Raw genomic sequence first — 55,545 nt, 5'->3', positions numbered from 1 at the left:
TATCGAACGCGCGCTCGACCGGGTGACGAAGGGGGGCAGCGAAGGCTACCCACCCTATAATATCGAGCGCATGCCGCGCTGCGACGACGAGCCGGACCGGCTCCGAATCACATTGGCGGTAGCGGGTTTCGCCCGCGAGCAGCTCGAGATCACGCTGGAAGAGAACCAGCTCACCATCCGGGGTCGCCAGAGCGACGACAAAAGCCGGCAGTTCCTTCATCGCGGCATCGCGGCGCGCCAGTTTCAGCGCAGCTTCCTGCTGGCGGAAGGAATGCAGGTGATGGGGGCCGATCTCTCCAACGGACTTCTCGCGATCGACTTGGTGCGGCCGGAACCTGAGCGTCTCATCCGGCGTATCGATATCGTGAGCCGGGATTGACCGGCAGGACGGGTGCAGCGCGGTTTTTGCATCTGTTCATAATCTGAGGCGTATTCTGAAAGCCGCTACTCGCACTGCTCTGAAGGAGGGCGCGATGAACGAAGATAGAACGATGATCCAGACCACTCCTCTGACCCAGGCCGAATTCGCGGCGCTTGGTACGGGCGAGGTCGCTTATCTGAAGCCGATGACGTCGGACGAGCTCCTGCGCATCTTCCCGCAGGCGCCCGAGATCCAGCCCGGCCTGCAGCTCTTCGCACTGCTCTCGGCCGATGGCGCACCGATCCTGGTGACCGATTCGCGTGATGCCGCGACCGCCAACGCCTGGGAGCACGACCTCAGGATGGTCAGCGTCCATTGACGCTGTCCCAGGCCGGACGCTGCTTCAGGCCGGGGCGGTGATTCCGGCGACTGCTGACGTCAGCCGGGCGATGTCGCCCGGCGTCGAGAGGCGGTGATCGCCATCCTTGATCAGCGTCAGCAGGACGGGATCGCCGGCGAGATGCTCGACGAGCTTGACCGCTTGCCGCCACGGCACATCGGGGTCGGCCATCCCTTGCAGGATATGCACCGGGCAGCCGGTCCTGATCTCGCTCCCGAACATCAGATGCCTGCGGCCGTCCTCGATCAGCGCACGCGTGATCGGCGTCGGATCGGGCGAATATTCGGACGGCCTCAGCCAGACGCCGTCGCGCAGGATGGTCTGCCGGATCGCCTCCGGCATCTGCGCCCACATCAGATCCTCGGAGAAATCGACGGCCGGCGCGATCAGCACCAGGCCGGCCGGTGCGAGCGCTGTGCCCAGCAGCTTGCGGGCGGCGAGCAGGGCGATCCAGCCGCCCATCGACGAGCCGACCAGGATCGGCGGCCGGCTGCAGCGGGCCGCGATCATTGCAAGCGCGTCCTCGAGCCAATGCGACAAGGTCCAGCGTGCGAAATCGCCGCCGGTCTCGCCATGGCCGGCATAATCGAAGCGCAGGAAGGCGCGTCCCGTCAGCCGCGCCCATTGCGCCAGCGCTTCGGCCTTGGTCGCGCGCATGTCGGAGCGGAAGCCGCCGAGCCAGAGCACTGGGGCGCCATCGCCGGACTGCGCGAGATAGGCGAGCTTGCGCCGTTCAGCGCCTTCGCCGAGGTCCAGCCATTGCGGCGCGTCTCGCTCCACGTCAAATCTCCTGTGACGAATCTGCCTTGCGAGGCGAATATAGGCTGCGCTCGCCCGGCGCACGTGGTCGTATCGCCGTTTGTAGGTGGTCGTATCGCCGTTTGTAGAAAGAGTTCTCTGAAACTGTGAGCATGTCCTTCCAGCCCGGCGCGCATCTGTCGCTGCCTTCGACCGAGACGCACCCGCTCAGCGGCCGCACCATCCTGCAGATCATTCCCGATCTCGAGGCGGGTGGGGCCGAGCGCACGGCCGTCGATATCGCCAAGGGCCTGACCGATGTCGGCGCGCGCGCGCTCGTCGCGACCGAGGGCGGCCGCCTCGTCGCCGAACTGCAGGCCAAGGGCGGCGTCTGGCTGCCCTTTCCCGCAGCCACGAAGAGTCCTTTCGCCATGGCGCTGAATGTCCGCCGCCTGGCGCTGCTCTGCCGGCATGAGGGCGTCGAGCTGATCCATGCCCGTTCGCGTGCGCCGGCCTGGGTCGCGCTCGCGGCGGCTCGCGCGCTGAAACTGCCTTTCGTCACGACCTATCATGGCTCCTATGCCAGCCGCTCGGTGGTGAAGACGCTCTATAATTCGGTGATGGCGCGCGGCGACGTCGTGATCGCGAATTCGGGCTATACGGCCGACCTGATCCTGGCCAAGCACGGGTTCGCGCGCGACCGCATCCGGGTCGTCCATCGCGGCACCAATTTCTCGGCCTTCGCACCGGCCGCCGTCGGGACGGAGCGCATCCAGGCCCTGCGCGCGGCCTGGAAGGTCGACCCGCATCAGCGCATCGTGCTGCTGCCCGGCCGATTGACCGGCTGGAAGGGGCATCGCGTCCTGATAGAGGCCGCCCGCATCCTGCGCGATGGCGGCGATGCCGAGACCGCCTTCATCCTGGCCGGCGACCCGCAGGGACGCGACGGCTATGTCAAGGAGCTCGACCAGCTCATCGCCAAGGCGGGGCTGGAAGGCCGCGTCAAGCGCGTCGGCCATTGCACGGACATGCCGGCGGCGCTGCTCTCGGCGGCCGTGGTCACCGTGCCATCGACAGAGCCTGAAGCCTTCGGCCGCGTCGCGGTCGAGGCGCAGGCTATGGGCGCGCCCGTCGTGGTGGCCGATCTCGGCGCCGTGCCGGAGACCGTCCTGGCTCCGCCGCAGGTCACGCCGGCCGAACGTACCGGCTGGCGCGTGCCGCCGGGCGATGCAGCGGCGCTTGCCGCCAGCCTCGCCGAGGCGCTCGCCCTGCGCCCTTCCGCGCGCGACGCCCTGGCCCGGCGCGCGCGCCAGCATGTCGAGCGGCATTTCTCGCTGGAGACGATGGTGGCGCAGACACTCGACGTCTATTGCGCGCTGTTGGGTCGGTAAATGCATAACAGGGGGGTGGAATGCGGCAGGTGTATGCCTATTGCTGCGTCATTCCCCGCCTCCCACATTGACATCGCGCATCTTTGTGCAATGTGTCTGCTCAGCGGCGCTGCTCGCGCCTGAAACAGGAGAATACCCCCATTCGTCGTCCTTTCCGCGCTGCCCCGACCCCGACCAAAGACGGCCCGCGTTCGAACCGCGACATTCGTGGTGTCCGCGATGTCCAGCTCATCGATGATACCGGCGCCAATCGTGGCGTGGTGTCGTTCTTCGAGGCCTTGAAGATTGCCGAGGATGCCGGTCTCGACCTGGTCGAGATCGCCCCCAACTCCGAGCCTCCGGTCTGCAAGATTCTCGACTATGGCCGCTTCCGCTTTCTCGAGCAGAAGAAGGCGGCCGAGGCGCGCAAGAAACAGCGCACCATCGAGATCAAGGAGATCAAGCTCCGGCCGGGCATCGACAAGCACGATTACGACGTCAAGATGAAGGCCATGCACGGCTTCTTCGAGGAGGGCGACAAGGTCAAGGTGACCCTGCGCTTCCGCGGCCGTGAGATGGCCCACCAGGATCTCGGCGTGAAGGTGCTCGAGCGCGTCAAGGTCGACCTCGTCGACGTCGCCAAGGTCGAGAGCGACTGGCAGCTCGAAGGCCGCCAGATGGTCATGGTGCTCGCGCCCAAATAACGGGCGGTGTCCGTTATGCGATTTGGCTCAGGCCCGGCCCAGCCTTGTCATGTCAGGCTGGCCGGGCCTTGTCATATCCGGCACCGCGATGTTTCGATCCGGTTCGCTTCCGATAATCGAGAGACCCTGCTCCATGTCCTTGCACATGTCCTCCCTGCCCAGCATCACGAATCAGCGCCGCGACCTTGCCGCCGCGCTCCGCCTCGCCGCGAAGTTCGAGCTGAACGAGGGCATCTGCAATCATTTCTCGGTCGCCCTGCCGAACGGCCCCGACGGCAAGCCGCGCTACCTGATCAACCCCTATGGCGTGCACTGGTCAGAGATGAAGCCCTCCGACCTGCTCCTGATCGACGACAAGGGCGAGGTGCTGGAAGGCGAGGGCGAGGTCGAGGCCACCGCCCGCAACATCCATGTCGCCGCCCATAAGGCCAATCTGCGCCATGTCGCGGTGCTGCACGTCCACATGCCCTACGCCACCGCTTTGACCATGGTCGAGGGCGGCAGGCTGGAGATGGCGCATCAGACCGCCTGCCGCTTCCATGGCCGCACGCATTATGTCGACCATTTCGGCGGGCTCGCGCTCGATGCGAGCGAGGGCGAGGCCATCATCGCCGCCAGCAAGGCTTACGAGCATGTCGACATCACCTTCCTCGCTCATCACGGCGTGACCATCGGCGGCCCCTCGATCGCGGTCGCCTTCGACGATCTCTACTTCCTGGAGCGCGCCTGCCGGCAGCAGGTGCTGGCAATGTCGACCGGCCGGCCGCTGAAGCTCATTCCGCAGCAGCAGATCGAGGCGACGGCGCGCGACTGGCGCGACGTGCTGGTGTTTCAGTCGGAGAAGCATTTCGAGGCGCTGCGACGCATCGAAGGGGTCTGACCGGCTTTTCAGCCGAGCAGGCGCCTCAGCTTCCTCACCGCGCTCTGCGGCGTCGTCAGCACCGGCCTGCCGGTCGCGGCCAGGACTGCGGGCGCGGATCGCGCCAGGCTGAACTGAGCGAGCGCGATCACGTCGCAACCGGCGAGATCGCGCGCCGCCTCTGCGGCGATGCGGTCGTGTTCGGCGCCGTCGCCACGGTCGAGGGCGGCGAGCGCCCCTTCCGCCAGCTTCGGCATGATCGTCAATCCGGGTGGAAACTCCGGCGGCATCGAGGCCAGCGTCGGCGCGAAGCTGGCGAGGAGGCCGATGCGCCCGCCCGTCTTTTCGGCCTCCTCGATCATCGCCTCGTTCGGCTTCAGCACCGGCAGCGGCGCAAGCTCGCGCTGCACCGCCTCGATGCAGGGCCCGAAGGCCGAGCAGGTGAACAGGATGCCGTCGGCGCCGGTCGCCTTCGCATAGCGCGCGAGGTCCAGGAAGCGCCCTGTCATCGCCTCCGTGATCGTGCCGTCGCGGGCAAGATCGGCTGAGAGGCTGTCGTCGAGCAGGTTCATCAGCCTGACTTGGGGCCAGAGCTCTGCGAACGCCGCCTCGATCGGAGGCGGCGAATGCCGGAGTGCGTGGATCAGGGCGATACGCATGGTGGCTCCAGGCGGCGGTCAGCGGACCGGATGTGGGTATTGCAGCCCGCCCTGCGAGGCCAGCGCGTTGAGGCCGCGCTTGAGCTGCAGTTTCGAGCCCATGCCGACATTGCGCTCGAAGCTCTCGCCGTAATTGCCGATATGCTTGACGATGCGATAGGCCCAGTCGTTGGTCAGGCCGAGGCCCTCGCCGAACTTGCCCTCGACGCCGAGCAGGCGCTTGATCTCGGGGTTCGAGGATTTCAGCATTTCGTCGACATTGGCCTTGGTGACGCCGAACTCCTCGGCGTTGAGCATGGCGTAGTGCACCCATTTCACCAGGGCGACCCAGCTCTCGTCGCCGCGCTTGACGGCGGGGCCGAGCGGCTCGCGCGAGATCAGGGTCGGCAGGATGACGAAATCGTCCGGCTTGGAGAACTTCAGGCGCTCGGCGGCGAGCCCCGAGGAATCGGTGGTGAAGGCGTCGCAGCGCCCGGCCTCCAGCGCCTTGACGCCCTCTTCATTGGTGGAGAATCCGATGATCTCGTATTTCAGGTTATTGGAGCGGAAGAAGTCGGCGAGGTTGAGCTCGGTCGTCGTGCCTTGCGTCACGCAGATCGAGGCGCTGTTCAGCCCCTTCGCCTCGGTGACGCCGAGCGCCTTCTTCACCATGAAGCCCTGGCCGTCGAAATAATTGATGATCGGCCAGGACATGCCCTGCGAGGTGTCGCGCGACATCGTGTAGGTGGCATTGCGGGCGAGCATGTCGACCTCGCCGGCCTGCACCACGACGAAGCGCATCTGCGGTGTCGTCGGCACGAAGCGGACCTTGTTGGGGTCGTTGAAGATCGCCGCCGCAACGGCGCGGCAGAGATCGATGTCGAGCCCGTCCCAGCGCCCGTCGGGCCCCTGCAGGCCGAAGCCGGGCAGGGCGATGTGGTTGCCGCAGATCAATTCGCCGCGCGCCTTGACGCGCTCCAGCGTCGAGGTCTGGGCGTTCGCCGCCGTCACGGAGAACGCGCCGGCGAGGCAAAGGCCCGCGCCGATGAGCCATTGTTTCAATCTCATGGATAGTCCCCTGTTTATGGTTTGGGTGGTTCGCGGAACGCTAGAGAGCATCAGCGATCGCGGCATCGACGGCTTCTCCGAGCCGTTCGACGATCATGTCCATCACCGCTGCGTCGGCGATGAAGGGCGGAGCCAGCAACACATGGTCGCCGGCGGTTCCGTCGGCGGTTCCTCCCATCGGATAGACCATCAGGCCCCGCGCCATCGCCGCCTGCTTGATCCTGGCGTTGAGCTTGAGGTTGGCCTCGAAGGGCGTCTTCGAAGCGCGGTCGGCGACGAGTTCGATGCCCCAGAAATGGCCGCGCCCGCGCACGTCGCCGACATGGTGATGATTGCCGAAGCGCTCCTTCAGGCGGCGTTCCAGATGGTCGCCCTGAAGCCGGACATTGGCGAGCAGGTCGTCGCGCTCGATCACCTTCTGCACGGCGAGCGCGGTCGCGCAGGCGAGCGGATGGCCGTTATAGGTCTGGCTGTGCGGGAAGGCGCCGGAGCCCTGCCGGATAGCGTCGACGATCCGACCCGAGGCCAGCATCGCGCCGATCGGCGCATAGCCGGCTCCCAGCCCCTTGGCGATCGCCATCAGATCGGGCGCGATGCCTTCCTGCTCGCAGGCATGCAGCGTGCCGGTGCGGCCCATGCCGCACATCACCTCGTCGAGGATCAGCAGCACGCCATGGCGGTCGCAGATCTCGCGGATGCGCTTGAAATAGCCGGGCGCCGGCGTGGCGGCCCCCAGCGTCGCGCCGACGACCGTCTCGGCGACGAAGGCCGCGACGGTGTCGGGCCCGAGCTCCAGGATCTTGGCCTCGAGCTCGTCGGCGACGCGCAGCCCGTATTGCTCGGGCGTCTCGTCGGTGCGCCGGTCGCGATAGAGGTAGCAGGGCGCGATATGGTGGCCGGTGAGCAGCATCTCCTTGAATGGCGCGCGATCCTTCATGCGGCCGCCGACCGAGAGCGCTCCGACCGTGATGCCGTGATAGCTCTGCCGGCGCGAGATGAAGTTGGTCCGCCGGCTTTCGCCCGTCTCGATGAAATAATGCCGCGCCAGCTTCAGGCAGGCCTCGATCGCCTCGGAGCCGCTGCTGCAGATGAAGACGTTGCTCAGACCCTTCGGTGCGCGCGCGATGAGATGCTCCGCCAGCTCCTCGGCCGGCTCCGAGGTGAAGAAGCTGGTATGGGCATACGCCAGCTTGTCGATCTGGGCATGCATTGCGGCAACGATGTCGGGATGGCCATGGCCGAGGCAGGAGACCGCCGCGCCGCCGCTGGCGTCGATATAGCTCTTGCCCTGCGCGTCGTAGAGCATGACGCCCTTGCCGCCGACGGCGACGGAATAGGCGCCGTTGACGCTGCGGTGAAGCACATGGCTCATGAGGGTCTCCGTTTGGTGCGGCGAGGGATCTCGAAGGTCGAGAAGGCGTCGAGTTGGGCCTCGGAGGCAGCGATGGCGTCGAGCGCCGGCTTGCCGCGCCTCGCCGTCATCAGCGCCGCCAGGCATTCCACTGCTGCGAAGGCCGGCGTCATGCTGTGGAAGAAGGAGGGCGTCTCGGTGCGCACCAGAACGGTCTCGTCGGCGAGTGCGGCGAGCGGCGAATGCGCGCTGTCGGTCAGTGCGACGATCGAGGCGCCCTTGTCGCGCGCATAGGCGGCGGCCTGGAGCGTCAGGCGCGTATAGGGCGACACCGAGATGACGAAGAGCACGTCGCCCGGGCCGATCCGGCGCAAGGCGTCGATGCCGCGCCCGCCGGCCGTGTCGGCCAGGACCGACTCCGCGCCGATCAGCGTGCGGATATAATCGAACATATAGACGGCCGGAAAAGCCGAGCGCAGCCCGAAGCAGAAGACGCTGCGCGCATTCGCCAGCAAGACGGCCGCGCGTTCGAGGCAGGCGACGGATTGAGGCGCCCGCAAGGCTCGGACATGCTCGGCCAGGGCCGCGAACATGTCCTGCGCGATGGCGCTGTCGCCTTCGTCGCCATGACGTTCGAGCAATTCGGTTGCGCGGTTGGCGAAGCCGTCGGGGCGCTGGCGCAGCGAGGCGGCATAAGCCGTTCGCAGGGCATCGTAACCGGGAAGGCCAAGGCGCTGCGCCAGCCGCGTGAAGGTCGCGGGCGCAAGCCCGGCGCGGCGCGCCTGCTCGCGCGTGGTCAGCAAGGCGACATCGGCGGGGTGATCGAGCACCCAGCGCGCGACCGCCTGCAGCTGCGGAGGCAGCTCATCGAATTGCGCATCCAGGGCGGTGGCGACGCCGATCTGATCCATGGCGGGGATCATAGCGGGATCCGCGATGGAATGAAACAGATGATTCTTAAATTATCATATGAAACGAATGATGCATTCCAATGCAGACCGCATCGCAGTATTGGGTCCGAGGCGCGAGCAGCCCGGCGGGGGGCTGCACAAAGCGCAGCGCGAGGCGGCTTGCCGGCGTCGTGGAGCGCTTTGCGCCCGGCCGGCCGCGCGCCCTGTGAATGATCGTTGCATTTGCCGCAAATTTGAGCGCTGCGGGCAGGGCGACCTTGGTGCGAATCGGCCGCTCAGATGATTTGGTTCGATCTGGAACGGTTGCGTTGAGTTCAGCCTTTTCTCGGCCGCCGGGTCTCGCCCAGGCGGCCATTGGCGCGAATGGAAGAGCCCAACCTTGCAGACGCTACACAAGGGAATTGCGATCGATCCTTCGCTGGCGGGCATCATCCGCCACATGCATGCGATCGACGACTATCGGCAGGTTTTCGATCGCTTGCAGGCGTCGTGGGATACGCTGACCCTGCTCGGCCAGCTCTCGGGCAACGCGACCGAGATGTCGGGCACACGCTCCGCCTTCGAGGAATTGACTGCGAGCCTGCTCAACCATCTCGCCATCGAGACGCGCGACAAGGTCGTCAGCGATCTCAGGACCAAGGCGCAGAACGCCATCGACGTGCTGGTGCGCAATCTCTTCGAGCGCACGGCCGATATCGGCTTCCTCGCGGCCGACACCGATATCCGCGAGATGCTGGAGGAGGCGACGCCGACGCCCGCTGCCCGCGAGGCGATCGAGGCGCGCTTCCGCGACTATGTCGCGAAATATTCGGTCTATTCCGACATCGTCCTGGTCGATTGCGAGGGTGCGGTCCGGGCCAGGCTCCAGCCCCATCCGGCTGAGACGGTGCGGCACGCCATCATCCAGGAAGCGCTGAGTTCGAGCGGCGCCTATGTCGAGCATTACGGCGTGGTCGATTTCGTCTCGGAGGCGCAGTCGCTGGTCTATGCCTGGCGCGTCGAGGACCGCGCCAAGCGCCCGCTCGGCGTGCTCGTGCTGGTCTTCCGCCTCGCCGACGAGATGGCGGGGATCTTCCGCAAGCTGCTGCCGGAGGATGATTGGACGATCCTGGGCTGCGCCACGCCGCAGGGCGAGGTCATCGCCGGCTCCTGCGCCATTCAACTGCCGGCGGGGCTTGCCCTGTCGCCGGCAGCGCTGCAGGGGCGCGAGCCCGTGCTCAAGCTCGGCGGCCGGCAATATCTCGCTGTTGCCTGCCGCAGCTCCGGCTATCAGGGCTATATGGGGCCGGGCTGGATCGGGCTCGGCCTGCTGCCGCTGGAGGCTGCCTTCACTCAGGGCGACGGCGCGCTCGGCGCACGGATCGACGATGGCCTGCTCGCGGCGGTGACCGGTCATTCCGACCTGTTCTCGGAGGACCTGCTCACGGTCTCGCGCCAGGCCGCGATGATCCAGCGCGACCTCAACCGCTCGGTCTGGAACGGCTCGATCCGCCAGGCCGGATCGACGGCCGCCAATGCCGCCTTTTCGAAAATCCTGCTCTGGGAAATCTCCAATGCCGGCCGCAGGACGCAGGCCGTCTTCGACGCCTCGATCGGCGATCTCCACCGCACCGTGGTCGCGGCGATCATGGAGAAATGCCGCTCGCGCGCGGCCTTCGCCATCGATGTCATGGACCGCAACCTCTATGAGCGCGCCAATGATTGCCGCTGGTGGGCGCTGAACGCGACCTTCGCACGGGTGCTCTCGGAGCCGACGCCGGAGGGCGCGCGGCATTGCGGCGAGATCCTGGCGACGATCAATTCGCTCTATACGGTCTACAGCAACCTGATCCTGTTCGACGCCAAGGGCGTCGTCGTTGCGGTTTCGCAGCCGGCCGAGGCGCATCTGGTCGGCGAGACGTTGGCAGCGGAATGGGTGCAGCGGACCCTGGCGCTGCGCTCGGGCCAGCATTATGCGGTGTCGGGCTTCGAGCCTTCGCCGCTTTATGGGCAGGCATCGACCCTGATCTATACGGCCGCCGTCCAGGCTCCGGCTGGGGGCAAGGTGGTTGGCGGCAAGTCGGTCGGCGGCATTGCGATCGTCTTCGACTCGACGCCGCAATTCGGCGCGATCCTGCAGGATTCCCTGCCGGCCGATGAGGCCGGCGCGGCGCTGCCCGGCGCCTTCACGCTGTTCGTGGCGGGCGATGGCCGCATCATTTCCTCGACCGAGCCGCGCTTCGCTGTGGGCGCACCGAGCCCGATCGTCATCGACCCGCAAGGGTTGGCCAATGAGGGCGATCTCGCCGGAATCCGAACATTCGAGGGCAGGCATGTCGCGGTCGGCGCGGCGCTGTCCAAGGGCTATCGCGAATACAAGACCAGCGACGGGCATCATGCCGATGTGGTGGCGCTCTGCGTCGTGCCGCTCGGCGATATCGCCTCTGATGCCGGGGCGCGGCCGTCGAGCGCGGCAGCCAATGCCATCGCGGCGCGCCGGCTGCCTGACGGCGTCGAGGCCTTCGAGGCCGCGACCTTCCAAATCGGCCGGCATTGGCTCGGCGTGAAGGCGCGCGATGTCGTCGAGGCCGTCGATCTCGCCGGCCTGAAGCCCTCTGCCAAGCAGGCGGAAGACGGTCTGCTCGCAGGCTACAAGCTGCATCAGGGCGACCCCGTGCCGGTGCTGCGCCTGGCGCGGCTGCTCGGCATCCCGGATGGCTCCGCTGAGGATCAGCAGATCGTCATCGTGCGCGCGGCCGGCCGGACGCTCGGGCTCATCGTCGATTCGCTCGGCCCGATACCGGAAATCCCGGTCTCGGAACTGCAGCCCTTGCGGGACCTGACCGCGAAGCAGGAAGTCCCCGCGCTCGGCGTCGTCGCCGCGCGCGATGCGCAAGGGGCGCCGGCCGGCATGCTGATGCTGCTCGACGTCGACAGGCTCGGCGCGCGGCTCGACGGCGAGCCCGCTCCGACGCTGCTGCGCGCTGCCGAATAGCGCCTTGGAGGGTTTTCGAGCGAAGTGGACACCGGTTCGCGTGAAAAAAACGCGCTAAAATAGAAAACTGATCTAGGCTGCGAGGCCGAGCAGGGCGCGTGCCTCGGCCGCTGTCGCCGGACGACGGTCGTATTCGGGGCAGAGATCGACCACGCGCTTCACCAGCGCAGCGTTGGACGGCGCGAGCGTGTCGCGGTCGAGCCGGACATTGTCCTCCAGCCCGGTGCGGCAATGGCCGCCGAGCTCGAGCGACCAGCGGTTGAGCGTTATCTGGTCGCGGCCGATGCCGGCGCCGGTCCAGGTCGCATCGGGCGCGAGCCGCTTCAGCGTCGCGATGTAGAATTCGAAGGCGCCGCGGTTGACCGGCATCGCGTTCTTCACGCCCATGACGAACTGCACATGCAGCGGCCCCTTGATCGCACCCGCGATGCTCATCTCGACCGCCTTGAAGATCATCGAAAGGTCGAAGGCCTCGATCTCCGGCTTGACGCCATGCTCGAGCATCTCGCTGGCCAGCCAGTCGACCAGCTCGGGGCTGTTCTCATAGACGCGTGTCGGGAAATTGCAGGAGCCGGTCGAGAGCGAGGCCATGTCGGGCTTCAGCGAGAGCATGCCGCCGCGCTCGCGCCCCGCACCGGAGCGCCCGCCGGTGGAGAACTGCACGATCATGCCGGGGCAATGCCGTCGCAGGCCTTCCAGCAAACGGCCGAAGCGCTCGGGGTCGGAGGTCGGCGCACCCTCGTCATTGCGGACATGGCAATGCGCCAGGGTCGCGCCGGCCTCGAAAGCGGCCTGCGTGGATTCGATCTGCTCGGAAATCGAGATCGGTACGGCCGGGTTGTCGCGCTTTGTCGGCAGCGAGCCGGTGATGGCGACGGTGATGATGCAGGGCGTGGTCATGGGCGGGCAAGACGTCCTGGGCGGGCAAGGCAGAGCGGCGTGATCAGGACCACGATAAAGCCCTTAGGGCGCGCCGGACGCAAGCCTGGCGGGAGTGGCGCGGCCGCGCGCTCCCGCCATTGCGCCCTTGTCAGCCGTCGACGAGCGCCAGTGCCGCGTCCGTATAGCGCTTGCCCGCGACGCGCTCGGGAGAGACGGCTTCATGGATCGCGGCGAGGTCCGCTTCGGTCAGGACGATCTCTGCGGCGGCCACGTTCTGCTCCAGGTTTGCGATCTTCCGCGCGCCGGGGATCGGCACGATGAAATCGCCCTGATGCAGCACCCAGGCCAGAGCCAGCTGCGCCGTCGTCACGCCCTTGCGGGCCGCGATCGCCGCCAGCGCGTCGACGATGGCCGCATTGGCCGCCATTGCCTCGGCCTGGAAGCGGGGCAAGGTGTGGCGCCAGTCATCGGCGGCGAGTTCGTCGGGCTTGCGGATCGCCCCCGTCAGCAGGCCGCGACCGAGCGGGCTGTAGGGCACGAAGCCGATGCCGAGCTCCCGGCAGGCCCGGAATACATCGGCCTCCGGCTCGCGGCTCCACAGCGAATACTCGCTCTGCACGGCGGCGATCGGGTGCACCGCATGTGCCCGCCGGATCGTCGCGGCGCTCGCCTCGGACAGGCCGAGCGCGCGGACCTTGCCTTCGCGGACGAGTTCCGCCATCGCGCCGACCGTCTCCTCGATCGGCACCGCAGGGTCGACGCGGTGCTGGTAGTAGAGATCGATGACATCGACGCCGAGCCGCTTCAGCGAAGCCTCGGCGACGGCCTTGAGGTGCTCCGGCCGGCTGTCGACGCCGGTCATGCGCGCCGGCCCCTCGCCATCCCGGCTGATGCTGAAGCCGAATTTCGTGGCGATCACGACCTTGTCGCGGACGGGCTTCAGCGCCTTGCCGAGCAGGATTTCGTTGTCATAGGGGCCGTAGACCTCGGCCGTGTCGAACAGGGTCACGCCGAGATCGACGGCGCGGCGCAAAGTGGCGATGGCGGCGCTCTCTTCCTGGCCGCCATAGGCGAAGCTCATCCCCATGCAGCCCAGGCCGACAGGATAGACGCTCAGTTCAGTTCCAAGCTTGCGGGTTTTCATCACGGGCTCCTCTGCTGTGATGAGGTTGAGATAGCGTCGCTGGCGTCGTTCGATAATCGCCTTGAATGTGCACGGCTTGATCGATTAAATAGAGCAATGAGCCGCAGTCATCTCTCGCAATTGGCCGTCCTGGCGGCGGTCGCCCGCAATGGCGGCTTTCGCGACGCGGCGAAGGAGCTCGGCATCGCTCCCTCCGCCGTCAGCCATGCGGTGTCGGCGCTGGAGACCGGCTTGGGCGTTCGCTTGCTGGCGCGCAGCACCCGCAGCGTCGCGCCCACCGAAGCCGGAGCCCAGTTGCTGGAGCGGCTGCGCCCGGCGCTGCTGGAAATCGATCTTGCGCTGGAGGCGGCGGTCGCGTCCCGAGACGAGCCCGCTGGCAATCTCCGGCTGACCGTGCCGCGCACGGCGGCTCATACCGTGCTGGCGCCGAAGCTCGGCGCCTTCGCCGCGGCCTTCCCCGAGATCGTGCTGGAGATCGTGATCGAGGACCGGTTTTCCGACGTCGTCGAGGGTGGTTTCGACGCAGGCATCAGGCTCGGCGAAAGCCTGCAGCGCGATATGATCGCCGTTCGCATCGGGCCTTCGATGCGGGGTGCGGCGGTCGCTGCACCCTCCTATTTCGAAGGCAGGCCCAGGCCGGAGCGGCCGCAGGACCTGTCCGCTCATCGCTGCATCCGCTTCCGCTTCTCCAGCGGTGTGATCTATCGCTGGGAGTTCGAGAAGGAGGGCGTCGCCATCGAGCCGCCGGTCGAGGGGCCTTTGATCCTGGGTGAGGATCGCCTCATCGTGCAGGCCGCCATCGATGGCGCCGGCATCGCTTTCGTGTTCGAGGACTATGTTCGCGATGCCCTCGCCGACGGCCGGCTGGTGCGCGTGCTGGAAGATTGGTGCCCGCCTTTCGACGGCTTCCATATCTACTATCCCAGCCGCCGCCAGATGCGGCCGGCGCTCAGGGCGTTCATCGACTTCTTCCGGGTCTAGAGCCGCTGAGAGAGACCTCTGTTTGAGCTTCCCTCAGGATGCGGGCTGAAATGATCAAGCGGTCACCGAGAATCGGAGGGGCGGGGCGATACTGGATCTCCCGCCCCCCTGTCGTCGTGCCGTCAGCGGATCGGCGGCGCGAATAGCAGCCCGCCAGCAGTCCAGAGCTTGTTGACGCCGCGCGGCAGGTTGATGCCCGATTTCACCCCGAAATTGCGCTCGAAGCTCTCGCCGTAATTGCCGACGGCCTTGATGATGCGCACGACCCAGTCGTTGCTGAGGCCGAGCGCCTCGCCGAATTTGCCCTCGGCTCCGAGCAGGCGGCGGATTTCCGGGTTCTTGGAGTTGAGCATCTCGGCGACATTGGCCTGGGTGACGCCGAGCTCTTCGGCGTTCACCAGGGCAAAGACCGTCCAGCGCACGATGTCGAACCAGGCCTGATCGTTCTTGCGGACCCAGGGACCGAGCGGCTCCTTCGAGATCACCTCGCCGAGCAGGACATGCTCGTCAGGGGCCTTCAGGCGGCTGCGCGTTCCAGCCAGCGCCGAGAGATCGGTGGTATAGGCGTCGCAGCGCCCCGCCTCATAGGCCTGCACGGTATCTTCCAGCGTCGCGAAAGCGACGGTCTCGAATTTGATGCCGTGGGTGCGGCCGTAATCGGCGAGGTTGAGCTCGGTCGTCGTGCCCTGGGCGACGCAGATCGAAGCGCCGTTGAGGTCCTTGACGCTGGCGACATTCAGCTTCTTGCGCAGGATGAAGCCCTGGCCGTCATAGTAGTTGACGGCGGTGAAGGTCAGGCCCTGGCCGACATCGCGCCCAAGGGTCCAGGTCGTCGTGCGGGCCAGCACATCGATCTCGCCGCTCTGCAGCGCCACCAGCCGGTTCTTGCTCGAGAGCGAGAGGTAGGAGGCCTTTTCGGGGTCGTTGAAGATGGCGGCTGCGAGTGCGCGGCAGATATCGGTATCGAAGCCCTTCCAGGCGCCGCTGGCGTCCTGCAGGGAGAAGCCGGGAACGCCCTCGCTGGTGCCGCAGATGATCTGGCCGCGTTGCTTGATCTTGTCGAGCGTCGACTGGGCGAGGGCAGGCGCGCTGGCCACCGTGCTCAGGACGATGCCGGCAAGGAATCCGGCCACTGAAATTCGCATGATGTTTCCTCTCTGGTAGAGTGGGCTTCTTAGCGAGCCCTGTGAGACGTTGTCGTGACGTGTTGGCGCTCGTTCCCCGGATATCGTCAAGCGGCTTGTCGCGGAGCCCTTGTCGCGCGCTTGCCATAGCGCGGCTTTTCTGTCATACGCGCGGCCTTCGATCGCCCGGCTGATAAGGGCTGCCGTGGCGATCGATCTTTGCTTCCCCAAGAGCACTTCTTGAACAAGCAAAACTGAAAGCGGCGCAATTCGCGCGTCCGCGACCAATGAGGAGCTGAAATGCCCAAGATCAAGACGAAGTCGAGCGCCAAGAAGCGCTTCAAGATCACCGGAACCGGCAAGGTGCTCTACGCCCAGGCCGGAAAGCGTCACGGCATGATCAAGCGGACCAACAAGCAGCTCCGCAATCACCGGGGTACGAACGTTCTTTTCGAGGGCGACGCCGCCAACGTGAAGAAGTACTTCCTCCCCAACGGCTGACGCCCCCTAACCTTCCGGAGATCATCACATGGCTCGCGTGAAACGGGGCGTAACGTCCCATGCCAAGCACAAGAAGACACTCAAGGCCGCCAAGGGCTTCTATGGCCGCCGCAAGAACACGATCCGCGCCGCCAAGGCGGCCGTCGATCGCTCGATGCAATACGCCTATCGCGACCGCAAGAATCGGAAGCGCTCGTTCCGCGCGCTCTGGATCCAGCGCCTGAACGCTGCGGTGCGTGAGCACGGCCTGGTCTACTCGATGTTCATCAACGGCCTGCACAAGGCCGGCCTCGAGCTGGACCGCAAGACCCTGTCGGCCATGGCCATCGACGACGCTGCGGCCTTCGCCGCCGTGGTCGAGACGGTCAAGGGCGCGCTCGCCGCTGCCGAGCCCAAAGCTGCCTGATATCAAGGCTGCTCGAGCGGTTTTGCCTGACTGATCTGGAAGAGGCCGGCAGCGATGCCGGCCTTTTTCTTTGCGCCGCGACGAGCCCTGGAAGCCGAAAGACGAGCACGCATGATCGGCTCTCCGATCGTCACAAAAGCAGACCGGATGTTCGCCACGAGCCCTTGCGCCGCGCCGAGGCCGCCGGCACAGCTTGCGTTGTAGCAAGCCGACCGCATGATGGGGAAATGCCAGTGCAGCGCGACCACGCCTCCGAAATCGCCGCGATCACCCGCCATCCCGCTTTCAAGGCGGCGGTCGAAAAGCTCGCAGCCGATCACGACCGCACCGTTGCCGACATCGTCACCCTGACCGAGATTCCGTCCCCACCTTTCAAGGAGGACCGGCGCGCCGCAGCCTATCTCGAGATGCTGCGTGCGCATGGTCTCGAGGATGTGGAGCAGGACGAGATCGGCAATGTCATGGGCGTCAGGCGCGGCACCGGCAATGGCGGGTTGATCGTGGTCGCCGCGCATCTCGACACGGTCTTCCCGGAAGGAACCGACGTCACCGTGCGCCGCGAGGGCACCAAGCTCTACGCTCCGGGAATTGGCGACGACACCCGCAGCCTTGCCGTCCTGCTCGCCTTCATTCGCGCGCTGGATGCCGCCTCCATCCGAACCCGCAACGATATTCTGTTCGTCGGCGATGTCGGCGAAGAAGGGCTCGGCGACCTGCGTGGCGTCCGCCATCTCTTCACCAAGGGGCGGTATCGCGATCAGATCGAGGCGTTCATCACCGTCGACAGTCCGCAGGTGGACAACATCGTCGTCGGCGGAGTCGGTTCGAAACGCTACTCCGTCCGGTTCAACGGGCCGGGCGGACACAGCTTCAAGGCGTTCGGGATCGTGAACCCGATCTATGCCATGGCGCAGGCGATCGTCGAACTCGGCCGCATCGAGGTGCCGGAAACGCCTCGCACCACATTCTGCGCCTCCATTGTCGGCGGCGGCACATCGGTGAACGCTATCCCCGAGGAGGCATGGATCGACATCGACCTCCGGTCGGAATCGGCTGAGCAGCTTGCCAGGCTCGACGCACGTTGCCGCGCGATCGTGGCCGCGGCGGTGGAACAGGAGAACACGGCCCGCTCGACCAGTGAAGGCGCTATCACCGTCGACATCAGGACGCTGGGCGATCGTCCCGCCGGCAACACGCCGATGGACAGCGATATCGTCCAGTTTGCGACGGCAGCCCTTCAGGCCCATGGCTTTGCGCCCAGGCACGAGGCCTCCTCGACCGACGCGAATATTCCGATGAGCCTCGGCATACCCGCGATCAAGATCGGTTCGGGCGGCACCGGCGGCCGGGCGCATTCTCTCGCCGAGTGGATCGATGTCGAGAAGACCGCCAGCGTGTCGGGCATGACGGCCAGCCTTACTGCCATCCTTGCCGTGGCTGGCTTCGTTGGTGCGTAGGCGGTCTTATCGGCCGATGCTCGTCACGGCGTCCGCTTGATAGGACGGCGCCTCGGAGGCCGTTTGGAAGCTCCAGCCCTCATCCTGAGGAGCCGCGAAGCGGCGTCTCGAAAGATGCTCCAGCTTCCACTGGGGCCTCCTGGAGCATCTTTCGAGACGCGGGTCACGCCCACTCCTCAGGAAAGCCTTACGTCTGCACGCTGTCCTTTGCGGCCGGCTCCCAGCCGTCGCCGGCACCAGTGACGATGCGCGCATAGGCCTCCTCGGGCGTGTCGGCAAAGGCAAACAGCGACAGGTCCTCCGGGCGGATGAAGCCGGCTTCGCGCAGCGTGTTGAAATTGACCAGGCTTTTCCAGAAGGCGCTGTCATAGAGCACGATCGGCACCGGCGGCATCTTGGCGGTCTGGACCAGCGTCATCACCTCGAACAATTCGTCCAGCGTGCCAAACCCGCCGGGGAAGGCGACGAGCGCGGCGGCCCGCATGGCGAAATGCATCTTGCGCATCGCGAAATAATGGAAACGGAAGGTCAGGTCCGGCGTCGACCAGGCATTGGGCTCCTGCTCATGCGGCAAGGTGATGTTGAGGCCGATCGAGAGCGCCCCGGCCTCCGTCGCGCCGCGATTGGCCGCCTCCATGATGCCAGGCCCGCCGCCGGTGGCGATGACATGGCGGTGCCCGTTGCCGGCTTGCGTCAAGGCGCCGCCGCGCTCCGAGGCGAACCGCGCGAAAGCCCGCGCCGCCTCGTACCAGGGATTGCCCTCGCGCACCCGCGCCGAGCCGAAGACCACGATGGTCGAGGCGATGCCGCGTGCCCGCAGGCTGTCCTCGGCCTTCTGGTATTCGAGCATGAAGCGCGCCCCGCGCGTGGAATCGCTGAGGATGAAGTCGGGGTCGAGCGCGGCGAGGCGATAGGAGGGCGAGGTCTTCTGGGCGGTGTTGTCGGCCATGGCGTCCGTTCCGGTGAGGCGCTCTGCATAGCTCGCTTGCGCCGGCCTTGTCGCCTCAGGCGAGATATTTCCGCAGGATCGCGGCCAGCCGCTCGGCTCCCGAATTGTGCGGCAGCAACGTCACGAAGCGCCCGTCCGGCCCCATCAGATAGGTCAGCGAGCCATGGTCGACCGCATATTCGCCCGCGCCATGGTGAGGCTGTGTCAGCTTGCGGCGATGCACCTTGTAGGCTTTGGCGGTTGCTGCGATCTCCGCTTCGCTGCCGGTGAGCCCGATCAGGCGCGGATGGAAGGCGGCGACATAGGTCGCCATGACCGGCGGCGTATCGTTGCCGGGGTCGACCGTGATGAAAAGCGGCGCGAGCTTGTCCGCGAGCGGGCCGATTGCATCGAGTGCCTGCGCGATGACCGGCAGATCAACCGGACAGGTATCGGTGCAGCGCGTGAAGCCGAAATAGATCAGCATGAAGCGGCCACGAAAATCGCCGTTGCTGACGCGCCTGCCCGTGTGATCGGTGAGGGTGAAAGCTCCGCCGAACTGCGCCGTGAGCCGATCATGCTGGAGGCTGCCCTGATGGCTGCCCTGATCCTGCGCGACAGCGCGTCCTGTGGCGAAAGCGGCAAGGCCGGCCAGCACGCCCCTGCGCGCGATCCCGTCGGTCATAGCGGGTGCCTCAGGGCTTTGGCTTGGGCGCCATGCCCTTGATGCCGAGCGGGCCATCCGCAGCGATGATTCGGTTCGCTTCCGGATCGGCGCGCCACCACTCTTCGGCCTTGCCGTGCTGCGTCTCCCACTCCGCCTTGAAGCGCTCGGCCGGGACGAAGGATCCAGCCGCATCCGTCCTGATGCCCTGCACGAAGAACAGGGTTATGGCCGGGTTCTCGATCAGGAGCCCATCCGCCTCGATCTCCTTGCCGCAAAAGCCGATCAGATCGGGGATTGATCCGGCGAAATCGATGTTCGACTTGGCTACGAGCCGGAACGTGCCATCCGTCAGCAGCAGGCCGAGCTGGCGCTTGCCGGCGCCGCAATCGGGCGCACAGCGGCCCTTGAGCTGGCACAGCGCGTCGACGACGCGTCCCTTCAGGACAACGGCCTTCTCATGCGGGATATTCCAGGCTTCGGCGGCCAAGGAGGAGCCGGTGCTGGACACTGTAAAAATCATCAGCGCGAGGCGTATCGTGGAGAGAGCCTTCATCGCTCAGTTCCCGAACGGCTGGATGCCGTATTCCTCATGCGTCATGGTGATGACGCCCTTGTCGTCGGCAATGCGGTCGACCAGCAGGTATTTCACGCCGTCGCGTTCGAGCAGTTCGCCGTCGACCGCAACCTCATGCGTCGCCATCCGCGCGATGCGGGGATTGGCGGCGCTGTCCTCGTCGTCGCCGATCTTCAGGATCAGATAGAGTTCGCCCTTGGCGTCGCGGATGCTGACCGGGATGCCGCCAAGCGCGCACCAGACCGCGCATTGGTGATGAGCCGTGCCCTTGGCGAACATCAGCCCGCTGACCGTGCACCAGGTGTCGCTGATCTCGCCGGTGACGGTGACGCGCCTGCCGTCCTGTGCGGCGGCGGATGCGAGGGGGAGAGCAGAGAGCGCCGCGGCCAGCGCCATCGCCTGCCAGTGAGACATGATTGTCATGCAATTGCACCCATCGCTGTGAAACAGCCCGGATTTCGCGTTCCAGCGCTGCTTTGCCGGCATGATTGCCTCTAGCATCGACGCTGGCGACACCCTAGAAGATGCCTCGCAAATGGACCAGAGCAGGCATGAACGAGATCGATAACTTGGGCGCGAGCCTCCTTGCCGACATCGCCGGCGCGCAGGACGAGGCCGCCCTGGAGCAGGTCAGGATCGCGGCGCTGGGCAAGGCCGGCTCGATCTCGGCGCTGCTCAAGACGCTGGGCGCGATGACGCCTGAGGAGCGCAAGGAGAAGGGGCCGCTGATCAACGGCCTGCGCGACAAGGTGCAAGGCGCGCTCTCCGCCCGCAAGGAGGCGCTGGGCGAGGCTGCGCTCGACGCCAGGCTCGCTTCCGAAACCGTCGACATCACCTTGCCGGTCCGCGAGGGGCCCGAGGCGCGCGGCCGCATCCACCCGATCAGCCAGGTCATCGACGAGATCACCGCGATCTTCGGCGATATGGGCTTCTCGGTGGCGGAAGGCCCGGATGTCGAGACCGACGACCTCAACTTCACCAAGCTGAACTTTCCCGTCGGCCATCCCGCCCGCGAGATGCACGACACCTTCTTCTTCGCGCCCGATGCGAATGGCGAGCGCAAGCTGCTGCGCACCCATACCTCGCCGGTCCAGGTTCGCACCATGATCGCGCAGGAGCCGCCGATCCGGGTGATCTGCCCCGGTCGCACCTACCGGATGGATTCCGACCAGACCCACACCCCGATGTTCCATCAGGTCGAGGGGCTCGTGATCGACAAGAAGGCCCATATGGGTCACATGAAATGGGTGCTTGAGGAGTTCTGCAAGGCGTTCTTCGAGATCGACAACGTCAAGATGCGCTTCCGCCCCTCCTTTTTCCCCTTCACCGAGCCTTCGGTCGAGGTCGATATCCAATGCTCGCGCAAGGGCGGCGAAATCCGCTTCGGCGAAGGCGAGGATTGGCTCGAGATCCTGGGCTGCGGCATGGTCCACCCCAATGTCCTGAAGAATTGCGGGCTCGATCCGGATGTCTACCAGGGCTTCGCCTGGGGCATGGGCATCGACCGCATCGCCATGCTGAAATACGGCATGCCGGATCTGCGCCCCTTCTTCGAGGCGGATCTGCGCTGGCTCGCCCATTACGGCTTCCGGCCGCTCGACCTGCCGACCTTGACGGGCGGGCTGTCGTCGTGAGCGCGTCGCCGCATCAGGGGAGGTTGCGGTGAGCCTGGCTGCATCGGCTGGCCTGTTCGCGGCGCTCGCCGTCGCGATCAATCTGCTCTGCCAGGCGATCGCCTTCGTGCGCCTGCGTCGCAAGGATGCCGGCTGCGCTCTGCTCGACGCGCAGCCCCCGGTCACGATCGTGCGGCCGGTGCGCGGCATCGAGGCCTTCAGCAGGGAGACGGCGACGTCTGGCCTCCTGCTCGACTATCCGCGCTATCAGACGATCTTCTGCGTCGCCGATGCCGATGATCCGATCGTGCCGCTGATCGAGGAATTGATCGGCCGCTTCGGCGCGGAGCGCGTCAGCCTGATCACCGGCGATGTCGCCGTCAGCGCCAATCCCAAGCTCAACAACTGCGTCAAGGGCTGGGAGGCGGCGACGACCGAATGGGTCATCCTGGCCGATTCCAACGTGCTGATGCCGAGGGACTACATCCAGCGCATGCTGGCCTCCTGGCGTCCCGACACCGGGCTCGTCTGCTCGACACCGGCGGGCTCGCGTCCGCAGGGCTTCTGGGCCGAGCTTGAATGCGCCTTCCTCAACACCTTCCAGGCACGCTGGCAATATGCCGGCGAGGCGCTCGGCTTCGGCTTCGCCCAGGGCAAGTCGATGCTCTGGAACAAGCCCTTCCTCGACGCCAATGGCGGCATTGCCGTGCTGGGCGAGGAGATCGCCGAGGATGCCGCCGCGACCAAGCTGGTGCGCCGGGCCGGCAAGCATGTCCATCTCGTCGGCCAGCCCTTCGAGCAGCCCTTAGGCGAGCGCTCCTTGTATGACGTCGTGCAGCGGCAGTTCCGCTGGGCGCGCCTGCGCCGGGTGACGTTCCTGCCCTTCTTCGCGCCCGAGATCCTGTCCGGCCCGCTGCTGCCGGCGCTGTGCGCGGCTTTCGTCGCGCCGGCCTACGGCTATTCCGCCTGGCTTGGCCCGGCACTCGTGCTGCTGCCCTGGTATGTGGCGGAGATGGCGCTGGCCTATGGCGTCGGCTGGTATCTCTCCTGGCGCATGCCGCTGGCGCTGTTGCTGCGGGATCTGATCTTTCCCGGCGTCTGGGCCTATGCCTTCATCGCCGGCGAGGTCACCTGGCGCGGCAATTCCATGAAGATCCGGACGGATGGGGACGACCAGCTCAACGCTGCGTCGCCCGCGATGTCCCATGCCAATCTGAGAAGTGACGGACACTCATGAAGTTCACTCTGTCCTGGTTGAAGGACCATCTCGACACCACGGATTCGCTCGACACCGTCACGGAGACGCTGACCCGCGTCGGGCTCGAGGTCGAGGCCGTCGAGGACAAGGCGAAGGCTCTCCAGGCCTTCACCATCGCCTATGTGATCGAGGCCAAGCAGCACCCGAACGCCGATCGGCTGCGCGTCTGCATGGTCGACACCGGCGGGGCTGAGCCCGTGCAGGTCGTCTGCGGCGCGCCCAATGCCCGCACCGGCATGAAGAGCGTGTTCTCGCCGCCGGGCACCTATATCCCCGGCAAGGACATCACGCTCGGCAAGGGCGTCATTCGCGGCGTCGAGTCGAACGGCATGCTCTGCTCGGCCGCCGAGTTGCAGCTCTCCGAGGATCATGACGGCATCATCGACCTGCCGGAGGATGCACCCGTCGGCCAGCCCTATGCCGCCTATGCCGGGCTCGACGACGCCGTGATCGAGATCGCGGTGACGCCAAACCGGGCCGATGCGCTCGGCGTTTCCGGCGTCGCGCGTGATCTCGCCGCCGCCGGGCTCGGTGGGCTCAAGACGCCGCCGGTCCAGCCGGTGCGGGGGAGCTTTCCCTGCCCGGTCAAGGTGACGCTTGATTTCGCCGAGGCGGACAAGGCCCTCTGCCCGGTCTTCGCTTTGCGGCTGGTGCGCGGCGTCAAGAACGGGCCTTCGCCGGAATGGCTGCAGGCGCGGCTGCGCGCCATCGGGCTCAGGCCGATCAACGCGCTGGTCGACATCACCAATTTCATGACCTTCGACCGCAACAGGCCGCTGCACGTCTTCGACGCCGCCAAGGTCAGGGGCGATCTCACGGTGCGCCGGGCCAAGGACGGCGAGACGATCCTGGCGCTCGACGGCAAGAGCTACACGCTGACCGGCGAGCAGGTCGTCATCGCCGATGCTGATGGCGTCGAGTCGCTTGCCGGCATCATGGGCGGCGAGGCCTCAGGCTGCGACGAGACCACCACCGACGTGCTGGTCGAAAGCGCGCTCTGGAACCCGCTCAACATCGCTCGCTCCGGCCGTTCGCTCGGCATCAACTCCGATGCGCGCTATCGCTTCGAGCGCGGCGTCGATCCCGATTTCACCCGTCCGGGCCTCGATCTCGCCACCGCGATGATCCTCGATCTCTGCGGCGGCGAAGCCTCCGAGATGGTCTTCGAGGGCGATCTGCCCGAGAGCGCTCATGCCATCGATTTCCCCTGGTCCGAGGTCAAGCGCCTGACCGGGCTCGATCTGCCGCAGATCGAAATGAAGCTCGCGCTGACCTCCCTCGGCTTCCACGTCTCGGGGGCCGGCGAGCGCGTCAAGGTCGCTGCTCCGTCCTGGCGTGGCGATGTCGTGGGAAAGGCCGATCTCGTCGAGGAGATCGTGCGCGTCGCCGGACTCGACCGCGTCGTCTCGACGCCGTTGCCGCGCATCAAGGGCGAGGTGGTGAAGCCCGTCCTCACCGTGCTGCAGAAGCGCACCCGCGCCGCCAAGCGCCTGCTCGCCAGCCGCGGCCTCGTCGAGGCGGTGACCTGGTCCTTCATCTCGCATGACGCCGCGACTTTGTTCGGCGGCGGCGCGCGCCAGCTCGTGCTCGCCAATCCGATTGCGGCCGATCTCTCCGACATGCGCCCCTCGCTGCTGCCGGGACTGATCCGCGCCGGCCAGCTCAACGCCGATCGCGGCCTCGGCGACGTCGCGCTGTTCGAGGTCGGGCAGGTCTTCAAGGATGATACGCCGGAGGGGCAGTTCATCGCCGCCGCCGGCCTGCGCCGGGGCACGGCGACGCTCGAAGGCGTCGGCCGCCATTGGGACGGTGCCGCCAGGTCCGTCGATGTCTTCGACGCCAAGGCCGATCTCATGGGTCTGCTGACCGGGCTCGGCGTTCCTGTCGGCGGCCTGCAGATCGTCGCGGGCGGCCCGGCATGGGCCCATCCCGGCCGTTCGGCCACGCTCCGGTTCGGCCCCAAGGGCGTCATCGGCGCCTTCGGCGAGGTGCATCCCAAGGTGCTGAAGGCGCTCGACGTCAAGGGCCCGCTCGTCGCCTTCGAGATCCATCTCGATGCGCTGCCGCTGCCGAAATACAAGCCGACCAAGGTCAAGCCGAAGCTTACGCTCTCGGGCTTCCAGCCGGTGACGCGCGATTTCGCCTTCATCGTCGAAAAGACGGTCGCGGCCGGCGAGATGATGAAGACCGCGCAGAACGCCGACCGGGGCCTGATCTCGGATGTCGCGGTCTTCGACCTCTATGAAGGGCAGGGCGTCGAGGCTGGCAAGAAGTCGGTCGCACTGGCCGTGACCCTGCAGCCGGTCGACAAGACGCTGACCGAGGCCGAGATCGAGGCGGTCGGCGCCAAGATCGTCGCCGAGATGGCCAAGCGCTATGGGGCGGCGCTGCGGGGTTGACCTACCTCGTCATGCCCGGGCGCAGACCCGGGGCATCTCTCCCCAGAGGTTCCCGGGTCTCCGCTGCGCTGCGCCCGGGAATGGCGCGCGCCCGCTATTGATCAGGATTGTGTAATAATCGACGCGCGCAATCGCTTGAGAAGCAGGCTATCGGCTACCGATTATCGCAACCACGCGGCCCTGATGAGCGTCACCGAAATCCCTGTCCAGGACAGCCTCTTCCCCGGTTTCCGCCTCCTTGATGTCGCGACATCGGGCGCGCGCATCCGTGTCCGGACGGGCGGGGAGGGGCCGCCGCTCCTGCTGCTCCATGGCTACCCGCAGACGCATGCGCTCTGGCACAAGCTTGCTGCGCGCCTAAAGGACCGCTTCACTTTGGTCTGCGCCGATCTGCGCGGCTATGGCGACAGCGACAAGCCGGCGAGCGATGCCGAGCATTTCCCCTATTCCAAGCGCGCCATGGCGCTCGACATGGCGCAGGTCATGACGGCGCTGGGGCATCAACGCTTCTTTGTCGGCGCGCATGATCGCGGCGCGCGCGTTGCCCATCGCCTGGCGCTCGACCATGCGGAGCGTGTCACCAGGCTAGCGACGCTGGACATCGCGCCGACCCGCGAGATGTACGCCAATACCAGCGACGCCTTCGCGCGGGCCTATTGGCACTGGTTCTTCCTGATCCAGCCCGCGCCCTTCCCGGAGCGGATGATCGGGGCCGATCCCGAGGCCTATTGGCGCAAGAAATGCGGCTCCGGCTCGGCCGGTCTGACGCCCTTCGTGCCCGAGGCTCTCGCCCATTACCTGCGCTGCTTCAGCGATCCGCAGACCATCCATGCGAGTTGCGAGGATTATCGCGCCGCCGCCACCATCGACATCCGCCATGACGATGAGGATGGCGGCCGCAAGCTGACCCAGCCCTTGCTCGCGCTCTGGGGCGGCAACGGCATCATCGGCAAATGTTTCGAGCCGCTTGCGCTGTGGCGGCAGCGCGCTGAGAACGTCCAAGGCCGTGCCTTGCCAGGCGGGCATTATCTGGCGGAGGAGATTCCCGATCTCGTCGCCGCCGAATTCACGGCCTTCTTTGGAGAGAACCCATGAGTGGGACCAATCGCGTCTATCGTATCGCCGTCATCGCCGGGGACGGCATCGGCAAGGAAGTCATGCCCGAGGGCCTGCGCGTGCTCGAGGCGGCCTCCAGGAAATACGGCTTCGAACTGCGCTTCGACGAGTTCGATTTCTCCTCCTGCGATTATCACGAGAAGCACGGCAAGATGCTTCCCGACGACTGGAAGGAGAAGATCGGCGGCCATGACGCGATCTATTTCGGCGCGGTCGGCATGCCGGCGCAGGTGCCTGACCACATCTCGCTCTGGGGCTCGCTGCTGCTCTTCCGGCGTGAATTCGACCAGTATGTGAACCTGCGCCCGGTGCGTCTGATGCCGGGCGTTCCCGGTCCGCTCGTCGGCCGCAAGCCCGGCGATATCGACTTCTTCGTCGTGCGCGAGAACACCGAGGGCGAATACTCCTCGGTCGGCGGCAAGATGTTCGCCGGCACCGAGCGCGAGATCGTCATGCAGGAGACGGTGATGAGCCGGGTCGGCGTCGACCGCGTGCTGAAATACGCCTTCGAGCTGGCGATGCGCCGTCCGCGCAAGAAGCTGACCTCGGCGACCAAGTCGAACGGCATCTCGATCACCATGCCGTATTGGGACGAGCGGGTGAAGGAGATGGCCAGGAACTATCCCGGCGTCGCCGTCGACCAGTACCATATCGACATCCTGACGGCGCATTTCGTGCTGAATCCCGACCGCTTCGACGTGGTCGTGGCCTCGAACCTGTTCGGCGACATCCTCTCGGATCTGGGCCCGGCCTGCACCGGCACGATCGGCATCGCGCCGTCGGGCAACATCAACCCGACCGGCGATCATCCCTCGCTGTTCGAGCCGGTCCATGGCTCGGCGCCCGACATCGCGGGCAAAGGCATCGCCAATCCGATCGGCCAGATCTGGTCGGGCGCGATGATGCTGGATCACCTCGGCGAGACCGAAGCCGCCAAGGGCATCGAGGCCGCGATCGAGCGCGCGCTCGGCGACGCCCGCACCCGCACCCGCGATCTCGGCGGCACGCTGGGGACGGAAGCCGCGGGCAAGGCTGTCGAGCAGGCGCTGGGCTAAAAGCCCGGCGCCCAAGATTTTGGCACCCAAATTCCGGTGCCCAGGACCCCGGAGGCGCGACAGCGCCGCCGGGTTAACTAGAAATTGAACTGACGTTGCTGGAAGGGCTGGCTTTGATGGATCTCTCCTCGATTTCCTTCGTCGATCCTCTGATCTGGGGAAAACTGGCGGAGATCATCGCGCTCAACATCGTCCTCTCCGGCGACAATGCCGTGGTGATCGCGCTCGCCTGCCGGGCGCTGGCGCCCGCACAAAGAGCCAAGGGCATCGCGCTCGGCGCAGGCGTCGCTGTGGTCTTGCGCGTCATCTTCACCGTGCTGATCGCCTCGCTGCTGAACGCGCCTTTCCTGCATATCGTCGGCGCGCTGCTGCTGGTCTGGATCGCGGTCAAGCTGATCATCGAGGATGGCGAGAGCGACGAGGATTCGATCACCGCCAGCAGCAAGCTCTGGAAGGCGGTCCAGACGGTCGCGATCGCCGACATCGTCATGAGCCTCGACAATGTGCTGGCCATCGCCGCCGTCGCCAAGGATTCGATCCCGCTCCTGATCGCGGGGCTCGTCATCTCGATCCCGCTGATCGTGCTCGGCGCCTCGCTCATCACCAGCCTGCTGACGCGCTTTCCGGTCCTGGTCTGGGCGGGCGCTGCGCTGCTCGGCTGGGTCGCCGGCGAAATGTTCGACAGCGATCCCTGGCTCATCACCCGGTTCGGCGCCGATATGCTGCACCGCCTCGAATATCCGGCCGCTGCCCTGGGTGCGATTCTCGTGCTCGCGCTGGGCTATTGGCTGAAACCACGCCGGCCAGATCCGGCCCTCTGACACAGGGACTGACCGACCTATGGACTTTTCATCATCCCAATTCTGGGTGTCGCTGCTCCAGATCATCTGGATCGACCTGCTCCTGTCCGGAGACAACGCGGTCGTCATCGCGCTCGCCTGCCGCTCGCTGCCGGAAAACCGGCGCAAGATCGGCATCTGGCTCGGCGCCGGCGCAGCCGTCGGCTTGCGCATCGTCTTCGCGCTCGTGGTCAGCTATCTGCTGAACGTGCCCTTCCTGAAGGTGGTCGGCGGCGTCCTGCTGTTCTGGATCGCGATCAAGCTCGCCATGGGCGAGGAGGAAGCCCATAGCGACATCGAGGCGAGCGACAATCTCTGGCGGGCGGTGCGCACCATCGCCATTGCCGACGCCGTGATGAGCCTCGACAACGTCATCGCCATCGCGGCAGCCTCGCGCGGACATCCCGAGCTCTTCATCTTCGGCCTGCTGCTCTCGATCCCGCTGATCATCATGGGCGCGCAGCTCCTGACCTCGATCATCGAGCGCTTCCCGATCCTGGTCTGGCTCGGCGCGGCCCTGCTCGGCTGGATCGCGGCGGAAATGATCATCGGCGACATTGCCGTGCTGCAATGGCTCCAGGTCAACATGCCGAGCTGGGTCACCCCTGTGCCGACAGATGCCAGCGCACTCGGAATCGGTCCGGCCGCCATGCCGCACTATATCTCCTCGGCCATCGGCGCGGCGCTCGTTTGTCTCGTCGCCTATCTGCTGAAGAAGAAGCCGGCAGACCAGCCGGGCTGACATCTCACTCAGCTGAGAACCACAACCGCGGCGGCCAGGCTCTCCTGGCCGCCGTTTTCTGTGACGCGGCTCATGCCGAGATTTGCGCCCGGTCGCTCCGGATCGCTGATACTGAACACACCTTGCGCGGTGAGCGTGACGGAGAAGCTCTCCGGCGCGCGAGCGAAGCCGGTGCCGAGCGCCTTCACATAGGCCTCCTTGGCCGCCCAGAGCTCTGCGAAGGCAAGTGGTCGCGCCAGTTCGTGCAGGGTGAGCAGCGCCGTCCGCTCCTGCGGATGCAAGACCGCGAGCGGCGGCGTGGCCAGGGGCTCGAGCCGCTCGATATCGACCCCGACAGGATGCGGCGCGAGCGCCAGCGCGACGAAGCCCGCCCGCGTCGCAAGCGAGAGATACAGCCCCGTCCCGACAGGTTGCGCCAGCAGGGGGCGGCCTCGTTCGTCATGCCCGATCGCAATGGCCTCGACCGGCAGGCCGAGCTGGGCGGCGATGATCGTTCGCGCCGTCTCGCGCCGCAAGGCCGAACGCTCGGCGAGGTTGGCCGGGCTCGCGCCGGTCGCTATCAGCCAGGTCGCGGGCAGGGCAGGGGCGGCGATGGGGCAGGTCAGCCAGTGCATGGCGCAAGGCTAGCACGGGACTGGCGCTTGTCCCGCCCTGCGCAGGCCTCATAAGCGGCCGGTGCTGCCATCCGTTGACGGTATGATGCGTTAGCGCTCTTGAAGAGCCATGACCGCTTCGCCCGAACCGACTTCGGAGGCCGCCCGCCCCTTGCTCACCATGCAGGGCGTGCGCCTGGGCGTCCGCAGGGTCTCCGTGCTGCTGCCGGGCATCGTCGTCTTTGCGGTCGCCTTCGGCGCGGCGGCAGCGGCCAAGGGGCTGAGCCTGCTGGAGACGGTCATGATGAGCGCGCTGGTCTATGCCGGCGTGGCGCAGCTCGTGGCTATGGAGCTGTGGCGGCCGGAATGGAGCTGGGGGGCGATTGCGGGGCTTGCCGTCGTCACCGCGACGGTGAATGCGCGCATGGTGCTGCAGGGGGCTTCGCTGCAGCCCTGGTTCGCGCCTTATCCCAAGGCGCTCAACGCCGCGCATCTCTTTCTCTTCACCGATGCGAGCTGGCTGATCGGCGCGCGCTATCATGGCGAGGGCGGGCGCGATCTGGGCGTGATCATCGGCGCCGGCGTCCTGCTCTGGGTCGTCTGGGTCGCGACGACGATCCCGGGATACCTGCTCGGCGCCCTGGTGGCCGATCCGCGCCAATACGGCATCGATCTCGTCATGCCGATCTTCTTCGCCGCGATGATCGTGCCGCTCTGGCGCGGCAAGCGGGCGGCCGTGCCCTGGGTCGTCGCGGGGCTCGTCGCATTGGTCACGGCGAAGCTGATCGACGGCTATGCCTTCATCATCGTCGGCTCGCTTGCCGGCGCGCTTACAGGGGCGTTCAGCGATGACCCTGCCTGATCCCGGCCCATGGGGCGCGGCCTTCGTCATCCTCGCCATGATGCTGGCGACCTATCTCTGCCGCATCTCCGGCGTGATCATGATGGGCTTCATTCCGCTGACCCCGCGCGTCCGGCGTGGGCTTGCGGCGCTGCCGGGCTCGATCGTGGTCGCGACCGTGCTGCCGCTGATCGAGCGGCTCGGTTTCACTGCGGCACTCGCACTCATCGCGGCGATCGGCAGCATGGTGCTGCGGCGCAGCGAGTTGCTGGCCTTGGCGGTCGGCATGGCGACGGTCTCGGCAGCGCGCGCGCTCGGCTTCTGATCGATCACCGCTTCCGATCGCTTCCATCACATCCCGTCATCGCTTGGCCGCTTGCGCCATGTTGACGCCGGCGATCTCTGGGCAGACGGTGTCTGTCAGCAAAACTGACCAAATTGGAGCGCCGCTATGGCATGGTATTCTCAGACCTGGAGCTGGTTCGACGGTGCCTGGCACGAAGGCAACCCCGGCCTGGTGGGCCCACGCAGCCATGCCCTCTGGCAGGCCTCTTCGGTCTTCGACGGCGGCCGCTATTTCGATGGCGTCGCGCCCGATCTCGCCGCCCATGCCGCCCGCGTCAACCGCTCCGCCAAGGCGCTCGGCCTCAAGGCCACGGTGACGCAGGACTTCATCATCGAGAAGACGCTTGAGGGCGTGAAGAAATTCGCCCCTGGCACGGCGCTCTACGTCAAGCCGATGTATTGGGGCGAGGCCGACGGGCCCTCGACCATCATGCCCGACCCGGATTCGACGCAGTTCTGCCTCTGCCTGTTCGAGGCGCCGATGCCGCAGCCGACCAATGGCTTCTCGGTGACGCAAGGAGCGTTCCGCCGGCCGACCATGGAGACGATGCCGACCGACGCCAAGGCGGGCTGCCTCTATCCCAACAACGCCCGCATCCTGCGCGCCGCCAAGGCGGCGGGCTTCGACAACGCGCTGGTGCTCGACATGCTGGGCAACGTCGCCGAGACCGCGACCTCGAACATCTTCCTGGCCAAGGACGGCGTCGTCAGGACGCCGGCTCCCAACGGCACCTTCCTGAACGGCATCACCCGCCAGCGCGTCATCGGCCTGCTCAGGCAGGACGGTATCCCCGTCGAGGAGATGAGCCTGCGCTACAGCGATTTCGAGCAGGCCGATGAGATCTTCATCTCGGGCAACTATTCCAAATGCATGCCGGTCACCCGCATCGACAACATGACGCTGCAGCCCGGCCCGATGTTCCGCCGCGCTCGCGAACTCTACATGGACTTCGCTCACACCAAGGCGGCGTGAAGCCGACGCTTGCGGGTTTGCCGTTGATCTCGGCACTGCTGCGTCATCCCGGGCGACCTAAGGTCGTCTCGGGATGACGGCGGTTTCGGATCAAACGGACGAAAGCTAACGCAGTAGCCTGGCGAGCCGGCTGAGCTTGAGCGCCAGCGCCGCGGTCGCGAGATAGATCGCCGCGGCCACGGCCCCGACGCAGGCGAGCGCCGCGAGCCTTGGCTGTAGCGGAAACCACGCCGTCGCGGCAAGCAGGGAGGGGACGGACAGGCGCGCCGCCAGGCCCGCCAGAACCGCCGCCAGCACGACGATGGCGGCAAAACTCGACAGCCCCCCCGCCGGCCGGGTCCAGCCACGCTGCACGCCCAAGGCGAACAGCGCGCCGACATTGATCCAAGCGCCCGCCGCAGTCGCCAGTGCAAGGCCCGGCGCGCCCCAGTCGCGCCAGAGCAGCAATTTCAGCGCGACATTCGCGGCGATGGCCGCCAGCGAGACCAGCATCGGCGTCGTGGTGTCGCCGCGTGCCTGGAAACTCGACACCTGGGTGCGGATCATCACGATGGCCGGCAGCCCGATCGCATAGGCGAAGAGCACGGCTGCCGCCGCCTGGCTCGCGGCAGCGTCGAAGCGCCCGCGCTCGAACAAGGCGGAGACGATCAGTTCGGGAACGGCGAGGAATGCGGCAGCGAAGGGGGCGGCGGCGATCAGCGTCAGCGCGACGGCCCGGTTCTGCGCCCTGTCGGAGCCGGCGACGTCGCCTGCCGCGAGCAGGCGGCTCATCGTCGGCAACAGGACCGTGCCGACGCCGATGGCGATGACCCCGATCGGCAATTGGTAGAGGCCGCCTGCATAGTAGAGCGCGGAATAGGCACCCGCCGGCAGCAGCGAGGCGATGATCGTGTCGGCGAAAAGCGCGATCTGGACACCGGCCGAGCCGATGACGGCCGGCCCGAACGCCTTCAGGAACGCCTTGACGTCGAGATCGACGCGCGGCCGCACCACGGTTGCCGCGACATTCGCCTGGCGCGCCGCGAGCGCCAACACGAGCCATTGCAGGAAGCCGGAGATCACCACGCCCCAGGCGGCGGCATAGGCGGCATTGGGGAACAGGAACGCTACGGTAAGCGCCGCGATCAGGCAGAGATTGAGCAGGATCGGCGCCGCCGCCGCCGCCGCGAATTTGTCGACGGCATTGAGGTTGGCCGAGAGCAGCGTCACCAGCGTGATGAAGAGCAGATAGGGAAAGGTGATCCGCGTCAGCGCGACGGCGAGTTCGAAGCGCTGCGGATCATGCGCGAAGCCGGGCGCGAGCAGGCGCACGACGTCGGGCATGAAGGGCAGGGCGAGCCCGAGCAGGATGATCTGGACGATCAGGTTGAGGGTGAAGACCCGGTCGGAGAAGAGCGTGGCGGCGGCCTGGCCGGCCTGCTGCCTGACCCGGGCATAGGCGGGGATATAGGCCTGGTTGAAGGCACCCTCGCCGAAGATCGCGCGGAAATGGTTCGGCAGGCGCAGCGCGACCGAAAATGCGTCCATCAGCGGGCCGGCGCCGAGCACGGCCGCCAGCACGATGTCGCGTATGAAGCCCGAGAGGCGCGAGAGCAGCGTGAAGCCGCCGACGGAGAGGATTTTTCTGAACATCGCGTGCCTTGGGGCGGCCTGGAGCCTCAGCCCTCATCCTGAGAAGCCGCATAGCGGCGTCTCGAAGGATGGTCCAGTGCGGCCATGCGGCTTCGCCGTCTACCGGATCAATGGCGGCAGGGCGTCGCCGCGCGGATGGTCGACGGTGCGGGCGTCGAAACCGACGCGCTCGCCGATCAGATAGAGCGGCCGGCGCTTCACCTCCGCGAAGATGCGCCCGACATATTCGCCGATCATGCCCAGCGAGATCAGCTGGATGCCGGAAAAGAACATGATCGAGACGATCAGCGAGGGGAAGCCGGGCAGGTCGGTGCCGAAGAAGACCGTGCGCAGCAGGAAGAAGGCGGCCGAGAGCGTGGAGATGACGGCGATCACGACGCCGGCCCAGGTCGCGATCTTCAACGGTACGGTCGAGAAGGACGATAATCCGTCGAAGGCGAAGCTGAACAGCTTGCCGAAGCGGAACTTGGTCTCGCCATGCTGGCGTTCGGCGACCTCGAAAGTCACGCCGGTCGAGGGAAAGCCGACCCAGGCATAGAGCCCCTTGGAGAAACGCGCCCGTTCCGGCAAGGCACGCAGCGCGTCGACCACCTTGCGGTCGAGCAGACGGAAATCGCCGGCACCTTCCGGCAATTCGGTTTCGCCGAAGCGCGCGAACAGCTTGTAGAACGCCCTGGCGAGATTGCGCTTGAGGGCGCTCTCGCCGGCCCGGCTGGCGCGCTGGCCGTAGATGTTCAGGAAGCCGGCGCGCCATTTTTCCAGGAAGACCAGGATCGTCTCCGGCGGATGCTGCAGATCGGCGTCCATGATCACGACCGCGTCGCCCGAGGCATGGTCGAGCCCGGCCGCGATGGCGATCTCCTTGCCGAAATTGCGGCTGAACGAGACGCCGCTGATCCGGGGATCGCTGGCGCTCAGCAGCTTCAGCACGGACAGCGTGCCGTCGCGGCTGCCGTCATCGACGCAGACCAGCTCCCAGGACGAGACCGCGCCCGCCAGCACCGTCTTGAGCCGCTCGACCAGGATCGGCAGATTGTCGGCCTCGTCATAGACGGGCACGACGATAGACAATTCCGGCCGGCTGGCCCGGGCGCGCGAGGCTTCCGAAGGAGGGATGGGCGACGTCTCGGACACGAACAGAACCTCTCAGGCGTCGATCTCGATTAGGACTTGCTCGACGAAGCCTTGCGGCTCGTCGCCCGACGAGGGGTGACGCTGTCCGCACAGAACCGTAAAGCTGGCGCGCTCACAAGGGCGGTGAGAGCGAGCCCTGCCGGCCTGCGACCCGATCACGTCGGGCCGGCTTGCCGCACGGCCCGTATCCGATCGCAGATGAACCAGGGATGACAGACGAGATGACGACCGGCTTCATTCTCTGCGCCGACGATTTCGCCCTGACGGAGGGGGTCAGCCGCTCGATCCTGTCCTTGCTCGAAGCCGGCAAGCTCTCGGCGGCGGGCGCGATGACCAACCGCCCGCATTGGAAGTCCTTTGCCGGCGCCTTTGCGGCGCAAGCGGGCCGGGCGGATCTCGGCTTGCATCTGAACCTGACCTGCGCCGCCCCGCTCGGCGCGATGCCGCGCCTGGCCGCCAATGGCGTCCTGCCGAAGCTGGGCGATCTGGCACGGGCTGCGCTTCTGTCTGGGGCGGCGCGCGCGGAGATTGCCGCCGAGATCGCGCGCCAGCTCGACGCCTTCGAGGATGCGATGGGGCGCGCACCGGATTTCCTCGACGGGCACCAGCATGCCCATGTCCTGCCCGGCGTGCGCGGCGCAGTGCTGGCGGCGCTGCAGAGGCGCTATCGCGAGGGCGCGATCTATCTGCGCGACCCCGCCGACTCGATCGCCGCAATCCGCCGGCGCGGCGTTGCCGTCGGCAAGGCGCTGGTCATCGCCGGCCTGGCCTGGGGCCTGCACGGATCGGCCCTGAGGCGCGGCATTCCGGTCAATCGCGGCTTTTCCGGCATCTCGCCCTTTGATCCCGCTCGCGATTTCCGGGCTGATCTCGCGCGCTTCCTGGTCGCGCCGGGGCCGGCTCATCTCGTCATGTGCCATCCGGGCTTCGTCGACGAGGAGTTGATGGGGCTCGACCCGGTCGTCGCGACGCGGCCATTGGAGCATGCGGCGCTGATGAGCTTCGTGCCGCCCCAGGGCCTGGCCATGGTCCGTTTCTCGGAAATGGGCCTCACGTCTGTGACGAGAGCCGGCTCGGCCGGCGAACAGCGCTGAACCCCTCCTTCACGCAAGCTATTCTTTACCTCGTTCATTCATGCTGCGTGTTTGGGGATCGCAGTCGGTTGCGCGCCTAGCACGCGACAGCGGGGAGACATCTGCGCAATGAAGTGGTTCAAGCGGGCTGGCAAGGCGGCAACCCCTGCCCAAACGCTCGCGACCAGGGAAGGCGTAACCCAGTCGCTGGGCAGCCAGATCGCTGGCGCGGCGGTGGCTCTCGTCGCGATCGCCATCGTTTTCGTCGTGGTCGCCGTTGCACGCTATAACGACGCCAAGACGCACGGCGACCTCGAACAGAAGATGACCGCGCTGACCACCATGGTCGTCAATGCATCGCCGGCGCTGATCCTGGCGCGCGATACCACCACGCTGGGCTACATCCTGGAATCCCTGCGGCGCGATCCCGATTTCGATTCCGGCATCGTGGCCGACGATCTTTCGATCCTGGCGAGCGCCGGTCGGACCGAAGAGGCGCGCCTCTCGCTGACACCGCGTGCGCTGGCCGCCGCGCTCGGCCGTCCGCCCTGGGACGTCATGGCCGGCGTGACCTCGACCGAGATCGAGGATCAGACCTATGTCACGAAGCTGCATGTGGTGAAGATCGGCGGAATCCAGAAGCAGATCGGCTATATCGCGATCCGATTCGACAAGACGCGCCTGGTCGCGAGGTCGACCTGGGAACAGGTCGCGACGATCGGCTTCGGCGTCGCCATCCTGCTGGTCCTGGGGCCGCTGCTCTGGATCTCGCTCTCGCGCACCATGAAGCCGCTGAAAAGCATGACGCGGGCGATCGTCAGCATCTCTGACGGCAAGCTCGACACGCCGATCGACGCACTCGGCCGGCGTGACGAGATCGGCGCCATCGCCCATGCGCTCGGCATTCTGAAGGTTCGGCTCGGCGAGCGCGCGGTCCTGCAGGAGAAGCAGCATGTCTCCGAAGCCGAGCGTCGCCAGCACCAGCAGCGGGTCGATGAGGCGATCGCGCTGTTCCGCGCCGAGGTCGGCGTCGCGCTCGAAGCCTTCAAGAGCAATGCCGACCGGATGAGCGAGGCCTCCGACGGCCTAGCCCGCGTGGCGGCGGAATCCTCGGGCCGTGCGGCGCGCGCCGCGCAGAACTCACAAGGGGCGTCCGTCAATGTCGAGAACGCCGCCCAGGCGGCCGAGGAGATGGGCGCGGCCATTCGCGAGGTCGAGTTCCAGGTCCGGCGCGTCCGTGCCGAGATCGTCGAAGCGGCTTCCGTCTCGCGCGATACGGCAAGCTCGGTGCGTGCGCTCGACGAGACGGCGCGCGCCATCGGCGAGGTGGTGAACCTGATCCGCGATATCGCGGCCCAGACCAATCTCCTGGCGCTGAACGCGACCATCGAAGCGGCCCGCGCCGGCGAGGCCGGGCGCGGTTTTGCGGTCGTCGCCGCCGAGGTCAAGAGTCTCGCTTCGCAGACGGCGGACGCGACCGACCGCATCGTCGCCCAGGTCGGCGCCATCCAGGGCGCGACCGGCGAGGTCGTCGGTGCGATCCAGAACATCGCCGAGCGCATGGGCGCGATCGAGAGCTTCGCCAATTCGGTCGCGACCTCGATCGAGCAGCAGGCCATTGCGACCGGCGAGATCGCCAGCGGCGTCGCCATGGCGAGCTCCTCGGCCCTGTCGGTGTCGAGCGATCTGAGCGTGCTCGCCGACAGCGTCGAGGAGACCGGGCAGTCGGCGGAGCAGGTCAGAGGCGCGGCGGGAGAGGTCGCGGCCCAGGCTCTGCGCCTGCGCGCCACCGTCGACCAGTTCCTGCACAGCGTCGCCGCCTAGAGCTGAATCTGAATCCTGCTCTCATCTAAAAGTGAGAGCAGGATCGAAGCGAAAAAACGGTTCGGGCTTTTTCGCATCCTGCTCTGGCCGATCGCTCGCGCCAACGCGAAACGGGGCCCGCGAGGGCCCCGTTTGCATCTGACACAGGCTTCGAAGGCTTCAGGCCTTGGCGCCGTCATAGAGCTCGGCGACGTAGTCCCAGTTCACCAGGCTCTCGAGGAAAGCCTTGAGATAGTCGGGACGGCGGTTGCGGTAGTCGATGTAGTAGGAGTGCTCCCAGACGTCGACGCCCAGGATCGGGGTCGCGCCATGGACCAGCGGGCTCTCGCCATTCGGGGTCTTGGAGATGGCGAGCTTGCCGCCCTTCACTTCGAGCCATGCCCAGCCCGAGCCGAACTGACCGACGCCGGCGGCGACGAAGTCTTCCTTGAACTTCTCGACCGAGCCGAACGAGTCGACGATCGCCTTCTCCAGCGCGCCCGGCAGCTTGCCGCCGCCATTGGGCTTCATCCACTTCCAGAAATGCAGATGGTTGTAATGCTGGCCGGCATTGTTGAACACGGCCGGGTTCTTGCCAAACGAGGCCTTGACGATCTCCTCGAGCGACTTGCCCTCGAATTCCGTGCCCTTGATCGCATTGTTGCCGTTGGTGACATAGGCGAGATGATGCTTGTCGTGGTGGAATTCCAGCGTTTCCTTGGACATGAAGGGCTGGAGCGCGTCATGGGCGTAGGGCAGATCGGGAAGGGTAAAGGACATTGTTGCCTCTCCTTGGGCTGTCAAATCGCTTGAACTGAGAATGGCTTTCCGGTGAACGGTTCGAGCCGGGTCGCCTTGGAGAAGCGGCCCGCCATTCCATACGCTAGTTAAGCCTCCACCACGCCAGGGGCAACCGCCTCGGCCGGGGGCTGGGCCATGTCTTGAGAACGGGCGCGCCTCATTGGCGCCCGATTCATCGTCCTATCCGGGCGCGTTATCGAAACTCTCTCTTATTCAATGTGTTAGAAGATGGCTGGAATGCCTGTGCCATCGTCGGCCATTTCGGCCGTCTTGTCAGGAACGCTGCATTGATCACGACCTTCATCTTGCTGGGCCTTGCTTTCCTCGGCGGCGGTGCTGCGGCCATCGTCGATGGCTGGCCCTATCTCGTGCTCGAGCGCGGTTTCACCGAGGTGATCATCGGCGCGATCGCTGCGACGGCCGGCCTGCTCATGCTGATGCTGTCCTATGTGCTGGTCGAGATCCGCCGCGTCAGGACGAATCTGTCGAACGCCGTGCTGGCGGCATCGCTCGCTTCGATGGCCGGCGGCGAGCCGGTTCCCCTTGAAGGGGCGGCCCATCGGGACCAGGGGAGTGCGGGGGCGGCTGCGGGGCTTGGCCTGGCGGCAGGAGCTGGCGCGGCCGTGCTCGCCGGCAGCGCGGCGCATGCGGCGCAGCCGGGCGTCTCGCCCGAAGCGGAGCCGGCGGCCGAGCACGAGCCTGACTTCTTCGGCGAGCTGCTCGCGCATGAGGAAGCGTCGTCGGCGGCGGCAGAGGCTGCAAGCTCGGCTCCAGTTGACGCGCCGAAAGCGGTCGAGCCGTCGCAAGCGGAGCCGGCGATGGCTGAGGAGGAAGCGAAGGAGCCTGCGCCCGAGGCCGCGGATGCGGACAAGGCCGAGCCGACTGCCGAAGCTGCAGCCGAGCCATTACAGGCCAAGGCCAAGGCGTCGATCGAGACCGAGGCCGAGCCGCACGGTTCCGCGCAGATCGATCTCGAAAGCTCTTTCGAAGACGTGTTGCACTGGCCGGAGCCGGAGCCGCGATCCCGAGAATCTGCCGCTTCGAGCATGACGGGGCTCGATGACGAGTTCGGCGCCTTGCGCGACAGCCTGTCCAAGCGCTTGCAGTTCGGCGAGCCGGGCGCGGCCTCCGCACCGGCCGAGACGGAGACCCCGCTATCTGCAATTCGCGATCCCGAAGCGATCGAATCCGCTGCGGCCTGGATGGCGCCGCCCTCGCGAAAGCACGATTCCTGGTTCCCCGATGATGGCGAGGCGCATGATGATGCGCAGGATCCGGCCCCGACTCCGGCCGAGGCGCCGCAGGCCGAGGCCGAGCTGCCGCCATGGCCGCCTGTGACGCATGGTGTCGAAGTGCCGGCGCCGGAGCATGAGGCGGAGCCGGCTGCGGTCGCAGCTGCGGCGAGCGAGGCGCCCGAAGACGAGGCCGGCCCAGATGAGGCCGCGTCGGCCCCGCACGGCAAGGAGGCTCCCGAGGAGGAGGCTTCCGCCGCCGCGCCGCCTGCGGCCTCGGAGGAGGGCATCGTCGGCGCCTACCAGGTCGGCGACGCACATTTCACCATCTTCGCCGATGGCTCGATCAAGGCGCGCACGCCTGATGGCGACTACAACTTCGCCTCGATGGACGAGCTGAAGATCTATCTCGCCAGCGAGAAGAGCCGCCTCGGCGTCTGATCAGGCTTCCGGCCCACCCGGGTTGGGCCAGCCTTCTCCGACGGCCTGGATCGCGAAGGCATAGGAGAGGGCGGTTTCCTTCAGGGAATCGAAGCGCCCGGCCGAGCCGGCATGGCCGGCCTCCATATTGGTGTGCAGCATCACCGGGCCGCCGCCGGTCATGGTCGCGCGCAGCCGCGCCACCCATTTCGCGGGCTCCCAATAGGTCACGCGCGGATCGGTGAGGCCGCCCATCGCCAGGATGGGCGGATAGGCCTGGGCCTTGACGTTGTCATAGGGCGAGTAGCCGCGGATCGTCTCGAAGGCTGCGACATCGCGGATCGGATCGCCCCATTCCGGCCATTCCGGCGGGGTCAGAGGCAAGGTGTCGTCGAGGATCGTGTTGAGCACGTCGACGAAGGGCACCTCGGCGAGGATGCCGGCAAAGAGGCTCGGGGCCATGTTGGCAACGGCGCCCATCAGCATCCCGCCGGCGCTGCCGCCCTGCGCCACGATGCGCCCGCGAGCCGTGAAGCCCGCCTCGGCGAGCGCCTCGGCGGCGGCGATGAAATCGGTGAAGGTGTTGGCCTTCTTGTCGCGCTTGCCGTCGAGATACCAGCGCCAGCCCTTGTCGGTGCCGCCGCGCACATGAGCGATGGCGTAGACGAAACCGCGATCGACCAGACTCAGGGGCCGCGTCCGGAACGAGGCCGACATCGCCGAGCCATAGGAGCCATAGCCGTAGAGCAGGCAGGGCGCCGAGCCATCGAGTTTGGTGTCCGCCCGGTGCAGCAGGGAGATCGGCACCTTGGCGCCGTCCTTGGCCGTCGCGAAGATGCGGCGCACGCGATAGGCCGACGGGTCATGACCGGACGGCACCTCCTGCCGTTTCAGCAGAGTGCGCTCGGCGGTCGCCATGTCGTAATCATAAGTCTCTGCCGGCCGCGCCATCGAGGCATAGATGAAGCGCAGGCTGTCGGTCTCGAATTCATAGCCGGCGTCGAGGCCCAGGCCATAGGCCTCCTCGTCGAAGGCGATCTGGCTCTCGCTGCCGCTGGCAAGGTCGCGGATCACGATGCGCGGCAGGCCGTCCTCGCGCTCGAGCCGGATCAATCGGCCCGCGAGGCAGAGATGGCTGAGGATCAGCGTTCCCTGCCGATGCGGCACGAGATCGCGCCAGTGCTCGGGCCCAGGCGAGGCAAGGGGGGCGGTGACGATCTTGAAGTCTTCGGCACCTTCGGCATTGGTCAGGATCAGGAACGCATCGCCGTGATGCTCGACGCTGTATTGGCGGCCCAGCTGGCGCGGTGCAATCGTCACCGGCCGTGAATCGGGCAAGGCAAGATCGACGACCCGGACCTCCGAGGTCTCGTGATCGCCGATCGAGATCAGCAGGAAGCGGCCCGACTGGGATTCGTCGATGTCGACGAACATGCCGGCATCGCCTTCTTCATGCAGCAGTTCATCGCTCGCGGGATCCGTCCCAAGACGGTGTCGGAAGACCTTGGACGGCCTGTGGTCGGTATCGAGCCGGACATAGGCGAAGGAGCGTGAATCGCGCGCCCAGACCATCTCTCCGGTTGTATCGTCGATACGGTCGTCCAGGTCCTGGCCGGTGGTGAGATCGCGGACCCGGATGGCGTGCAATTCCGAGCCGGCCTCGTCGGCGCTCCAGGCGAGCAGGCTGTGGTCGGGACTGTGGCTGGCGTCGCCGAGGTCGAAGAAATCCTTGCCCTCGGAGAGGGCGTCGGCGTCGAGCAAGATCTGCTCGCGCGGCTTGCTCCCGGCTTTGGCGTTGCGCGGCTTGCGGCAGATCAGGGGATGTTCGCCGCCCTTGCGGTAGCGCGAATAATACAGAAAGGGACCGTCGGGCTGCGGAACGCTGGCGTCGTCTTCCTTGATCCGCCCGCGCATTTCCTTGACGAGCGCGCGCTGCAGCGGGCGCGTCGGCGCCATCAGCGTCTTGCAATAGCCGTTTTCGGCTTCGAGATAGTCTCGAATGTCCTTCGGCAGCGCGTCCGGGTCACGCAGCACATCTTTCCAGTTGGAGGCGCGCAGCCAGCCATAATCGTCGCGAAGCTCCACGCCATGGACGGTCTTCGCCTGCGTGCGGATCTCGGCTCGTGGAGGCATGACTCTCCTGCGCGACAAAGACGTTAAAATGTTTTCTGAATATTTCGCTGCGCTCATTGAAGGCACCATGATCCTCTGTCGCCGATGACTGGTAGAGATGGTTGTCATATCTGACAAGACAACCATGGCGAGCGCTAATGCACGTACCTGCATAGTGCCGAGCGCCACTGCATTTAGGCCTGTTGCGATAATTGCTTGCCTGCGATCGTATTCGCGCGGCCTCATTCACTTGCGGTGTCGTTGAGTATCGACTACATGACTATCTGATCGATCCGCTTGGGATGATTCTATGGCCGCAGGTTCTTGACCAACCGCGGGCCGTTATCAGCGTAGGCATCGGCGCCTTGACCGGCGTGGGCGATCAGGCAAGGCCTTGGTCCAAGAACACAAAAGGAGTGATGCTATCATGACTGATAATGACGGTTCGGATTTCATCGAGCTGACGGCTGACATCGTATCGGCCTATGTCTCGAATAATTCTGTTCCTGTGTCCGAATTACCTGCTCTGATCAGTGATGTGCATGCTGCGCTGAGCCGCGTTGTTGGGGGGGCCGCTCCGATCCTGCCGGCCGAGGCGCCCAAGCCCGCGATTCCGGTCAAGAAGTCGATCACGGCCGATTACCTGATCTGCCTTGAGGACGGAAAGAAGTTCAAGTCGCTGAAGCGCCATCTGCGGACGCAATACAACATGTCCCCGGAGCAGTACCGCGAGAAGTGGGGCCTGCCGCCCGATTACCCGATGGTGGCCCCCAACTACGCCGAAGCGCGCTCGCAGCTCGCCAAGAAGATGGGCCTCGGCCAGCAGCGCCGCAAGCGCCGCTGAGACGCAAGCACCATCGAGACGATTTACGGCGGCGGGCCGCTTGCGCGCAGGCGCATGGCGCTCGCCCTGGAATTCAGAAGGCCGCCGGCTTGCCGGCGGCCTTTTTCACGTTTGATCTCCCTCGTCGGCGTGGGCGATCAGCCTGAACGGATACATTCAGGGCGTCCGTCGCTCGCGCCACCAGTCGGCGACCTGATAGCTCCAATAGGTTGCCTGTACGGCGGCCGTGCCGAAAGGGCCGCCATTCCAGACGAGACCGAAAGGCTCGAACAGGGTGTGGCGGTCGCTTGTGTCGAGAATGCCCTCTGCGACGACGCGCCCGCCGATTGCCGTCGTGTTGAGGCCGTGCCCACCAAAGCCCATGCAATGCCAGACACCGGGCCCGAGCCGGCCGATCTGCGGCATCAGATGCCGCGCATAGGACATCAGGCCCGACCAGGCCATCTCGATCTTCAGCTCCGCAAGCTGCGGATAGGTCGCGATCATCGTCCGGCGTAGCAGCGCTGCGAGATCGCGCGGCTCGCTGGTGCGGGTGGTGATGCGCCCGCCCCAGAGCAGGCGCTGCCCATCCTCGACCAAGCGGTAGTAATCCCCCGCGCGGCGGTCGTCGCTGACGGCGGCGCGCGTGCCGATGACCTGCGCCAGCGCATCCGGCGCGGCTTCGGTCGTCAGCACATAGGTTGCGATCGGCAAATGGCTGGCGCGCAGCTTCGGCACCAGCCCGTCGGTATAGCCGCCGCAGGCAATCACGACATTCTTCGCTGTGACCGACCCGCCCGCGGTGGCGACGCGCTTCTGCGCGCCCGACAGATCGGCCGAGACGACGCGGGCATCCTCGATGACCAGCCCGCCCAGCGCCTCGATCGCGTCGGCGAGCGCGCGGGCATAATTCAGCGGATGGATGTGAAAGGAATTGGGATCGAACAGGGCCTGATGATAGCTCGGCGAGCGCAGCACCTCGCGAACCTGGTCCCGGGGCCAGAATTCCACCTCGTAGCCGAAGTCGCGCGCCAGCCGCTCTGCAGTCCGCTGCAGCCTGTCGCCGCTGTCGTAACGTACGGCGGCGACCTTGCCCGGAAGGGGGGCGACGCTGTCCGTCGCGCCGAGGTCGCGGATCGTGTCGGCGACGATGCGCATGCCCTCGATCGAAAGCCTGTGCAGAGTGCGGGCCTTGTCTTCACCGATGGCGCCGGCGATCGAAGCGTAGCCGCGCGAATAGCCCGAGCCGACGAAGCCGCCATTGCGCCCCGACGCGCCCCAGCCGACGGCTTGCGCCTCCAGCACCGCGACCGAACGCCCGGCTCGGGCGAGTTCGTAGGCGCAGGTCAGCCCGGCCAGCCCGCCGCCGACGATGCAGGTCTCGACCTCGACAGGTCCGCGCAGGGGAGGCCGGTCGTACCTCGTCGCAAGGGTGCGAGCATAGAAGGTGTCGGGATAGCTCGGCATGAGGGTGCCGGTGCTCCTGTCGCGGGAGGGGGCCGCTCAGGCGGCCGGGCTGCGGTCGTTGCCGGTTTTGAGGCGGCACTCAAGGACGTGGCTATAGCCGTCCAAGTCGCAACTGAACACGGCATAGACTACCGCCGAAGGCATGGCGTTCGATCGGAGGCCCATGTCGACGAAACGTCAGTGACCGATTCCCAGCCGATTATCACGCGGATACGCTGATTGAACGGCGGTTTGTGATATTCGATCCCCAGGCAAGCCTCCGAAAAGCGAGCGGGTTACAGAGGACCCAGATGGTTTGGCGGTGTCAAACCTCGCCGGAGCAGCGTTGGTGACCTGCTGGGTCGAGTTGGCGATCTGATTCGAGATATCTTGGCTGCTTCGCCAGCGCGAGCAGCTTTCACGGAGGCATTGAGCGCGAGCAGATTCGTTTGAAAAGCGGTGTCATCGATCAAGCGGATGATGTCGGAAATATCGCTCGAGGCAGGACTTCAAGCCCGCAGCGACACAAAAACTTCTCAACATGATCGGCGAAAAGCGATTGCTTCGTTGTGCCGGCAATCGGGCCTCAGGTCGCGATGTGAGGCAGGGCGTTCGTACCGTGCAGATACAGCCGCATTTTGATGTCCTGGTTGTGGTTGCCGAAGCCGCGGCCGAAAATGTTGACCCCTCCCGGCCGACCCTCCTTATCGTCGATGCCGATGCGCAGCCGGATCGAATGGTGGCGATCGAGGTCGAGATCGGTCGTCGCGATATCGCTGAGCTTGCGCTCGCCGAGGAAGGTGCCTTCTGCGGTGATACGCCAGGTCGTCAGGATGCCGTATTGGGAACCTTCGAGCTTCCACCAGGGCGGCGTATAGGTTCCGCGGCGATCGCCATAGTCCCCGGGACATGTCCAGGTGCCGATCTTGCGCTCGTTGATCCAGAGGCTGATGTCAGAAGGCCAATCGGCATTGGTGCCGGGCACCTCCGACGACATCTCCATCTCGAATTCGAGTGCCGCGATCGCGCGATTCAGCACTTTGGCGTTGTTCGGGAATTTGTATTCGACATAGCCCCGGCCGAACCAGATCAGTGCGGCCTGCACCCGGCGCGGGTCGAGGAACAGCTCCGGCACGTCGAGTACGCCGAGGATGCGATCGGTCGAGCAGAATCCGCAAGGCGCCGAGACGTTGGAACTCGTATAGAGCCCGAGCGGCATTTCGACCTCGACGATGTTGTGGTCGCGGCTAGGGTCGTCTGGATCAAGATTGACGACGATCTCGGAATAGCGCGCGGCGCAAATCTTTTGCTGCCCTTTGGCTGCCTTGCCGAGCGACGTCGAGATCAGCTCAGCTTCTTCGAGTACCTGGACATTGGTCGCAATCGTGGATTGCGGCAGGCCTAGCGCCTCGGCGATCTGGTTGATGTTCTTCGGCCCCTGCCGGTTGAGCAGTCTCAGGATACGCAGCCTGACCGGGGAGGCTAATCCGCGCAGCACCTGATATTGGCGGTCCGCATTGACGACGAGGAAGCCAAGGTCCTGCCGGCCCTCGGCGCGCGGCGCCCTGCTGGCATTGCTGCGGCGTCCGCGATGCAGTGATGGCGGATTCTCGTTCATCCTTGCGAGCGCCGTTCTGTCAGCTTTCGAGCCTGATCACATTCCACGAGGCCGGTTGCAATGCCAAGGTGATCTCATCCGATTTGGTCGAGACGCCCTTCAATGTCGCCGGTTTGACCTTGAGCGGCTCCTTCTTGCTGTTGATCGCCTTCAGATCGCTGTGGCGCAACTCGGTCGCCTCGGCGACCTTGAGCTTGCCGAAGCCGCGCGCATTGACCGTGACGTCGAGGCTGCCTTCCAGATCGCGGTTGAGCAGGAAGAGCGAGACGCCCTTGTCGTCGCTGACCACCGACGCCTTCAGATAGGGCGCTTCAATCGGATAGTAGAGGTCCTGCTTGCCGCGCGGATCGAAATAGGAGGCCTCGTAGCTTTCGGATTTGACGATCGCCTTGAGCACGGTCCCGCGCCCCAGCCGGCTCATCTGCGCGAAGGGCCAGAAGATGGTCTGGCGCCAGGCCGGGCCACCGGTTTCGGTCATGATCGGCGCGATGACGTTGACGAGTTGTGCGAGGCAGGCGGTCTTCACGCGATCGGCGTGATTGAGAAGCGAGATGCAGGCGCCGCCGAAGACCAGGGCGTCCTCCATGGAGTAGATTTCCTCGAGGATCGGCGGCGCCACCGGCCACCCTTCCTTGACGCGGTCGGCCCGCACGCGCCGCGTCCGGTACCACACGTTCCATTCGTCGAAGCTCAGCATGATGCGCTTGTCGGAGCGCCGCCGCGCCGCGACGGCGTCGGAGATCGCGACCACCTCCTCGATGAACTGATCCATCAGGTCGGGGCTGGCAAGGAAGGCCTTGGTATCGCCGGCGTAATTGTTGAAGTAGGTGTGCAGCGAGATGAATTCGACCTGGTCGAAGGTGTGCTCCAGCACCTCATCTTCCCAGCGGCCATAGGTCGGCATGTTGCGGCCGGAGGAGCCGCAGGCGGCGAGCTCGATCGACGGATCGATCCAGCGCATCATCTTCGCGGCTTCATACGCGACGCGCCCGTATTCCGTCGCGGTCTTGTGCTCCATCTGCCAGGGCCCGTCGACCTCGTTGCCGAGGCACCAGAACTTGATGTCGTGCGGCTTCTTCCAGCCATGTCTGATGCGCAGATCCGACCAGGCGCTCCCACCGGGATGGTTGCAGTATTCGACGAGGTTGCGCGCCGCGTCACCGTCGCGCGTGCCGAGATTGACGGCGAGCATGGGCTCGATCTTCGCTGCCCGGCACCAGTCCACGAACTCGTTGGTGCCAAAGCTGTTCGGCTCGGTGGTGAACCAGGCGAGGTCGAGTCTGGCGGGGCGGTCCTTGATCGGGCCGACGCCGTCCTCCCAATTGTATCCGGAGACGAAATTGCCGCCCGGATAGCGCATGATCGTCGGGCCGAGTTCCTTGACGAGTTCGAGCACGTCCTTCCGGAAGCCGCGCTTGTCGGCAGTGGGGTGCCCGGGCTCGTAGATGCCGCCATAGACGCAGCGGCCCAGATGCTCGACGAAGGCTCCGAAGAGCCTCGGATCGGTGTCGCCGATGGTGAAGGCGCGGTCGAAGGTGATGCTGGCGTGTCTCATGACCTGGCTCCGGGTGTTTCAGCCGCTTTGCGTGAATGGGTGGCACGGAAGGCTCCGGCGCTGTCGGGCGTGAGCACGGCGTCGCGGAGTTGGCGGGAATAGGGATGCGTGGGCGCCGAAAGCACGGCGCGAGCCGGTCCCTGCTCGACCACGACGCCCTGCTGCATGATGATCAGCCGGTCGCTGATGTAGTAGGCGGTGGCGAGATCGTGGGTGATGTACACGATCGACAGTCCGAGCTCGTCGCGCAGCCGGCCGAACAGGTTGACGATTGACATGCGCAGCGATGCGTCGATCATCGAGACAGGCTCGTCGGCGACGATCAGCCTGGGCTTTGCGACGAGGGCGCGGGCGATGGCGACACGCTGCAGCTGGCCGCCGGAGAGTTCGTGCGGAAACCGCCCCTTTATTTCCGGGAGCGACAGTCCTACCTGCCGTAGCGCCTCATCGACCGATCCGTCGACCGCGCTTGTGCCGGTCGCGCCGCCGAAGCGTTCGGCCGTCATGAACAGATAGCGGTCGAGCCGCTTCAGCGGATTGAACGCCTCGAACGGGTTCTGGAAGATTGGCTGGACCTCGGCCATGAAGGCGCGCCGCTCATAGGTCGCGACGTCACGTCCCCCGAGCCTGACCTGGCCGGAGCTGGGCGCATGGATGCCGAGGATCATCCGCGCCAGGGTCGACTTGCCCGAGCCCGACTCGCCGATCACGGTGAAGATCTCGGGCTTATCCGCATCGAGGGCGAAGCTCACCTCCTTGACGGCCTCGACGCGTCGCGTCGAGAACAGCCCGCCGCGCGAGAAGCTCTTGCTGACCCGGTCGAGCTCGATCAGCGCGCTCATGTCGCCATCCCCGGATTGACCGCGTGACAGGCGACGCGATGGCCGGGCAGCGTCTCGACCATGGCCGGCACGATTGTTGTGCAGACAGGCATGGCGAGCGGGCAGCGCGGGTGGAAGCGGCAGCCCGGCGGCGGGGCGGCGAGGTTGGGCGGCGTACCGTCCAGGCCCTCGCGCTGCTCGGTATCGCCGATGCGCGGCAGGCTTGCGATCAGGTGCCGCGTATAGGGATGCAGCGGCCGCGAAAAGATCTCGGGCGTCTCGCCGTCCTCGACCAGCCGCCCCGCATACATGATGCCGAGCCGGTCGGTCAGGGCGGCGTGGACGCCCATGTCGTGGGTGATGAACAATATGCTCGAGCCCATCTCGCATTGGATCGCGCGGATCATCCCCAGCACGTCTTTCTGCACCACCACGTCGAGGGCCGTGGTCGGCTCATCGGCGATGATGAAATCCGGCTTGCAGATCGTCGCGAGCGCGATGGTCACGCGCTGGCGCATGCCGCCGGAAAGCTCGTGCGGATAGGCGTCGAGCACAGACGGATCGAGCTTGACGCGCTCCATATGCGCTACGACCCGTGCGTCGAATTCGACCTTGCTGCCGCCGAGATGGCGCCAGGCGAAGTCGCGAAAACTGTACCTGACCCGCCTGAGCGGATTCAGCACGTTCATCGAGCCCTGCATGATGTAGGAAAGGTGGCGCCAGCGGATGGCGCGTACCACCTCCGGCGGCGCCCGGCCGATCGCATCCCAGCCCGGCAGGAAGGAAAAGCGGGCCGAACCACCGACCATTTCGAGCGGCGGCTTCAGCAGCCCCGCGATCGTCTTGACCAGGGTCGTCTTGCCGGAGCTGGACTCGCCCGCGAGCCCGTAGATCTCGTTGCGGTTGACCTCGAAGGTGACGCCGTCCACCGCCCTGACCTCGCGGTTGACGCCGAAATAGTGGGTGCGGAAATGCGCCTGGAGGTCGCGGACCTGCAGCACCGGCACCGCATCGCCCGCGCCGCTCATCGGCCGCCTCCCATCCGGGCGAGGCGGCTGCGCGGGTCGATATACTCGTTCATCGAGACAGCGAGCAGGAACAGGCCGACGAAGGTCATCGCCACCAGCGCGACCGGAAAGGCGATCCACCACCAGATGCCGGCCACGAGAGCGGTATGCTGGTTGGCCCAGTAGATCATCCCGCCGATCGTCGGTGTGTTGATGTCGGTGAAGCCCAGCACGGCGAGCGTGACCTCGATGCCGATCGACCAATTCATGTTGTTCATCGTGGTGGAGAACACGATCGGCAGCACATAGGGCAGGTGCTCGCGCGCCAGAATCTCGTGCGTCTTCATTCCCGAGAAGATGCTCGTCTGCGTGAACTCGCGCGTCTTCAGGCTGAGCGCGATGGAGCGGATCAGCCGCGCGTCATAGGCCCAGCCGAGGCAGGCCATGATGGTGGCGAGCAGCGGCGTCGACATCGTGTCGCGCAGCACGAAATAGAACAGGATGAGGATGGGGAAGAGCGGGATGATGATGAAGGTGTCGTTGATCGACATCAGCACGCGGTCGATCCAGCCGCCGCTGTAGCCGGCAAGCAGCCCGACGACGATCGCGATCACCCGCGACAGCACCGCGACCATGATGCCGAAGCCCAGCGTGTTGCGGATCGCGAGGGTGAGCTGCCAGAAGACGTCCTGCCCGCGCGAGGTCGTGCCCAGCCAGTGGGTGATCGAGGGCGGTATGTCGGGCGGCACGACAAAGACGTCGCCCGCCGGGTAGGGTGAGACGAAGGAAAGCCCGGCCATCACCAGCACGATGGCGACGAGCGCGAGCCCGATGCGGAATTCGAGGTTGTAACGGAGGAGGTCGCGCAGGATCGCCAGCATCAGCGCAGCTCCACGCGCGGGTCGATCAGCGGGTAGAGCAGGTCGATGACGAGGACGCCGACCGAGACGGCGATGATCGAGACGGTGGTGACGCCGAGCACCAGCCCGTAGTCGCCGGCATAGACCGCATCGACCAGCAGCGTGCCGACGCCGGGATAGCCGAAGACCTTCTCGGTGATCACTGCTCCGTTGAAGATGCCGCCGAGCGACATGGCGAGCCCGGTGACCTGCGGCGCCAGTGCATTGCGCATGACGTAGGAGCCGAGCACCCTGCGGCTGTCGAGCCCGGCGGTCTCGGCATAGACGACATAATCCTCGGTCACGATGTTCGAGACCAGCGAACGCATGCCGAGGAACCAGCTGCCGAGCCCGATCAGGATGAGCGACAGCGCCGGCAGGATGGAATGCAGGACCACGCTCGAGACGAAGGCCCAGTTCCAGCCCTGCTGCAGGTTCATCGCCGACCCGCCGGTGATCGGCAGCACCGGCCAGAGGAAGCCGAAGACGATGAGCAGCAGCAGCGCGACGATGTAGTAAGGAATCGGATGGACGCCCATGGCGACGACCCCCATCAGTTTCAGCGTACGGCTGCGCTGGTAGTAGCCGGCGAGCCCACCGAGCAGATTGCCCAGCACCCAGGTGATGAGCGTCGAGACGATCAGAAGCCCGGCGGTCCAGGGCAGCGCCCGGCCGATCAGCGCCGAGACCGGCGTGGGGAAGGCGGAGAGAGAGGGTCCGAAATCGCCGCGCACGACCCGGCTCCAGAAGGTGAGGTATTGCTCGGCCAGCGTGCCCTTGAGCCCATAGAGCTCCTGCAGCGAGGAACGCATCGCCGCGATCGCCTCCGGCGCGGTGCTGCCGAAGGAGGTCACGACCGCGATCGACTGCTCGACCGGGTCGATCGGCGAGGCATGGGTAATCACGAAGGCCAGGTTGACCCCGATGAAAACCACCATGGCGAACTGGGCCAGACGTTTCGCGAGATAGGCAGGGTAAGCGCTCATGCGATCCCGAAAGCTCCACCGCTCCGTGCGACGCAAGGCGTCACCGGCTGGCGATTGTCTTGGGAAGAAGGCGGGCCGCCCGGCGAGGCGGCCCGGGTTTCTCAGTTGGCCGGTTTCAGGCGCACGAACATGTAGCGCGAGTTGCCCCAGTTCGTGACCGGGTTGGCGTAAGGATCATCGGCGGTCGGGTAGCCCTTCCAGTAGGTCTGATCCATCGCGGTGAAGACGTTGTAGGCCATGAGCGGGATGATCGGCATTTCGCGGGTCATCAGCTTGACGTAGTCGCGGCCGAGCTCGACGCCCTTGGGATCGTCGAAGTCGATCTTGCGAATGTCCTCGATGATCTTGTCGAGCTCTGGATGCGTCCAGCGCTGCCAGTTGCGCAGCGGTTGCGGCTTGCCGGGCTCGGCGACGAACTGGGAATGCCAGCTGTCCATGAAATAGGACAGGTCCTGATGGCCGCCCCACGTCTCTACGCTCCAGCCGATGAAGGCGTCGAAATCGCCGGCCGCGCGCCGCGTCAGCAGCGTGCCCTGAGCCACATCGATGCGCGCATCGATGCCGGCCTGCTTCCACTGCTGCACGATCATCGTGCCGGCCCGCGTCATGACGGGCCTGAGGTCGCCCTCGACCATGAGCCTGACCACGAAGGGCTTGCCGTCGGGCGTCAGCCATTGGTTGCCCTGCTTGCGGAAGCCAGCGCGCGTCAGCAATTCGCCGGCCGCCGCGACATTGGTCTTCCACCAGCCGAGGCCGAAGGAATTGGCGATCACTGCGGGATCCGAGGGAATCTGGTCGCCCATCGAGGGCCGCAGCATGTCGGCGATCTGCTTGCCGACAGTCGAATCGTAGGGCTTGACCTTGCTCTTGCCGGTATCGATCTCGAAATCCTTGAGCCAGGCCTCCATCGGCTTGTGATAGGCCTCGGGATGGATGCCGGTCGGCGGCACGGCGATCGCCGAGATGGTCGCGGCGCCGCGATAGGCAGCCATCGTCACCGCCTTGATGTCGATCATCAGCGCCAGCGCCCAGCGCACGTCGCGGTTCCTGAGGTGCTCGTTCTGGGTGTTGAAGATCACCGCCGGCAGGGTCGGGTCCGGATGGCCATAGGGGAAGCCCTTGAACCAGGCGCGGGTGCCCTTGTCCTGCTTTGCCAGCGTGAACATGCCCTCGGGGGCGATGTCGTGAATGACGTCGAGCTCATGATTGAGCTGCGCGATGACGCGCTTGTCCGGCGGGCCCGGGTCGATATAGGCGAGATATTTCGGTCCCGGCTTGCCATATCGGCCGAGCGAGCTGCGCTGCCAGTCCTCGCGCAGCTGCCAGATGTACCATTTCCCGTCGGGATCGAAGGAGTGCAGCGTATAGGCGCCGAGCGAGACCGGCTTGTTGAAGTCGAACTTCGCGGGGTCCTCGACCTTGTCGAAGACATGCTTCGGCAGGATCCAGATCGCGCCCCAGCGCACGGTGAAGTTGGTGTGGAAGCGTGAATTCGGCTTCTTCAGCTTGAAGATCACCGTTTCCGCATCGGGCGCCTCGACGGAGGCGACATTATTGGCCAGCACGGCCGAAAAGCGCATGTTCGGATTCTTGACCTGGATGTCGACCGTCGCCTTGACGTCGGCCGAGCTGAACTCGACGCCGTCGCTCCAGAACAGGCCGCGTCGCAATTTGACCCGCATCTCGGTGAACTCGGCATTGTAGACCGGCTTCTCCGCGGCGAGGGAATTGTCCCAGGCACCGTCCAGGCCCTTTTCAGGATCGATGTACCAGAGCGTGTCGAGCGCCGCCTGTTGCAGCCCGTTCGACTGGCTGCCGGCGTTGATCGCCCAGATGTTGAACCAGCCCGCGTTTTTGATCGTCCCTTCCGGGTTTTCGAGGATCAGGAGTTCCTTGCGCGGAATGTTCTGCGGAATGCCCTGCGCCGCCGCGGAAGAGGGGGATAGCGGCAGCGTCGGAATCAATAGCGAAGCGACAAGCATCCAGGCGCTCAGGCGCGTCATCGTCACCTCCCTGAAGACGGGGCGTTTATCGCCCTTCATGCCCGAGAGCTTAGGGGGTGCCCAATAATGGGGCAACGGTAGATGTGATCTATATCAGAAGGTTGGATACTGATACGGCAAGACATTGATTCCGCATGACATTCTGACACCTGCCGGCGAACTGCATCAGCGCGCTCGAACGGGGCCGCTCCGCCGGGACAGCTTGGCTTCAGGCTTGTCGATATTGTCCCGGGGACCAGAGCCGGATGATTTCAGATCGGATCACCAAGTGATCCGATCTGAAATCTGAATCCGTCTCTCATCTAGGAGTTAGAGCAGGATCGACGCGAAAAACCGGTTCCCACTTTTTCGCATCCTGCTTTATGACGACGCGGGTTCGACGATGCTGTCGACCTCCTCCTTCTTCAGCTTCGAGAGCGTCTTCACGCCCAACTCACCCATCTGGAAGGGCGTGCCGATCTGCCCGCTCCTACCCGGCCAAGACCTCTTCTGCCGACCTGTAGGGCTTCTGAAGGCTCGCCGCGACCGGAGCATTCGTGATGTCCCCGCGATGGATATTGAGGCCGGCCGCGAGGTGAGGATCGCTGCGAATGGCATCGAGGCCTTTCGCGGCCAGGGCGAGCCCGAAGGGGAGAGTGGCGTTGTTCAGGGCGTAGCTCGAGGTGAGCGGAACGGCGCCTGGCATGTTCGCGACGCAATAGTGGATCACGCCGTCGACCTCATAGGTCGGATCGGCATGGGTGGTCGCGCGCGAGGTCTCGAAGCAACCGCCTTGGTCGATCGCGACGTCGACGAGCACCGCGCCGCGCTTCATGCCCGACAATTGCGCTCGCGACACGAGCCTCGGCGCCGCGGCACCCGGGATGAGCACGGCCCCGATGACAACGTCGGCGGCGAATATCTCCGTCTCGATCGCATCAAGCGTCGAGAAGCGCGTGCGCACGCGACCGCCGAACAACTCGTCGAGTTGTCGCAAGCGCGGAAGCGACCGATCCAGGATCACCACGTCCGCACCCAGGCCGGCCGCCATACGCGCAGCATGCGTTCCCACGACGCCGCCTCCGATCACGACAACGCGCGCCGGGGGCACGCCGGGCACGCCGCCGATCAACATGCCACGTCCTCCGGCAGGGCGCTTGAGAGAAACCGCAGCAGCCTCGATCGCGAGTCGCCCGGCAACTTCGCTCATCGGCGCAAGAAGAGGCAGGCCGCCGAAGCGGTCCGTGACTGTCTCATAGGCTATGGCTGTAACGCCGGATTCGACCAGACCGGCGGCCTGCGCTGGATCGGGAGCGAGATGCAGGTAGGTGAACAGGATCTGGCCTTCGCGCAACTGCGCCCATTCGCCCGGCTGCGGCTCCTTGACCTTCACGATCATGTCGGCCTCGGCAAACACCTCGGCCGCGCTCGCCACGATGCGAGCGCCGACGGCCTCGTAGGCCGCGTCCGGCGCCGAAATGCCCGCCCCCGCGCCGGTCTCGATGACCACGGCGTGGCCGGCGGATATGTATTCCCGCACGGCTTCGGGCGTCAGCCCGACGCGGTATTCGTGAACCTTGATTTCTTTTGGAACACCGACACGCATACCACCCCTCCCATTGGTTTATGGGTTCAGCATATCGCGCTTCGTCTCGGTGTTTCCTGCGTTAGGTGGCGATTTTTCGGTAGGCGGCGCGTGATAACGGCGTAGCATGGGCGAAAGCCATTGCTTTCCTGCGCAGAGCTGCACTTCAGGTCCAGAATCTCATGCCCCTCGATCATCTCTCCCGCGCCTTGCTGAAGGAACTCGTCCGAGATGGGCGCACGAGCCATGTCAAACTTGCAGAGACGATCGGGCTGTCGGCGACGGCCGTTGCGCGCAGGCAGCGCACGCTCGAAGAAGAGGGGGTCATTGTCGGCTATCACGCCCGCCTCAGTCAAAAGGCTCTCGGACTCGGGGTCACGGTCATCGTGAGGCTTGCTTTGGACAGTCAAAGCGAAGAGGCGCTCGCCGCTTTCGAGAAGGCGGTGGCCCGCTGCCCGTCCGTGCTCCGGTGTTTTCTGATGTCCGGTGCCGACGACTATCTGCTGACAGTCGTTGCGAGCGATGTCGAAGATTTCGAGCATGTGCATAAATCGCAGCTCTCTCGACTGCCGCATGTCGCGCGAATTCAATCGAGCTTTGCCTTGCGGCAAATCATCGACCGACCCGTTCTGCCGTGAGGCTGCAAGTCAACCTCCTGCAAATCAGCCTTCCGCAGCTCAGCCTCTTGCAGCTCAGCCTTGGGCGGCGGCGCGCGCGTCGGCCTTGATGCGATCCATCATGGCACGGACGCCGTTCGAGCGCTGCGGCGTGAGATGGGCGGCAAGGCCCAGGCGTTCGTAGATG

Annotated in this window: 53 protein-coding genes and 1 pseudogene (2 of these 54 only partly in view); 25 read left to right on the top strand and 29 right to left on the bottom strand. The window is 65.9% G+C overall.

Going from position 1 to position 55,545, the window contains the following annotated elements; translation table 11 throughout:
• Together CYD53_RS22655 and CYD53_RS22650 are read left to right on the top strand one after the other, a co-directional pair.
• Window positions 1–379: the 3' portion of an Hsp20 family protein gene (locus CYD53_RS22655; protein ID WP_103720351.1), read on the top strand. 50 nt of this gene lie to the left of the window's left edge; 379 of the gene's 429 nt are visible here — the last part of the coding sequence; its start codon lies off the left edge, out of view; it ends in the stop codon at window positions 377–379.
• 94 nt (window positions 380–473) lie between these two features.
• The gene (locus tag CYD53_RS22650) at window positions 474–740 is read left to right on the top strand and encodes a BQ00720 family protein (protein ID WP_244546373.1); all 267 of its coding nucleotides are present in this window, start codon (window positions 474–476) and stop codon (window positions 738–740) included.
• 24 nt (window positions 741–764) lie between these two features.
• Here CYD53_RS22650 and CYD53_RS22645 read toward each other — a convergent pair whose 3' ends face one another.
• Window positions 765–1,541 carry an alpha/beta hydrolase gene (locus CYD53_RS22645; protein ID WP_146055978.1) on the bottom strand — a complete coding sequence of 259 codons (777 nt, stop codon included), beginning with the start codon at window positions 1,539–1,541 and terminating at the stop codon, window positions 765–767.
• A gap of 131 nt (window positions 1,542–1,672) precedes the next feature.
• Here CYD53_RS22645 and CYD53_RS22640 point away from each other — a divergent pair, with 131 nt between their 5' ends.
• From CYD53_RS22640 to CYD53_RS22630, 3 genes are all read left to right on the top strand, one after another.
• Entirely contained in the window at window positions 1,673–2,890 is a 1,218-nt protein-coding gene (locus CYD53_RS22640) for a glycosyltransferase family 4 protein (protein WP_103720350.1), read from the top strand.
• 140 nt (window positions 2,891–3,030) lie between these two features.
• Window positions 3,031–3,573, top strand: coding sequence for a translation initiation factor IF-3 (gene infC / locus CYD53_RS22635; RefSeq protein WP_069693568.1), 543 nt, complete (start codon window positions 3,031–3,033; stop codon window positions 3,571–3,573).
• Between the two features lie 133 nt (window positions 3,574–3,706).
• On the top strand, window positions 3,707–4,453 hold the full coding sequence (locus CYD53_RS22630; protein ID WP_210202411.1) for an aldolase: 747 nt from the start codon (window positions 3,707–3,709) through the stop codon (window positions 4,451–4,453).
• 8 nt (window positions 4,454–4,461) lie between these two features.
• Here CYD53_RS22630 and CYD53_RS22625 read toward each other — a convergent pair whose 3' ends face one another.
• From CYD53_RS22625 to CYD53_RS22610, 4 genes are read right to left on the bottom strand one after another with little or no spacing between them, the layout of a single operon-like run.
• Complete coding sequence (locus CYD53_RS22625) at window positions 4,462–5,091, bottom strand: aspartate/glutamate racemase family protein (protein ID WP_103720349.1); 630 nt, start codon at window positions 5,089–5,091, stop codon at window positions 4,462–4,464.
• An 18-nt stretch (window positions 5,092–5,109) separates the two neighbouring features.
• Window positions 5,110–6,138 carry an amino acid ABC transporter substrate-binding protein gene (locus CYD53_RS22620; RefSeq protein WP_103720348.1) on the bottom strand — a complete coding sequence of 343 codons (1,029 nt, stop codon included), beginning with the start codon at window positions 6,136–6,138 and terminating at the stop codon, window positions 5,110–5,112.
• A gap of 40 nt (window positions 6,139–6,178) precedes the next feature.
• On the bottom strand, window positions 6,179–7,510 hold the full coding sequence (locus CYD53_RS22615) for an aspartate aminotransferase family protein (RefSeq protein WP_103720347.1): 1,332 nt from the start codon (window positions 7,508–7,510) through the stop codon (window positions 6,179–6,181).
• Window positions 7,507–8,400, bottom strand: a complete 894-nt coding sequence (locus tag CYD53_RS22610; protein WP_181011982.1) for a MurR/RpiR family transcriptional regulator — start codon at window positions 8,398–8,400, stop codon at window positions 7,507–7,509. The genes CYD53_RS22615 and CYD53_RS22610 overlap by 4 nt, the downstream gene beginning before the upstream one ends.
• Window positions 8,401–8,779: 379 nt before the next feature.
• On the opposite strand from CYD53_RS22610, the gene CYD53_RS22605 reads away from it, so the two are divergent.
• Window positions 8,780–11,374 carry a chemotaxis protein CheW gene (locus CYD53_RS22605; RefSeq protein WP_103720345.1) on the top strand — a complete coding sequence of 865 codons (2,595 nt, stop codon included), beginning with the start codon at window positions 8,780–8,782 and terminating at the stop codon, window positions 11,372–11,374.
• 72 nt (window positions 11,375–11,446) lie between these two features.
• Here the strand turns inward: CYD53_RS22605 and CYD53_RS22600 are convergent, their stop codons facing one another.
• Entirely contained in the window at window positions 11,447–12,274 is an 828-nt protein-coding gene (locus CYD53_RS22600) for a 3-oxoadipate:acetyl-CoA acetyltransferase (protein WP_103720344.1), read from the bottom strand.
• A 130-nt stretch (window positions 12,275–12,404) separates the two neighbouring features.
• The gene (locus CYD53_RS22595) at window positions 12,405–13,400 is read right to left on the bottom strand and encodes an aldo/keto reductase (protein WP_103720343.1); all 996 of its coding nucleotides are present in this window, start codon (window positions 13,398–13,400) and stop codon (window positions 12,405–12,407) included.
• 96 nt (window positions 13,401–13,496) lie between these two features.
• Here CYD53_RS22595 and CYD53_RS22590 point away from each other — a divergent pair, with 96 nt between their 5' ends.
• Window positions 13,497–14,381: a LysR family transcriptional regulator gene (locus CYD53_RS22590; protein ID WP_103720342.1), complete on the top strand. Its 885-nt coding sequence runs from the start codon at window positions 13,497–13,499 to the stop codon at window positions 14,379–14,381.
• Between the two features lie 122 nt (window positions 14,382–14,503).
• Here CYD53_RS22590 and CYD53_RS22585 read toward each other — a convergent pair whose 3' ends face one another.
• A complete protein-coding gene (locus tag CYD53_RS22585; RefSeq protein WP_425428333.1) occupies window positions 14,504–15,529 on the bottom strand; it encodes an amino acid ABC transporter substrate-binding protein in 1,026 nt (341 codons plus the stop codon).
• Between the two features lie 276 nt (window positions 15,530–15,805).
• On the opposite strand from CYD53_RS22585, the gene rpmI reads away from it, so the two are divergent.
• Together rpmI and rplT are read left to right on the top strand one after the other, a co-directional pair.
• Window positions 15,806–16,006: a 50S ribosomal protein L35 gene (gene rpmI / locus CYD53_RS22580; RefSeq protein WP_066609790.1), complete on the top strand. Its 201-nt coding sequence runs from the start codon at window positions 15,806–15,808 to the stop codon at window positions 16,004–16,006.
• A 28-nt stretch (window positions 16,007–16,034) separates the two neighbouring features.
• Window positions 16,035–16,412 (top strand): 50S ribosomal protein L20, encoded by a 378-nt coding sequence (rplT, locus tag CYD53_RS22575; RefSeq protein WP_092169395.1) that lies wholly within the window; start codon window positions 16,035–16,037, stop codon window positions 16,410–16,412.
• Window positions 16,413–16,414: 2 nt separating this feature from the next.
• On the opposite strand, the gene CYD53_RS30555 is transcribed toward rplT, so the two are convergent.
• Complete coding sequence (locus CYD53_RS30555) at window positions 16,415–16,927, bottom strand: hypothetical protein (RefSeq protein ID WP_210202410.1); 513 nt, start codon at window positions 16,925–16,927, stop codon at window positions 16,415–16,417.
• Here CYD53_RS30555 and CYD53_RS22565 point away from each other — a divergent pair.
• Window positions 16,913–17,869 carry a M20/M25/M40 family metallo-hydrolase gene (locus tag CYD53_RS22565; protein WP_245928384.1) on the top strand — a complete coding sequence of 319 codons (957 nt, stop codon included), beginning with the start codon at window positions 16,913–16,915 and terminating at the stop codon, window positions 17,867–17,869. The genes CYD53_RS30555 and CYD53_RS22565 overlap by 15 nt on opposite strands.
• A 187-nt stretch (window positions 17,870–18,056) precedes the next feature.
• Here the strand turns inward: CYD53_RS22565 and CYD53_RS22560 are convergent, their stop codons facing one another.
• Genes CYD53_RS22560 through CYD53_RS22550 form a run of 4 tightly spaced genes read right to left on the bottom strand, consistent with a single transcriptional unit; the run spans window position 18,057 to window position 20,461 of the window.
• Entirely contained in the window at window positions 18,057–18,818 is a 762-nt protein-coding gene (locus CYD53_RS22560; RefSeq protein WP_103720338.1) for an LOG family protein, read from the bottom strand.
• Between the two features lie 55 nt (window positions 18,819–18,873).
• Window positions 18,874–19,482: an SCO family protein gene (locus tag CYD53_RS22555; protein ID WP_181011981.1), complete on the bottom strand. Its 609-nt coding sequence runs from the start codon at window positions 19,480–19,482 to the stop codon at window positions 18,874–18,876.
• Window positions 19,483–19,492: 10 nt separating this feature from the next.
• The gene (locus CYD53_RS30385; RefSeq protein ID WP_181011980.1) at window positions 19,493–20,017 is read right to left on the bottom strand and encodes a hypothetical protein; all 525 of its coding nucleotides are present in this window, start codon (window positions 20,015–20,017) and stop codon (window positions 19,493–19,495) included.
• Between the two features lie 3 nt (window positions 20,018–20,020).
• Window positions 20,021–20,461: a type II toxin-antitoxin system HipA family toxin gene (locus CYD53_RS22550; protein WP_146055976.1), complete on the bottom strand. Its 441-nt coding sequence runs from the start codon at window positions 20,459–20,461 to the stop codon at window positions 20,021–20,023.
• A gap of 128 nt (window positions 20,462–20,589) precedes the next feature.
• Between CYD53_RS22550 and pheS the strand changes: the two genes are divergently transcribed.
• From pheS to CYD53_RS22515, 7 genes are all read left to right on the top strand, one after another.
• Window positions 20,590–21,672, top strand: coding sequence for a phenylalanine--tRNA ligase subunit alpha (gene pheS / locus CYD53_RS22545; protein WP_103720335.1), 1,083 nt, complete (start codon window positions 20,590–20,592; stop codon window positions 21,670–21,672).
• 28 nt (window positions 21,673–21,700) lie between these two features.
• Entirely contained in the window at window positions 21,701–22,888 is a 1,188-nt protein-coding gene (locus CYD53_RS22540; protein WP_245928379.1) for a ceramide glucosyltransferase, read from the top strand.
• Entirely contained in the window at window positions 22,885–25,308 is a 2,424-nt protein-coding gene (pheT, locus tag CYD53_RS22535) for a phenylalanine--tRNA ligase subunit beta (RefSeq protein ID WP_103720334.1), read from the top strand. The genes CYD53_RS22540 and pheT overlap by 4 nt, the downstream gene beginning before the upstream one ends.
• A gap of 183 nt (window positions 25,309–25,491) precedes the next feature.
• The gene (locus tag CYD53_RS22530) at window positions 25,492–26,403 is read left to right on the top strand and encodes an alpha/beta fold hydrolase (protein ID WP_103720333.1); all 912 of its coding nucleotides are present in this window, start codon (window positions 25,492–25,494) and stop codon (window positions 26,401–26,403) included.
• Window positions 26,400–27,479, top strand: coding sequence for a tartrate dehydrogenase (locus CYD53_RS22525; protein ID WP_103720332.1), 1,080 nt, complete (start codon window positions 26,400–26,402; stop codon window positions 27,477–27,479). Before CYD53_RS22530 ends, CYD53_RS22525 begins: the two co-directional genes overlap by 4 nt.
• 116 nt (window positions 27,480–27,595) lie before the next feature.
• Complete coding sequence (locus CYD53_RS22520) at window positions 27,596–28,300, top strand: TerC family protein (protein ID WP_181011979.1); 705 nt, start codon at window positions 27,596–27,598, stop codon at window positions 28,298–28,300.
• A gap of 19 nt (window positions 28,301–28,319) precedes the next feature.
• Window positions 28,320–29,060 (top strand): TerC family protein, encoded by a 741-nt coding sequence (locus CYD53_RS22515; RefSeq protein ID WP_103720331.1) that lies wholly within the window; start codon window positions 28,320–28,322, stop codon window positions 29,058–29,060.
• An 8-nt stretch (window positions 29,061–29,068) separates the two neighbouring features.
• Here the strand turns inward: CYD53_RS22515 and CYD53_RS22510 are convergent, their stop codons facing one another.
• Entirely contained in the window at window positions 29,069–29,674 is a 606-nt protein-coding gene (locus CYD53_RS22510; RefSeq protein WP_103720330.1) for a 4'-phosphopantetheinyl transferase family protein, read from the bottom strand.
• A 109-nt stretch (window positions 29,675–29,783) separates the two neighbouring features.
• On the opposite strand from CYD53_RS22510, the gene CYD53_RS22505 reads away from it, so the two are divergent.
• From CYD53_RS22505 to CYD53_RS22495, 3 genes are all read left to right on the top strand, one after another.
• A complete protein-coding gene (locus tag CYD53_RS22505; protein WP_245928378.1) occupies window positions 29,784–30,515 on the top strand; it encodes an AzlC family ABC transporter permease in 732 nt (243 codons plus the stop codon).
• A complete protein-coding gene (locus CYD53_RS22500) occupies window positions 30,502–30,819 on the top strand; it encodes an AzlD family protein (RefSeq protein WP_103720329.1) in 318 nt (105 codons plus the stop codon). The genes CYD53_RS22505 and CYD53_RS22500 overlap by 14 nt, the downstream gene beginning before the upstream one ends.
• Window positions 30,820–30,945: 126 nt before the next feature.
• Window positions 30,946–31,812 carry a branched-chain amino acid aminotransferase gene (locus tag CYD53_RS22495; RefSeq protein ID WP_103720328.1) on the top strand — a complete coding sequence of 289 codons (867 nt, stop codon included), beginning with the start codon at window positions 30,946–30,948 and terminating at the stop codon, window positions 31,810–31,812.
• Between the two features lie 105 nt (window positions 31,813–31,917).
• On the opposite strand, the gene murJ is transcribed toward CYD53_RS22495, so the two are convergent.
• Both murJ and CYD53_RS22485 read right to left on the bottom strand, forming a co-directional pair.
• On the bottom strand, window positions 31,918–33,444 hold the full coding sequence (murJ, locus tag CYD53_RS22490) for a murein biosynthesis integral membrane protein MurJ (RefSeq protein WP_103720327.1): 1,527 nt from the start codon (window positions 33,442–33,444) through the stop codon (window positions 31,918–31,920).
• Window positions 33,445–33,543: 99 nt separating this feature from the next.
• On the bottom strand, window positions 33,544–34,578 hold the full coding sequence (locus CYD53_RS22485) for a glycosyltransferase family 2 protein (protein WP_245928377.1): 1,035 nt from the start codon (window positions 34,576–34,578) through the stop codon (window positions 33,544–33,546).
• A gap of 209 nt (window positions 34,579–34,787) precedes the next feature.
• Here CYD53_RS22485 and CYD53_RS22480 point away from each other — a divergent pair, with 209 nt between their 5' ends.
• Both CYD53_RS22480 and CYD53_RS22475 read left to right on the top strand, forming a co-directional pair.
• Window positions 34,788–35,672: a ChbG/HpnK family deacetylase gene (locus CYD53_RS22480; RefSeq protein ID WP_103720326.1), complete on the top strand. Its 885-nt coding sequence runs from the start codon at window positions 34,788–34,790 to the stop codon at window positions 35,670–35,672.
• Between the two features lie 108 nt (window positions 35,673–35,780).
• On the top strand, window positions 35,781–37,475 hold the full coding sequence (locus tag CYD53_RS22475; RefSeq protein WP_103720325.1) for a methyl-accepting chemotaxis protein: 1,695 nt from the start codon (window positions 35,781–35,783) through the stop codon (window positions 37,473–37,475).
• A gap of 159 nt (window positions 37,476–37,634) precedes the next feature.
• Here the strand turns inward: CYD53_RS22475 and CYD53_RS22470 are convergent, their stop codons facing one another.
• A complete protein-coding gene (locus CYD53_RS22470; protein ID WP_069690232.1) occupies window positions 37,635–38,234 on the bottom strand; it encodes a superoxide dismutase in 600 nt (199 codons plus the stop codon).
• Between the two features lie 308 nt (window positions 38,235–38,542).
• On the opposite strand from CYD53_RS22470, the gene CYD53_RS22465 reads away from it, so the two are divergent.
• Window positions 38,543–39,928, top strand: a complete 1,386-nt coding sequence (locus CYD53_RS22465; protein ID WP_103720324.1) for a hypothetical protein — start codon at window positions 38,543–38,545, stop codon at window positions 39,926–39,928.
• Here the strand turns inward: CYD53_RS22465 and CYD53_RS22460 are convergent, their stop codons facing one another.
• Window positions 39,929–42,040, bottom strand: a complete 2,112-nt coding sequence (locus tag CYD53_RS22460) for a S9 family peptidase (protein ID WP_103720323.1) — start codon at window positions 42,038–42,040, stop codon at window positions 39,929–39,931. It abuts the gene before it with no gap.
• Between the two features lie 406 nt (window positions 42,041–42,446).
• Between CYD53_RS22460 and CYD53_RS22455 the strand changes: the two genes are divergently transcribed.
• Window positions 42,447–42,863, top strand: coding sequence for a Ros/MucR family transcriptional regulator (locus tag CYD53_RS22455; RefSeq protein WP_092169332.1), 417 nt, complete (start codon window positions 42,447–42,449; stop codon window positions 42,861–42,863).
• Window positions 42,864–43,019: 156 nt separating this feature from the next.
• Here the strand turns inward: CYD53_RS22455 and CYD53_RS22450 are convergent, their stop codons facing one another.
• From CYD53_RS22450 to ald, 10 genes and pseudogenes are all read right to left on the bottom strand, one after another.
• A complete protein-coding gene (locus CYD53_RS22450) occupies window positions 43,020–44,309 on the bottom strand; it encodes an NAD(P)/FAD-dependent oxidoreductase (protein WP_103720322.1) in 1,290 nt (429 codons plus the stop codon).
• A 368-nt stretch (window positions 44,310–44,677) separates the two neighbouring features.
• Window positions 44,678–44,791: pseudogene (locus tag CYD53_RS30380) on the bottom strand (methyl-accepting chemotaxis protein); the annotation flags it as partial.
• 83 nt (window positions 44,792–44,874) lie between these two features.
• Window positions 44,875–45,906: an ArsR/SmtB family transcription factor gene (locus tag CYD53_RS22440; protein WP_103720320.1), complete on the bottom strand. Its 1,032-nt coding sequence runs from the start codon at window positions 45,904–45,906 to the stop codon at window positions 44,875–44,877.
• Window positions 45,907–45,925: 19 nt separating this feature from the next.
• Entirely contained in the window at window positions 45,926–47,461 is a 1,536-nt protein-coding gene (arfA, locus tag CYD53_RS22435; RefSeq protein WP_103720319.1) for an arabinosylfuranosidase ArfA, read from the bottom strand.
• Window positions 47,458–48,303, bottom strand: a complete 846-nt coding sequence (locus tag CYD53_RS22430) for an ABC transporter ATP-binding protein (RefSeq protein WP_103720318.1) — start codon at window positions 48,301–48,303, stop codon at window positions 47,458–47,460. Before CYD53_RS22430 ends, arfA begins: the two co-directional genes overlap by 4 nt.
• The gene (locus CYD53_RS22425; RefSeq protein WP_103720317.1) at window positions 48,300–49,310 is read right to left on the bottom strand and encodes an ABC transporter ATP-binding protein; all 1,011 of its coding nucleotides are present in this window, start codon (window positions 49,308–49,310) and stop codon (window positions 48,300–48,302) included. Before CYD53_RS22425 ends, CYD53_RS22430 begins: the two co-directional genes overlap by 4 nt.
• A complete protein-coding gene (locus CYD53_RS22420) occupies window positions 49,307–50,170 on the bottom strand; it encodes an ABC transporter permease (protein ID WP_103720316.1) in 864 nt (287 codons plus the stop codon). The genes CYD53_RS22425 and CYD53_RS22420 overlap by 4 nt, the downstream gene beginning before the upstream one ends.
• A complete protein-coding gene (locus CYD53_RS22415) occupies window positions 50,170–51,174 on the bottom strand; it encodes an ABC transporter permease (protein ID WP_103720315.1) in 1,005 nt (334 codons plus the stop codon). The genes CYD53_RS22420 and CYD53_RS22415 overlap by 1 nt, the downstream gene beginning before the upstream one ends.
• A 101-nt stretch (window positions 51,175–51,275) precedes the next feature.
• Window positions 51,276–53,177 (bottom strand): ABC transporter substrate-binding protein, encoded by a 1,902-nt coding sequence (locus CYD53_RS22410; RefSeq protein ID WP_181011978.1) that lies wholly within the window; start codon window positions 53,175–53,177, stop codon window positions 51,276–51,278.
• Between the two features lie 469 nt (window positions 53,178–53,646).
• Window positions 53,647–54,762: an alanine dehydrogenase gene (gene ald, locus CYD53_RS22405; RefSeq protein WP_103720314.1), complete on the bottom strand. Its 1,116-nt coding sequence runs from the start codon at window positions 54,760–54,762 to the stop codon at window positions 53,647–53,649.
• A gap of 161 nt (window positions 54,763–54,923) precedes the next feature.
• Here ald and CYD53_RS22400 point away from each other — a divergent pair, with 161 nt between their 5' ends.
• Complete coding sequence (locus tag CYD53_RS22400; RefSeq protein ID WP_103720313.1) at window positions 54,924–55,379, top strand: Lrp/AsnC family transcriptional regulator; 456 nt, start codon at window positions 54,924–54,926, stop codon at window positions 55,377–55,379.
• 54 nt (window positions 55,380–55,433) lie between these two features.
• Here CYD53_RS22400 and CYD53_RS22395 read toward each other — a convergent pair whose 3' ends face one another.
• Window positions 55,434–55,545, bottom strand: partial view of a SufE family protein gene (locus CYD53_RS22395; RefSeq protein WP_103720312.1) — the 3' end only. It continues 317 nt past the right edge of the window; the window shows 112 of its 429 coding nt (coding positions 318–429); its start codon lies beyond the right edge, outside the window; the stop codon is at window positions 55,434–55,436.

The organism is Allobosea psychrotolerans, assembly GCF_002917105.1.
Classification (GTDB): Bacteria; Pseudomonadota; Alphaproteobacteria; order Rhizobiales; family Beijerinckiaceae; genus Allobosea; species Allobosea psychrotolerans.
This window is presented reverse-complemented; position numbering and strand designations above follow the sequence as displayed.

Bases quoted from the DNA above. Each gene is read 5' to 3' on its own strand.
- CYD53_RS22625 (WP_103720349.1), bottom strand. From the start codon at position 5,091: ATGCGTATCGCCCTGATCCACGCACTCCGGCATTCGCCGCCTCCGATC.
- CYD53_RS22400 (WP_103720313.1), top strand. From the start codon at position 54,924: ATGCCCCTCGATCATCTCTCCCGCGCCTTGCTGAAGGAACTCGTCCGA.
- CYD53_RS22495 (WP_103720328.1), top strand. From the start codon at position 30,946: ATGGCATGGTATTCTCAGACCTGGAGCTGGTTCGACGGTGCCTGGCAC.
- arfA (WP_103720319.1), bottom strand. From the start codon at position 47,461: ATGAGACACGCCAGCATCACCTTCGACCGCGCCTTCACCATCGGCGAC.
- CYD53_RS22615 (WP_103720347.1), bottom strand. From the start codon at position 7,510: ATGAGCCATGTGCTTCACCGCAGCGTCAACGGCGCCTATTCCGTCGCC.
- CYD53_RS22550 (WP_146055976.1), bottom strand. From the start codon at position 20,461: ATGACAATCATGTCTCACTGGCAGGCGATGGCGCTGGCCGCGGCGCTC.
- CYD53_RS22510 (WP_103720330.1), bottom strand. From the start codon at position 29,674: ATGCACTGGCTGACCTGCCCCATCGCCGCCCCTGCCCTGCCCGCGACC.
- CYD53_RS22525 (WP_103720332.1), top strand. From the start codon at position 26,400: ATGAGTGGGACCAATCGCGTCTATCGTATCGCCGTCATCGCCGGGGAC.
- CYD53_RS30555 (WP_210202410.1), bottom strand. From the start codon at position 16,927: ATGCGCGGCGACCACGATCAACCCGCCATTGCCGGTGCCGCGCCTGAC.
- CYD53_RS22590 (WP_103720342.1), top strand. From the start codon at position 13,497: ATGAGCCGCAGTCATCTCTCGCAATTGGCCGTCCTGGCGGCGGTCGCC.
- CYD53_RS22415 (WP_103720315.1), bottom strand. From the start codon at position 51,174: ATGAGCGCTTACCCTGCCTATCTCGCGAAACGTCTGGCCCAGTTCGCC.
- CYD53_RS22425 (WP_103720317.1), bottom strand. From the start codon at position 49,310: ATGAGCGGCGCGGGCGATGCGGTGCCGGTGCTGCAGGTCCGCGACCTC.
- CYD53_RS22620 (WP_103720348.1), bottom strand. From the start codon at position 6,138: ATGAGATTGAAACAATGGCTCATCGGCGCGGGCCTTTGCCTCGCCGGC.
- CYD53_RS22480 (WP_103720326.1), top strand. From the start codon at position 34,788: ATGACAGACGAGATGACGACCGGCTTCATTCTCTGCGCCGACGATTTC.
- pheS (WP_103720335.1), top strand. From the start codon at position 20,590: ATGAACGAGATCGATAACTTGGGCGCGAGCCTCCTTGCCGACATCGCC.
- CYD53_RS22640 (WP_103720350.1), top strand. From the start codon at position 1,673: ATGTCCTTCCAGCCCGGCGCGCATCTGTCGCTGCCTTCGACCGAGACG.
- CYD53_RS22630 (WP_210202411.1), top strand. From the start codon at position 3,707: ATGTCCTTGCACATGTCCTCCCTGCCCAGCATCACGAATCAGCGCCGC.
- CYD53_RS22410 (WP_181011978.1), bottom strand. From the start codon at position 53,177: ATGACGCGCCTGAGCGCCTGGATGCTTGTCGCTTCGCTATTGATTCCG.
- CYD53_RS22455 (WP_092169332.1), top strand. From the start codon at position 42,447: ATGACTGATAATGACGGTTCGGATTTCATCGAGCTGACGGCTGACATC.
- CYD53_RS22555 (WP_181011981.1), bottom strand. From the start codon at position 19,482: ATGACCGACGGGATCGCGCGCAGGGGCGTGCTGGCCGGCCTTGCCGCT.
- rpmI (WP_066609790.1), top strand. From the start codon at position 15,806: ATGCCCAAGATCAAGACGAAGTCGAGCGCCAAGAAGCGCTTCAAGATC.
- CYD53_RS30385 (WP_181011980.1), bottom strand. From the start codon at position 20,017: ATGAAGGCTCTCTCCACGATACGCCTCGCGCTGATGATTTTTACAGTG.
- CYD53_RS22520 (WP_181011979.1), top strand. From the start codon at position 27,596: ATGGATCTCTCCTCGATTTCCTTCGTCGATCCTCTGATCTGGGGAAAA.
- CYD53_RS22650 (WP_244546373.1), top strand. From the start codon at position 474: ATGAACGAAGATAGAACGATGATCCAGACCACTCCTCTGACCCAGGCC.
- pheT (WP_103720334.1), top strand. From the start codon at position 22,885: ATGAAGTTCACTCTGTCCTGGTTGAAGGACCATCTCGACACCACGGAT.
- CYD53_RS22430 (WP_103720318.1), bottom strand. From the start codon at position 48,303: ATGAGCGCGCTGATCGAGCTCGACCGGGTCAGCAAGAGCTTCTCGCGC.
- CYD53_RS22460 (WP_103720323.1), bottom strand. From the start codon at position 42,040: ATGCCTCCACGAGCCGAGATCCGCACGCAGGCGAAGACCGTCCATGGC.
- CYD53_RS22505 (WP_245928378.1), top strand. From the start codon at position 29,784: ATGACCGCTTCGCCCGAACCGACTTCGGAGGCCGCCCGCCCCTTGCTC.
- murJ (WP_103720327.1), bottom strand. From the start codon at position 33,444: ATGTTCAGAAAAATCCTCTCCGTCGGCGGCTTCACGCTGCTCTCGCGC.
- CYD53_RS22600 (WP_103720344.1), bottom strand. From the start codon at position 12,274: ATGACCACGCCCTGCATCATCACCGTCGCCATCACCGGCTCGCTGCCG.
- rplT (WP_092169395.1), top strand. From the start codon at position 16,035: ATGGCTCGCGTGAAACGGGGCGTAACGTCCCATGCCAAGCACAAGAAG.
- CYD53_RS22530 (WP_103720333.1), top strand. From the start codon at position 25,492: ATGAGCGTCACCGAAATCCCTGTCCAGGACAGCCTCTTCCCCGGTTTC.
- CYD53_RS22475 (WP_103720325.1), top strand. From the start codon at position 35,781: ATGAAGTGGTTCAAGCGGGCTGGCAAGGCGGCAACCCCTGCCCAAACG.
- CYD53_RS22450 (WP_103720322.1), bottom strand. From the start codon at position 44,309: ATGCCGAGCTATCCCGACACCTTCTATGCTCGCACCCTTGCGACGAGG.
- CYD53_RS22560 (WP_103720338.1), bottom strand. From the start codon at position 18,818: ATGGCCGACAACACCGCCCAGAAGACCTCGCCCTCCTATCGCCTCGCC.
- ald (WP_103720314.1), bottom strand. From the start codon at position 54,762: ATGCGTGTCGGTGTTCCAAAAGAAATCAAGGTTCACGAATACCGCGTC.
- CYD53_RS22420 (WP_103720316.1), bottom strand. From the start codon at position 50,170: ATGCTGGCGATCCTGCGCGACCTCCTCCGTTACAACCTCGAATTCCGC.
- CYD53_RS22595 (WP_103720343.1), bottom strand. From the start codon at position 13,400: ATGAAAACCCGCAAGCTTGGAACTGAACTGAGCGTCTATCCTGTCGGC.
- CYD53_RS22440 (WP_103720320.1), bottom strand. From the start codon at position 45,906: ATGAACGAGAATCCGCCATCACTGCATCGCGGACGCCGCAGCAATGCC.
- CYD53_RS22515 (WP_103720331.1), top strand. From the start codon at position 28,320: ATGGACTTTTCATCATCCCAATTCTGGGTGTCGCTGCTCCAGATCATC.
- CYD53_RS22610 (WP_181011982.1), bottom strand. From the start codon at position 8,400: ATGGATCAGATCGGCGTCGCCACCGCCCTGGATGCGCAATTCGATGAG.
- CYD53_RS22500 (WP_103720329.1), top strand. From the start codon at position 30,502: ATGACCCTGCCTGATCCCGGCCCATGGGGCGCGGCCTTCGTCATCCTC.
- CYD53_RS22470 (WP_069690232.1), bottom strand. From the start codon at position 38,234: ATGTCCTTTACCCTTCCCGATCTGCCCTACGCCCATGACGCGCTCCAG.